The organism is Vibrio sp. 10N.261.51.F11 (assembly GCF_041471665.1).
Classification (GTDB): Bacteria; Pseudomonadota; Gammaproteobacteria; order Enterobacterales; family Vibrionaceae; genus Vibrio; species Vibrio crassostreae_C.
Map to the genome: position 1 here is coordinate 1 of NZ_JBFROW010000034.1, position 57,671 is coordinate 57,671.

A 57,671-nucleotide genomic window follows, 5' to 3' on the forward strand; every position below is an offset into this window, starting at 1 on the left:
TGGGGGTCAGTTCACAATGCGGCTTCTTTAAATTTGGCCCCCTTGTCGAGACTTGAACGCGGGCGGCTAGGTTTGTGACATTAACTTGGAACAAGTTAGTCGCAGTTATATACGAAAAAAGCCCAATCTTTCGATTGAGCTTTTTTCTGAATTTGGCTCCCCTTGCAAGACTTGAACTTGCGACATACGGATTAACAGTCCGCCGTTCTACCAACTGAACTAAAGGGGAATTGCTTGTTAGCGACGCGAATTCTAATAATTGTCCGGGTTTCTGTCAATAAAAAATATCAGAAAAAAGTAAGATAAAAAACTTTACTTTCTTGAACGCCTTATAGGATTTAGCTTTGCTTTAGTTATCCACCAAAATTGTGGATAAGTGTGTGTGTGAAACTTTAACAACAATAATCGGGATAAATCGAAAAATGTAAAAACCTTATCTAACGTAATGTATTTAAAAGATTTATAGCAAAATGTCGCAATTGTATAACTTTTGTAGATTATAAAACGAACAGTAAAACAAGCGGTATTTTTAGGTTTTTTGGGGAAAAGTAGTGGATTAAAATTCGAGTAATTTAGCTGGGGAAACTTTGCAGGGCACGGATAATACCAAGTTCTAAAAATAAAAGCTATAACTGATCTCTGATCTTAAGATGCATTTCTCTAGATAATTGTTGCAACGACACTCCTCCTAGAGTGACAATGACCTGATTAAAAAAACAGTATGGAAATGGCGACCTATGAGTAAACTCTTTGACTTGGTATCGGACTACAGCCCGTCCGGTGATCAGCCGACAGCGATAACCAAATTACTAGACGGATTAGATTCTGGTTTGGCACATCAAACTCTACTAGGGGTAACGGGCTCAGGTAAAACCTTTACCCTTGCCAACGTCATTTCCCAATCTCAAAGACCTGCGATTCTGTTAGCGCCTAACAAGACATTGGCGGCTCAACTTTACGGTGAGATGAAATCTTTCTTTCCAAACAATGCCGTTGAGTATTTCGTTTCTTACTACGATTACTACCAACCTGAAGCCTACGTTCCAACCACGGACACGTTCATCGAGAAAGATGCGTCTGTGAACGCTCATATCGAACAAATGAGGCTTTCGGCAACCAAAGCCTTATTAGAACGAAAAGACGCCATCATTGTGGCTTCTGTGTCGGCTATCTACGGTCTGGGTGATCCTAAGTCTTATTTGAAGATGATGCTTCATTTGAGTCGTGGCGAGGTGATGGATCAGCGAGACATCCTGCGTCGATTGGCTGAGCTGCAATATTCAAGAAACGATGTCGCCTTTGAACGTGGTCAGTTCCGTGTTCGTGGTGAGGTGATTGATATCTTTCCGGCTGAATCTGACCAAGATGCGGTTCGAATTGAGATGTTCGATGACGAAGTGGACTGCATTAGTATTTTTGATCCTCTGACTGGTGCGGTGAAACAAAGAGACTTGCCGCGCTTTACGGTTTATCCAAAAACTCACTATGTAACGCCAAGAGAAAAAATCCTTGAGGCGATTGAGAACATCAAGGACGAACTGCGCGATCGTGCTCAATACTTAAAAGACAACAATAAGCTTTTGGAAGAGCAGCGTATCTCTCAAAGAACTCAGTTTGATATTGAGATGATGACCGAGCTTGGCTTCTGTTCCGGTATCGAAAACTATTCACGATACTTGAGCGGCCGTGCGGAAGGGGAAGCGCCGCCAACGTTATTTGACTACCTGCCTGATGATGGTTTGCTGATCATCGATGAGTCACACGTGACTGTGCCGCAAATTGGTGCGATGTATAAAGGTGACCGTTCTCGTAAAGAAACCTTGGTCGAGTTTGGTTTTAGACTGCCTTCTGCATTGGATAACCGTCCAATGAAGTTTGAAGAATTTGAGTCTATAGCCCCACAAACGATTTTTGTGTCGGCAACACCAGGTAATTACGAGATTGAAAAATCAGATGGCGAGATTGCTGATCAAGTGGTACGTCCTACTGGTCTGTTAGACCCAATCATCGAAGTAAGACCTGTCGCGACGCAGGTGGATGACTTGCTGTCTGAAATCAGAATCCGTTCAGTGAAAGAAGAGCGTGTTTTGGTTACCACGTTGACCAAGAGAATGGCAGAAGACTTAACCGAATACCTAAATGAGCACGGCGTTAAAGTGCGTTACTTGCACTCGGATATCGATACCGTTGAGCGTGTAGAGATCATCCGAGACCTACGTTTGGGCAAGTTCGATGTGTTAGTGGGCATTAACTTACTTCGTGAAGGTTTGGATATGCCTGAAGTGTCGCTGGTGGCGATTCTTGATGCAGATAAAGAGGGCTTCTTGCGTTCTGAGCGTTCTCTGATTCAAACCATTGGTCGTGCTGCTCGTAACTTGGAAGGTCGAGCAATCCTTTATGGTGATTCGATTACTAAGTCGATGAGAAAAGCGATTGATGAAACCGATCGTCGTCGCGAGAAACAGCAAGCCTACAACGAAGAGCAAGGCATCACTCCGCAAGCGTTGAAACGCAATATCAAAGACATTATGGAACTGGGTGATCTAACCAAGTCGAAGCAGCAGCGCCAATCGAAACAAGTTCCACTATCTAAGGTGGCAGAGCCTTCTGAAAGTTATGCAGTACTTACGCCGCAACAGCTTGATAAAGAGATCAGCAAGCTAGAATCTGCGATGTATCAGCATGCTCAGAATCTGGAATTTGAATTGGCCGCACAGAAGCGTGATGAAATTGATCAGTTAAGAAAGCAGTTTATTACCAACAGCTAATCTCACTTTTCGCTCGAGAATTGATCCCCCTCAACACAAGAATTGAGAGTGTTTCAGACAAAAAAACAGCCAGTAGTAAATGTTCTACTGGCTTACGTTTGTGAACAATCGGTCCACTAACAACGTCAGTTGGCTAGGTGACCCGAAGGTCATTTATACCGTTGCATCGTTCGTGCCAGATAGATAAAACATTGATTGTTTGAAGCAAGTAAAAAAACACACTACAAATACTGTGGCTAATTTGCATAATGCAAAGCGGAATGCGACTATAATAAGAAATGCAAATTATAAATGGCTAGGATATGCAATCAAAAACGCTAGATAACAAATCGAAGTATTTGTTGATGGTAGAGGATACCGCTTCGGTAGCAGCTTTATATCGCTCGTATCTTACACCGCTCGAAATTGATATCAACATTGTCGGCACTGGCCGCGATGCAATCGAGAGTTTGAATCATCGAATCCCAGACCTTATTTTATTAGATCTACGTCTGCCTGATATGACGGGTATGGACGTACTATTTGCTGTAAAACAAAAATACCCTGAAGTTCCAGTTATCTTCATGACGGCTCACGGCTCTATCGATACCGCTGTAGAAGCGATGCGTCATGGCTCTCAAGATTTCCTTATCAAACCGTGTGAAGCCGACCGACTCCGTATTACGGTGAATAATGCGATCCGCAAAGCCACCAAACTTAAAAATAGCTCGGAACACCCGGGAAACCAGAACTACCAAGGTTTTATCGGCAGCAGCCAAACCATGCAGCAGGTTTACCGAACTATCGATTCTGCTGCATCGAGTAAGGCGAGCATTTTCATTACTGGTGAAAGTGGTACCGGTAAAGAGGTATGTGCAGAAGCCATTCATGCGGCGAGTAAGCGTGGCGATAAGCCGTTCATCGCGATTAACTGTGCCGCTATCCCTAAAGACCTGATTGAAAGTGAGCTGTTTGGCCACGTTAAAGGTGCCTTTACCGGTGCTGCGACCGATCGCCAAGGTGCTGCTGAGCTTGCTGATGGTGGAACACTGTTCCTTGATGAACTGTGCGAAATGGACTTAGAGCTGCAAACCAAGCTGCTGCGCTTTATCCAAACCGGTACTTTCCAAAAAGTCGGCTCTTCGAAGATGAAGAGTGTCGACGTTCGTTTTGTGTGTGCGACCAACCGTGACCCTTGGAAAGAAGTACAAGAAGGTCGCTTTAGAGAAGATTTATACTATCGTTTATACGTGATTCCATTGCACTTGCCGCCATTGCGTGAGCGTGGTGAAGATGTCATCGAGATCGCGTATTCTCTGCTAGGCTATATGTCGGTCGAGGAGGGGAAGGCGTTTGTACGTTTTGCTCAGGAAGTACTTGATCGCTTTAATCAATATGAGTGGCCGGGTAACGTTCGTCAGCTACAAAACGTGTTGCGGAACGTGGTGGTTTTGAATAACGGCAAAGAGATTACTCTCAACATGCTTCCACCACCGTTGAACCAACCGATTGAAAACAGTCTGCGATTGAAAGAGAAGCAGAATGAAGACATCACGGTAAAAGATATTTTCCCATTGTGGATCACTGAGAAAACGGCTATCGAGCAGGCCATTAAAGCGTGTGATGGCAACATCCCTCGTGCGGCAGGTTTCTTAGATGTCAGTCCATCGACGATATACCGTAAGTTGCAAACGTGGAATGCGAAGCAGTAATCAACAAACAATAAGAAAATAATAATGACGAAAGTATTAAATCAGCAAAAAGTTGATGAGCTTGGCGGCGAAATAGGCCAAGAGAATGTCCCGGTTTTACTGGAAATCTTTTTAGGTGAGTTGAAAGGCTACTACGAACACCTAGAGATAAATAAAGAGTCGGATACCTCTAAGTACTTGGCTGATATCAGTCATGCGCTTAAGAGCAGCGCAGCAAGCTTTGGTGCGGATTCTTTGTGTAGTTTTGCGATTAGCTTAGACGCAAAAGTGAAGCAAGCGTTGCCTGTAACCGAGATTGATTTTCAAGATATGCAAGACCTCCTGTTATCGACGTACACTGAATATCAGCAGTTGATGACGGACCTTTAAAACAGCGAGTTATTACTGAGATTAAAAAAGGAGCAGCATGCTCCTTTTTTGTTGTTTGTCGCTTGAACCTATGGCTACGCCAACTGGGCTTCAATGGCTTGTTGAAGCTTCACACGGTCGTGTCGCCAATCTCGGTTTGCCGATGCAAGATCTGTGGTCACACAATTCCATTGCACTTCTAGTTCCGGGTGAGGTTCATTGCCTAACACGATGTCTATTTTCCTTGCCTTACAGGTACGTTCACACCACTCCAATTGCTCTTGAAGCGTCATTTTCCCTGCGGGACCGTGCTCTGGTGAAAGGTTTTCAACGAAGATAACTTTTGCCTTGGTGTTCTCAGAGATTGCTTTGCCAATCTCTGGAAGGAGAAGAGGGGGCATCACACTGGTTAAAAAGCTTCCAGGGCCAAGGACAATGCAGTCTGCTTGCTCAACGGCAGCAACGGCTTCTTTGGTTGCTGGCACTTCTGGAGACAAGTCCATCATGCGCAGCTTTTCCGTCATGTCATCAACGTTGGTTTCGCCGGTAACCCAGCGGCCGTCCATTGATAGAGCCGTGAGGTCTGAAGGATGCTCAGTCATCGGCACGATATTGACATCGACCTTGAGCATATTTCGAATCAGGTTAATTGCTTCCAATGGGCGAACGGAAAGGTTGTCTAACGCCGTCAGCATTAGGTTACCCAAGTTATGACCGTCTAGCTCACCTTGACCACGAAAGCGGTATTCGAACATCATCGAACTGATTGAAGGCTCTGTGATTAATTGGTTGATACAGTTGCGTGTATCTCCCCATGCGATGCCACCTTGGCAATCTCTAATACGTCCGGTGGAACCGCCGTTATCTGTCGTTGCAACAATGCCAGTTGCGTTGTTACCAAAGTCTTTTAATGCAGCTAACATGCGACCTAAGCCATGGCCACCGCCGATTGCTACGACTTTCTTTGAAGAGTAAATATTCATTTATTGTTCTTGTTAGGTTATTACCAACTATAATTTAGGTTAAATGCTTCTCGCTATATACTCAACAAGAGTTATTTTGAGCGTTTGATACGTTTTTTTTTGCCGATGTGACCCGTTTTTTACCATCAGAGCTAGATTCACGTACAAATATTAAGTATTTTATTACTCAGCTACTGCGCGTGTGAATATAACGCTCAGTTGCCATAACTCCGAGCTCTCGCATGCTAAGTCGCACAGTGGTATTTGCTGTACCGATACGCATTAAGAGCCAGTGACATGTTGTCACAAGGGCTTAATTGGAAATGATTATGCCTCCCGTGTTTGGAAAGGTGTTCCGTGGCGCAACAATTTGAAGATAGATTCCATCGCAAGTTTTATTACTTGCGCTTGTCGGTTACAGACGTCTGTAACTTTAAATGTACTTACTGCTTGCCAGATGGTTACAAACCGTCAGGGCAAAAAAACTCGTCTTTTTTAAGTGTTCCCGAGATCAAACGCGTTGTTAAAGCGTTTGCAGATTGTGGTACCTCAAAGATCCGCATTACAGGCGGAGAGCCGAGTCTGCGTAAAGACTTTCCTGAAATCATACATACCGTTGCTTCTACTCCAGGCATCGAAAAAGTAGCCACCACAACGAATGGCTACCGCATGGAGAAACAAGTAGGGCAATGGCGTGATGCTGGTTTAACCCATATAAACGTGAGCGTGGATAGTTTAGATTCGCGCATGTTCCATCAGATCACTGGTGAGAATAAGTTTACTGAGGTTATGCGAGGCATTGATAAAGCGTTTGAGGTTGGCTTTGAACAAGTCAAAGTCAACGTCGTATTAATGAAAGACCTCAATAGTCAGGAATTACCAGCCTTCCTTAATTGGATCAAAGACAAACCTATTCAATTACGTTTTATCGAGCTGATGAAAACCGGCGAGATGGACGAGTTGTTCGATAAACATCATGTGTCTGGCGTTGCGATTCGCAACCAGCTTATTGCTAATGGTTGGCTGTTAAAAGTCAAAGCCGTTAACGATGGCCCGGCGCAAGTGTTTGTCCACCCAGACTACAAGGGTGAAATCGGTTTGATCATGCCTTACGAGAAAGACTTTTGTGAGAGTTGTAACCGACTGCGCGTTTCTGCGACCGGTAAACTTCACTTATGTCTGTTTGGCGACCATGGTGTTGAACTGAGAGATCTGATTCAAGAAGATCAACAAGAGCAAGAACTCATTGATCGAATTCAGGCTCAGCTTCAAACCAAGTCCGTTAGCCACTTCTTACACGATGGCAACAGCGGCATGACTCCAAACTTGGCGTCAATCGGCGGTTAACCCGCTACACACTCTAAAGCATTTTATCGCTCAGCTTCTTCAGGCTGGGCGAATCAGTCTAATGAAAAATTTATATAGGTGAACAAATGGGTCACGCAGAAAGCAAATTCCAAGCAGCAAACATCGCAGTACTAACGGTTTCAGATACTCGTACAGAAGAAAACGACACTTCAGGCGGTTACCTAGCAGAGCATGCTAAAGAAGCGGGTCACAACGTGGTTGATAAGCAAATCGTTATTGATGACATGTACAAGATCCGTGCGATCGTATCTAAATGGATCGCTGATGAAAGCGTACAAGCTATCATGATCACGGGTGGTACTGGTTTCACTTCTCGTGACAGCACGCCTGAAGCGCTTAAGCCACTGTTCGACAAAGAAGTAGAAGGCTTTGGTGAGCTATTCCGTCAAGTATCTTACGAAGAGATCGGTACTTCGACAATTCAATCTCGTGCGATTGCGGGTTTTGCTAACCACACGGTTATCTTTGCGATGCCAGGTTCTACAGGCGCTTGCCGCACCGGTTGGACTAAGATCATCAAGCAACAGCTGGATGCTAGCCACCGTCCTTGTAACTTCATGCCACACCTTTCTGTATAAGGCGGTTTGAGTATGAGCCAATTTACACACATTAACGCGTCTGGCGAAGCAAACATGGTCGATGTATCGGCTAAAGCGGAAACAGTACGTGAAGCGAGAGCGGAAGCCTTCGTTCAAATGTCGGCAGAAACGCTAGAGCTGATTGTCTCTGGTAGCCACCATAAAGGTGATGTTTTCGCAACGGCACGTATTGCGGGTATTCAAGCGGCGAAGAAGACGTGGGATCTGATTCCCCTGTGTCACCCTCTGCTATTAACTAAAGTAGAAGTGCAGCTTGAAGCTATCGAGTCTGAAAACAAGGTTCGCATCGAATCTGTTTGTAAGCTTGCGGGTAAGACGGGCGTAGAGATGGAAGCGCTAACGGCTGCTTCTGTGGCTGCGTTAACGATTTACGATATGTGTAAAGCTGTTCAGAAAGACATTGTTATCGAAAACGTGCGCCTGCTAGAGAAGACAGGTGGTAAATCTGGTCACTTTAAGGTGGAGTCATGATTACAGTACTTTTCTTTGCTCAAACTCGTGAACTTGTTGGTGTGGACAGCGTTGAAGTTGATGCACAATTTAAGACGATTGAAGCGATTCGTAGTCATCTTGTGACACAAGAAGGCAAATGGGATATCGCATTGGAAGAGGGGAAGCTTCTGGCTGCACTTAACCAATCAATCGTACCTCTGACAGCTGAAGTGAAAGACGGCGACGAAGTGGCTTTCTTCCCACCAGTGACTGGAGGCTAAGCATGGATCCAAGAGTATTAGTGACAGCTGAGGACTTCTCGGTAGGCGACGAATACGACTACTTGGCTCAAGGTACAGCTGCCGGAGCGATTGTGACGTTCGTTGGTAAAGTTCGCGACATGAACCTTGGCGACAATGTGATTGGTTTGTCTCTGGAGCACTATCCGGGTATGACAGAAAAATCACTGAGCGAGATCTGTGATCAAGCTGAGGCACGCTGGCCAATCCAAAAGATGCGAGTTATCCATCGTGTTGGTGACCTAGATATCGGTGACCAGATTGTTTACGTTGGTGTATCCAGTGCACACCGCGGTGCGGCCTTTGAAGCCTGTGAGTTTGTGATGGATTTCCTAAAAACCAAAGCGCCGTTTTGGAAGAAGGAACGCACCACTGAAGCAACTCGTTGGGTTGACTCTCGAGACTCAGACGCGAAAGCTGCAGAGCGTTGGGAAAAATAATCACCCAAGGTTACTCACCTTCAGAACGAATATTAAAAGCCGACTATTAAAGTCGGTTTTTTTGTACGTGCTACAAAGCTATTTATAAATAAGTGGTGTATTAATAAATGGTTAATCATTCAAGTTGCATATAAATTCGGTACGTGATTTTGCCTGTCTTGGTGCATTTCTAAATCTGTTTTGGTGCAGTGCATTATGCTGTTTTGTATAAAGTGATAATCCTCACAAATAGTGGAGTCTATTTAGGGGATATGTGATGTGCAATTAGATTTCATGTGGCATTAATGTTAATTTGCTGACCGTGTTCTAGCATAAGATGCTAAAAAAAAGTATCAATACAGATACATCAACACTAAAGGCTGTTTTTTAATTAATCCCTATGTGTAACTCACTATTCATTAGGTTTTTATTAGAGATTTACACTGTTACCTTGAGTAATTCGGAGAATTATCCGATTTTTTGAGACTTGTTTATGGCAAATTACTTCAATGGTTGATAGTGTGTGCCTCAATCTTTGTAAGGTTTTAGATTTTTATGCTTAAAATTTGAGCTAAATAAATCTAAATCACTGCCGTTCAGTGAACCAAGCAAAGAAGTCATGGATGCAATACGAAAAACTTGGAGTTTATTAAATGTACAAGAATAAAATCACTCAGGCCCTTCTTCTAGGTGCTGGTTTGGCAGTGGCTGCCACTTCTACTCTTTCTGTCGCTGCTGAAGTTCCAGCAGGCACAGAACTAGCAAAAGTTCAGGAACTTGTTCGCGGTAACGGTACTGAAGTTGCGACTATCGACCCACACAAATCTCAAGGTGTACCAGAATCTCACGTAATTCGTGATCTTCTAGAAGGTCTAGTGAACCAAGACGGCGAAGGTAATACTATCCCTGGTGTTGCTGAAAGCTGGGAAACGACAGACAACAAAACATTCACTTTCCACCTACGTAAAGATGCAAAATGGTCTAACGGCGATCCTGTAACAGCTGAAGATTTCGTTTACAGCTGGCAACGTGCAGTTGATCCTGCAACGGCTTCTCCATACGCTTGGTACATGGAATATACCAAGATGGCGAATGCGAAGGACATCGTAGCGGGTAAGAAAGACAAGAGTGAGCTAGGCGTTAAAGCTGTAGATGCAAACACGCTTGTTGTTGAATTAGAAACAGCGGTACCATACTTCGTAATGATGATGGGCCACACGACAATGAAGCCAGTACACCAGGCAACTGTTGAAAAATACGGTGACCAGTGGACTAAGCCAGAGCACTTTGTTGGCAACGGTGCATTCTCTGTTGATAAATGGGTTGTTAACGAGCGTCTAGTACTCAAGCGTAACGAACAGTACTGGGACAACGATAAAACAGTTCTTAACAAAGTAACGTTCCTACCAATCGAAAACCAAGTAGCGGAAATGAACCGTTTCCTATCTGGTGAAATCGATTTCACAAACGAACTTCCAACTGAGCACTTCAAGCGTCTTCAAAAAGAGTACGCAGAAGATGTATCTGTAGCGGGTAACCTATGTACTTACTACTACATCTTCAATACGAAGAAAGCACCATTTGATGATGTTCGTGTTCGTCAAGCAATCTCTTACGCGATCGACCGTGATATCGTAACAGGTGCTATCCTAGCGCAAGGTCAAAAACCTGCGTATTTCCTAACGCCTGAAATCACAGCTGGCTTCGATCCTGAGCTACCTGCTTACGGCAAGATGTCTCAGAAAGAGCGTAACGCAGAAGCGGAACGTCTTCTTGAAGAAGCGGGTTACGGTAAAGACAACCCACTTAAATTCAACCTGCTTTACAACACTTCAGAGAACCACAAGAAGATTGCTGTAGCGCTAGGTTCTATGTGGAAGAAAACACTGGGTCTTTCTGTAACACTTGAGAACCAAGAGTGGAAAACGTACCTATCTTCTAAAGATTCTGGTGACTTCGAAGTAGCACGTGCTGGTTGGTGTGGTGACTACAATGAAGCGTCTTCGTTCCTAACGCTAATGAAGAGTAACAACACTACCGGTGGTGTTCACTACGACAGCGCGGCTTACGACCAGATCATCGATAAAGCACTTAACTCAACTTCAGAAGAAGAGCGTAAAGCACTTTACCTAGAAGCTGAGGCGCTAATGGCAAACGACATGCCAATCGCTCCTATCTACCAATACGTTAAATCTCGTCTACTTAACCCGCATGTTGGTGGTTTCCCAATCAACAACGCGGAAGACAAGATCTTCTCGAAAGACCTATACATCAAAGCTCAATAATAAGCTTCGATTCTAAAAAGTTAATATAACTATAACGATACAGGCACTACATGCGCAGGGCGCGCATGTAGCGTCTTTCTAATTTTAATTGTCACAGACTGAAAGAGTGAGTTTATGCTTAAATTCATTATGAAACGGATATTTGAAGCGATTCCAACCATGTTGGTGTTGATCACTATATCTTTCTTTCTCATGCGTTTCGCACCGGGTAACCCGTTTTCAAGCGAACGTCCATTACCGCCAGAAGTTATGGCTAACATCGAAGCTAAATACGGCTTAGATAAACCAGTATTTGAACAATACACCACGTATTTGACAAATATCTTACAAGGTGACTTCGGCCCCTCGTTTAAGTACCAAGATTACACAGTAAATGAGCTGATCGCGGTTGCACTTCCAGTATCTGCGAAGGTAGGTTTCGTTGCCTTTATCTTCACACTATTGATGGGGGTCACTGTCGGGACGATTGCTGCCTTGAAGCACAACACCTGGGTCGACTACACCATAATGTCGACCGCCATGCTCGGGGTGGTAATGCCATCTTTCGTGTTGGCACCGGCGCTTATTTACCTTTTCTCCCTGCACTGGAACATATTCCCAGCAGGTGGTTGGCATGGCGGTACATTCATGTACATCGTGCTGCCTGTTATCGCGATGTCTCTTCTTTACGTAGCAACCTTTGCTCGTATTACTCGCGGTAGCATGATTGAAACGCTAAACAGTAACTTTATCCGAACTGCGCGTGCAAAAGGTCTAAGCTACCGTTATATCATTCTAAAACATGCACTTAAGCCAGCAATGCTACCTGTTGTTTCTTACATGGGACCTGCGTTCGTAGGTATCATCACAGGTTCAGTTGTTGTTGAAACCATCTTCGGCCTACCAGGTATCGGTAAGCTGTTTGTTAACGCCGCGTTTAACCGTGACTACTCGCTAGTAATGGGTGTAACCATCTTGATTGGTTTCCTATTCATCTTGTTCAACGCAATCGTTGATATTTTGCTAGCGCTTATTGACCCGAAAATTCGCTACTAACAGGGACGCATGGTTATGTTGAAGAAAAAAGAAAATTTAGAAGCGATCGAAAAGTTCTCTGAGAGCTTAGAGATTGAAGGTCGTAGTTTGTGGCAGGACGCGCGCATTCGTTTCATGCGAAACAAAGCTGCGATGGTGAGTCTGTTCATTCTTACGCTTATGGTACTGGCAGTTATCTTCTTACCAATGCTGGCTCAGTACACTTATGATGATACTGACTGGTACGCAATGCACGTTGGTCCGAATGCGGATCACTGGTTTGGTACAGATAGCTTAGGTCGTGATTTGTACGTTCGTACTCTTGTCGGTGGCCGCATCTCATTGATGGTTGGTGTGATGGGTGCCTTCGTAGCGGTACTGATTGGTACGCTTTACGGTGCAGCTTCAGGCTTCATCGGCGGTCGTACTGACCGAGTGATGATGCGTATCCTAGAGATCTTGTACGCAGTACCATTCATGTTCCTAGTAATCGTACTGGTAACGTTCTTTGGTCGTAACATCGTCCTAATCTTCGTTGCTATTGGTGCGATTGCTTGGCTAGATATGGCGCGTATTGTACGTGGTCAAACGTTGAGCCTACGTAGTAAAGAGTTCATTGAAGCTGCACACGTATGTGGTGTAAGCAAATGGAAGATCATTACACGTCACATCGTACCGAACGTACTGGGTATCGTAGCGGTTTATTCTACGCTGCTTATTCCAAGCATGATCCTTACAGAATCATTCTTATCTTTCCTTGGTCTTGGTGTTCAAGAGCCTATGACAAGCTGGGGCGCATTGCTTCAAGAAGGTTCGCAAACAATGGAAGTTGCAATCTGGCAATTGACATTCCCTGCGGCATTCATGGTAGTTACGCTGTTCTGCTTTAACTACGTAGGTGATGGTCTGCGCGACGCGCTTGATCCAAAAGACAGATAACGAAATAGCAATTAAAAGCTATAAAAGATTAAGGAAGCAATAATGAGCTTATTAGATGTCAAAGATCTGCGCGTTGAATTTACCACGCAAGATGGTATCGTAACCGCAGTAAACGACTTGAACTTCTCACTTAACCAAGGCGAAACGCTAGGTATTGTTGGTGAGTCGGGTTCAGGTAAATCACAAACGGTATTTGCACTGATGGGGCTGCTGGCTAAGAACGGCATCATCTCAGGCAGTGCAAAGTTTGAAGGCAATGAAATTCTCAACCTGCCTGAAAAAGCACTGAACAAGGTTCGTGCTGAACAAATCGCGATGATCTTCCAAGATCCAATGACCTCACTGAACCCTTACATGAAAGTAAGTGATCAGCTGATGGAAGTACTTATGCTGCATAAAGGCATGGGTAAAGCAGAAGCGTTTGAAGAATCAGTACGCATGCTGGAAGCGGTGAAAATTCCTGAAGCTCGTAAACGTATTACCATGTATCCGCACGAATTTTCGGGCGGTATGCGTCAGCGTGTGATGATCGCAATGGCACTGCTGTGTCGTCCTAAATTGCTTATCGCTGATGAACCAACAACGGCACTGGATGTAACCATTCAAGCGCAAATCATGGAATTGCTGAACGAACTTAAAGATGAGTTCAATACGGCAATCATCATGATCACCCATGACTTGGGTGTTGTTGCTGGCTCATGTGACAAAGTACTTGTGATGTACGCGGGTCGTACAATGGAATACGGCACGGTTGATGAAATCTTCTACGAGCCAAGCCACCCATATGCGGAAGGCCTGCTTAAAGCGATTCCTCGTTTGGATACCGAAGGTGAAATTCTACCGACGATTCCAGGTAACCCACCTAACTTACTTCGCCTACCAACAGGTTGTCCTTACCAAGACCGTTGTCACCGTGTAATGGACCGTTGTAAGCAAGAAGCACCGATTTTGCAGCCATTTGCTAAAGACCGTCAGCGTGCTTGTTTTTCAGATTGGGAGACTTGGACAAAATGAGTAAAGAATTACTATTAGATATTAAAGACCTGAAAGTTCACTTTAGCATTGCAGCTAAGTCTGCTTGGCCTTGGGCAAAACCATCAAACCTTAAAGCGGTTGATGGGGTTGATGTTCACCTTTACGAAGGCGAAACGCTTGGTGTAGTAGGTGAGTCTGGTTGTGGTAAGTCGACTTTTGCCCGTGCGATTATCGGCTTGGTTGAAGCGACTGAAGGGCAAGTGATGTGGTTAGGTCAAGACCTAACTAAGATGCAGGAAGTGAAGCGTCGTGAGACTCGTAAAGAGATTCAGATGATCTTCCAAGACCCGCTAGCGTCGCTTAACCCACGTATGTCAGTAGGCGATATCATTGCTGAGCCTCTAGAGACTTTCTTTCCTGAACTTTCTAAACAAGAAGTGAAGGACAGAGTTAAAGAGATGATGGCAAAGGTTGGTCTACTACCAAACGTAATCAACCGTTACCCACATGAATTCTCTGGTGGTCAGTGTCAGCGTATTGGTATTGCACGTGCGCTAATCTTGAAACCTAAGATGATCATCTGTGATGAACCTGTTTCTGCACTGGATGTATCTATCCAAGCTCAAGTAGTTAACCTTCTGAAAGAGCTACAGAAAGAACTTGGTTTGTCTTTGGTATTCATCGCGCACGACTTGTCAGTGGTTAAACACATCTCTGACCGTGTATTGGTGATGTACCTAGGTAACGCGGTAGAGCTTGGTGAATCAGATGCCTTATTCTCTGACCCTAAGCACCCGTACACCAAAGCGTTGATGTCTGCAGTTCCGATTCCTGACCCTCGTCTAGAGCGCAACAAAACGATTCAGATGTTGGAAGGCGATTTACCTTCACCAATCAATCCACCATCAGGTTGTGTGTTCCGTACGCGTTGCCCACAAGCAACAGAGGCGTGTGCGCAAACTAAGCCAACCATTCAAGGCGATGATGTACACGCAGTATCTTGCTTGCACGTACAAGTCTAGAGCCTATTTAAACCGGTTCAGCCTGTGACAGGCTTAAGCGCAACTTGTTTATGAGTTGCGCTTTTTTTGTGTCTGAACAAGCCTCCTTCAAATAATTCGAACAACTAGGCCAACTTCTTCTAGTTTTGAAAAAGTTGGCTTTTTTTATACTAGAGAAAAGTTAGCATCACAGAGGTTTGGATATGGGCAAATTAGTTGAAGGTGTTTGGCATGATGTGTGGTACGACACGAAAGAAAGCGGTGGTAAGTTTGTTCGTGAAGATGCGGGCTTTCGTCATTGGGTAGAGAACAAACCGGGCGCGCAGTTTGAGCCGGAAAGCGGCCGTTATCACTTATACGTATCGTTAGCTTGCCCTTGGGCGCACCGAACCCTTATCTTCCGCGAGCTGAAAGACCTAACCGATCACATTGACGTGACGGTTGTTTGCCCAGACATGATGAGTGAAGGTTGGCAAATGGGGTTACCTGAACCTCTATTTGGCCATACCCGCATGCACCAAATCTACACCCAAGGCAAACCGGACTATTCAGGTCGAGTCACGGTTCCTGTTTTATGGGATAAGAAAACCAACACCATTGTGAGTAACGAGTCGTCTGAAATCATTCGCATGTTTAACTCAGAGTTTAACGAGCTAACGGGTAACACCGATGATTACTACCCGTGGGAGTTGTCCAAGAAGATTGATGAGTGGAATGATTATATCTACCCAAACATCAACAACGGCGTATACCGAACCGGCTTTGCGACAACACAAGAAGCCTACGAAGAAGCGTATGACGCCTTGTTTGAAGCCTTAGACAAAGTAGATGCGCACCTTAGCGAACATCGCTATTTGGCGGGTAACGAGATTACAGAAGCGGATTGGCGCTTGTTTACCACTCTGGTTCGATTTGATGCGGTTTATGTGGGTCACTTCAAGTGTAACAAGCAACGAATTGCGGATTACAAATATATCCAAGGTTATCTAAAAGAGCTCTATCAAATAGAGGGTATTAAAGAGACTACGGATTTCTACCACATCAAGCGCCACTACTATTACAGCCACACTGGTATCAACCCGACTCAAGTGGTGCCTAAAGGGCCTGATCTGGATTTAGATTCGCCTCACGGACGTGGTTAGAATCATTAATTAATCCGCTTTTCTTCAGGCGTAAAAAAACCCTAGATAAACATCTAGGGTTTTTGCTTTCTGAAAAAGAAAATTAGTTAACTACTTTTTCTTCAGCTTGTGCAGCTTGGTCTGCTTGGATAGCCGTTAGAGCTACTGTGTAAACGATGTCGTCTACTAGAGCGCCACGAGACAAGTCATTTACTGGCTTGCGCATACCTTGAAGCATTGGACCGATAGATACTAGATCTGCTGAACGTTGTACCGCTTTGTAAGTCGTGTTACCAGTGTTTAGGTCTGGGAATACGAATACAGTCGCTTTACCAGCTACAGGAGAGTTCGGTGCTTTAGAAGCAGCAACGTTTTCCATGATAGCAGCATCGTATTGTAGAGGACCGTCGATCACTAGATCTGGACGTTTCTCTTGAGCAAGCTTCGTCGCTTCACGTACTTTATCTACGTCTGCACCCTTACCAGATTCACCAGTAGAGTAAGAGATCATAGCAACGCGTGGGTCGATACCGAATGCCGCAGCAGAATCTGCAGATTGGATAGCGATTTCAGCAAGCTGTTCAGCTGTTGGATCTGGGTTGATCGCACAGTCACCGTATACAAGAACTTGATCAGGCAGAAGCATGAAGAAGATCGAAGATACGATAGAAGCATCAGGAGCAGTCTTGATGATCTGGAACGGAGGAACGATAGTGTTCGCCGTTGTGTGAACAGCACCAGAAACTAGGCCGTCAACTTCGCCAGCTTCAAGCATCATAGTACCTAGGAATACTGAATCTTCTAGCTTCTCACGAGCAACAACTTCAGTCATACCTTTAGCGCCACGAAGTTCTACTAGACGAGCTACGTAGTTTTCGCGAACTGATGCAGAATCGATGATCTCAACGCCAGCGCCAAGCTCAACACCTTGCTGCGCTGCAACGCGACGGATTTCTTCAGGGTTACCTAGAAGTACACACGTTGCGATACCGCGCTCAGCACAGATAGCCGCAGCTTTAACTGTACGTGGCTCATCACCTTCAGGAAGAACGATGCGCTTAGCCGCTTTACGAGCAAATTCAGTTAGCTGGTAACGGAATGCTGGTGGGCTTAGACGACGGATGCCTTGAGTACCTTCAGATAGAGAATCAATCCAAGGGCCATCAATGTGGCTTGCAACGTGATCGTTAACGAACTCGATACGCTCTTTATCGTCTGCAGGAACTTCTAGGTTGAAGCTCTGTAGGTTTAGAGATGTCTGCCAAGTGTTACCTTGAGCCTTGAAGATCGGTAGACCTGAAGCGAATGCTGGTGCACAAAGGTTAGCAATGCTTTCTGGAATGTCGTAACCGCCAGTAAGCAGGATTGCGCCAATCTCAACACCGTTTTTCGCAGCAAGAGCCGCAGCAACGATAACGTCAGGACGGTCTGCAGAAGTTACTAGCAGTGAGCCTGGTTTGAAGTGCTCAATCATGTGCGGTAGAGAACGTGCACAGAAAGTGATGCTCTTAATACGACGAGTTGAGATTTCACCTTCGTTAACGATTTCAGCGTTAAGGTGCTTAGCCATATCAACCGCACGAGTTGCGATTAGATCGATGCTCCATGGCACGCAGCCAAGAACACGGATAGGGCTAGAGTTGAAGATTTGCATTACTTCAAGGTTCGCTTGCTGAGCGCTGTCTGCATCATCAAAGATTTCAGATAGGTCAGGGCGAGTACGGCCAGCCTCATCAACAGGAGCGTTAAGCTTGTTGATGATTACGCCTTTGATGTTTTTGTTCTTAGTACCGCCGAAGTTAGAACATGCTACTTCTATACGCTCTTTAAGCTGCGTAGGGTTGTCAGTACCAGGAGTCGCAACGAATACGATCTCCGCGCCAAGTGTTTTTGCGATTTCCGCGTTCACTTGGTTAGCAAATGGGTGCTTACGAGTAGGTACTAGACCTTCGATTAGCGTTACTTCTGCGTCTTTGTTGATCTTGTTGTATTGCTCAACAACTGACTCAAGAAGCTCGTCCATTTTTTCACTACCGATCAAAGCTTCAGCTTTAGTCATTGCGATTGGCTCACCAATCTTAATGTCGCTGTTTGCGCTGATGATAGTAGACGTTAGATCTGGTTGGTTACCACCGCTACGAGGCTGAGCGATTGGCTTGTAGAAAGAAACACTTACGCCTTTACGCTCCATAGCGCGAAGAACACCCATGCTAACACTAGTAAGACCAACACCAGCGCTTGTAGGGATAAGCATAATAGTACGGGACATTGACGAACACCTTTAACTATTGGAAATAAAAAAAGCTCAACTGCTATTCCCACCGATATTAAAATTGGGGTAGGAATAGAAGTTGAGCCCCATTTTCTTGATATGAAAAACTGACTAGCTTCGAGTGAAGCTAGTCAGGAAAATCAATTAAAGACCTGCTAGTTTCGCAGTGTCTTCAGCAATTACTAGCTCTTCGTTAGTAGAGATAACCATTGCAGGGATACGGCTGTTAGCTGTAGTGATAGTACCTTCGCCGCCGAAACGAGCTTTAAGGTTAGCTTCACCGTCAACTTCGATGCCGAAGATGCCTAGGCGGTTAAGAACCATTTCACGGATTGGGCCAGAGTTCTCGCCGATACCGCCAGTGAAAGTGATTGCGTCTAGACGACCTTCTAGAGTTGCAGTGTAACCAGCAACGTACTTAGCTAGACGGTGACAGAACACGTCCATTGCACGAGTTGCTTCTTCTTTCTCACCGTAGTTGTCTTCAACGAAACGACAGTCAGAAGTCACTTCAGTTAGACCAGCAAGACCAGACTCTTTAGTCAGCATGTTGTTGATTTCTTCAACAGAGTAACCAAGAGCATCGTGTAGGTGGAAGATAATCGCAGGATCTAGGTCACCACAACGAGTACCCATTACAAGACCTTCAAGAGGAGTAAGACCCATAGAAGTGTCTACAGATTGACCGTTCTTGATTGCACATACAGAAGCACCGTTACCTAGGTGACAGTTGATGATGTTAACTTCTTCAACTGGCTTGTTTAGTAGGCCTGCAACTTCACGAGTGATGAATAGGTGAGAAGTACCGTGCATGCCGTAACGACGGATGCCGTGCTCTTTGTACAGGTTGTACGGCAGAGCGTATAGGTAAGACTCAGAAGGCATTGTTTGGTGGAATGCAGTGTCAAAAACAGCAACGTTTTTAAGGCCTGGGAAGTTTTGTTGAGCCGCTTCAATACCGATAAGATGAGCTGGGTTGTGAAGAGGTGCGAAAGTCGCAGCGTCTTGAATACCCTTAAGCACTTCATCAGTGATAAGTGCAGAAGAAGTGAACTGCTCGCCACCGTGTACGATACGGTGACCGATAGCGCCAAGGTTAGCTTTAAGCTCAGGCTTAGAAGCAAGAATAGTTTCTACCATGAAAGATAGTGCTTCTACGTGAGCTGCGCCCGCGCCTAGTTGTGCTTCATGCTTGCCATCAAGTTTCCACTTCATACGAGCTTCTGGAAGACCTAGACACTCAGCAAGACCAGTTAGGTGCTCTGCACCTGTTTCTGCATCAACAACAGCGAATTTAAGAGAAGAACTACCACAGTTTAAAACTAAAACTAGCTTAGACATTAATGACTACCTGTTTATTTTTCTGATCGAAATCAGTTAAGGATGAAAATTAATCTCAAGAATAGTCGAAGCACATAGGCTTGCGTACTAACCTTGGTCAAAAAAACGTTAATTTCCGTATAAAGTGAAAGCGCTCTTTATCAAAAAGAGGCTTGTGCATTCCTTGCAGAAGTCTTCTCAAAGTTGCTTAAATTGTAAATAAGGGCAACAATGAGATTGAGGTCTGCAAATAATAGCGATATTGTGCAAATATAACAAAAAAATTTGAAAGAATATTATTTTTCGTCAAATTTTTGTGTTTTTAGTTGATGATTTCAACTTTTTTTTAATGGGAGACTCATATGAGCAATAGAGTTGGTTTAGCTAGTAGTTTAAAAGATGGCCAAAAGTACATGGATCTCTGGCCCGTCCGAAAAGAGTTAAACGCGATCTTCCCAGAACAACGCATTATTAAAGCGACCCGTTTTGGCGTGAAAGTGATGCCTGCGATTGCCGCTATCAGTGTTCTTACACAAATGGTCTTTAATAATTACCAAGCGATGCCACAGGCTGTGGTTATGGCTTTGTTTGCGATCAGCTTGCCGCTACAAGGTATGTGGTGGTTGGGCAATCGCTCAAATACACAACTTCCGCCGGCGCTAGTATCGTGGTACCGCGAACTGCATGAAAAGATCACTGAAACGGGTTTTGCGTTAGAGCCTATGAAGCCGCGCCCTCGCTATAAAGAATTGGCAATCATTTTAAATCGTGCCTTTCGTCAGTTAGATAAATCCTCAATGGAGCGTTGGTTCTAAAGAATCCCAGCTCTCCCTCTTGTCTGAGAACAACTATTCATCTTCTATAGCTTGTTCTCAGATTTGCTCCTCTTTTTGTTACCTCGCTTACTTTCCGTTTAGCTTACCTGTCCTTATTCACTTGGTTTCTTACCTTCCTCCGAAGTCAATATAACCTTTCTCACATAACTCGAGCCTTGTTGTATTTTTGTTAAATATCACTTCAAGTTATCAATGGTTACTGGTAATAATGTCAATAGTGATTTTGATGTTGTTCTCTTTGAGCGAGTAATGACGGGTAGAGCTTGATTCAGGGAGCGATAATGAGTTCTGTAAGAAAGGTATTGGCAGCGGTTTTAAGTTGCTTGATGTTGCTATGGACTGGCAATGCAATGGCAAACGTTGCCAAAGTGTCGGTTTCACAAGTTGTTGACCATCCAGATCTGAATGCGACACGTTTAGGGCTTCTTGAAGGATTGAGAGCCAATGGTTATGAACCCGGTAAGAACTTAGAATTCTCCTATGAAATGGCGAATGGTAACCCGGCTCAGGCAGCCAAGATTGCCAGAGAGCTCGTCAGTGAAAATCCACATGTACTTGTTGGTATCGCGACACCGACTTCACAAGCCTTAGTGTCGGCGACTCGCTCGATTCCTATCGTGTTTACCGCGGTTACGGATCCTATCGGCGCTAGGCTCGTTAAACAATTAGAAAAGCCGGGGCGTAATGTCACGGGGCTTTCTGACTTATCTCCGATCACTCAGCATGTGTCATTAATCAAAGAACTGCTCCCTGAAGCTAATTCAATCGGTGTAGTTTACAACCCAGCAGAAGCAAATGCCGTTGCGTTAGTTGGGTTATTGAGGAAGGCAACTCGAGATTTCGGTTATACACTTCACACCGAAAAAGCGCTGACTGTTGACGATGTCGAAGCAAAAGCAGAATCCATTGCTAAGAAGTCCGATGTTATCTATGCCTTGACCGATAATACGGTTGCAAGCGGCATGGAGGGTCTTATCAAAGCGGCTAACCATGCAGATACGCCAGTCGTCGCAGGCGCCACATCTTATGTCGGAAAGGGAGCGATTGCTGGTTTAGGTCTAGATTATTATGATGTTGGGGTTCAGACCGCGGATTATGTCGCAGCCATTTTGGAAGGACAGAAGCCCGGGAAGTTGAGTGTCAAAACTGCGCAGAGCTCTCAGCTGGTGGTCAACCTAGATGCTGCTCGTGAGCTTGGCGTGACAGTGCCTCAATCTGTGATTGAGCGTGCGGTCATTAGCCGGTGAATTGAGTTTGGTGTTAGGTGAGCTAATAGGCCATAAGTCATATTATTAACAGCATTGAAATGGGCTCAGATAACAAACTCACCTGCTCTATATGTTGGCGCTTCTCTATTTTATTCATTTGTAAGCGGTTATTTGACCGTTAGGTGTGTCGTTAATATCAATTTACATTATTTTACGTCGAGCGAATTGCCGATTAATGTAATAATATTAATGGGGAAAATGAAAATAGCTGAACGCTAAGAGCACATTATATGAAAGTAAATAGGCACTTTAGCCTAACCTTTGTTTTCGGGTTTCCCGCTGTGATCGCCGCGATGTTACTTGGCCTAATAGGAAAGAATCATTTTGACGCGGTAGAAAAAGATATCAGTAGTGAGTTTCATCGTATTGAAGATGTGTTCAAAAGAACCACAAAAGTGGCGACAGCCCTAGACTACAGCTTCTCCAACTATTATAAATCAGGAAACCCTCTCTTTCTTGATCACAACAAACATGTTGTGGATGGTCTTTGCCAAATCTGGCCTATTGATGTATTGCTACTTGCCGACGGTAAAACCTCAGACATTCCCTCTGTCGATATCGACTATATGCTAATTGGTCAAGAGTCTCTTTGTTCTGAAAGCAGTGATAGTTATAAGAGCGCGTCAGAAAAAATAGCGTTAGCTCCTATTCTTTCATTTTTATCCCAGCTTGATGAATACCATGCCGGCGTGCACTTTATTGATACGAGCGGCTATGTGATCTCTTCACCTGAAGGTTTTGCCAAAGGGCTGAGCAAAGAGTTACTCTCGACCATAAAGAGTCGTCCTTATTGGCAGAAAACAGCCAACAACCCTGACCAACTCACCCTTTCAGGCCCTGGTTATCGTTTTGATTCCCTTGACCGTATAATCAGTATGACGATCCCTGTATTCCATAAAGGCGTTCACCAAGGGATGCTGTCGGTCGATATTAATGCTGACAAGCTGCTCGCAAACTCGAATGAGCATCTTGCAGGTCGGATCGATATCATTGATACCACTTTAGCGACTCCGGTAGATTCTGCGGCGTTTTATCACGAGATCAAACTGGATGGTGTCTCGTCTCACCATGCGATGTATTACAAATTAGACATCGCGAAAGAGGTTGAGCACTTTTTCGTCTACGAGAAAGACAGCCTTATTGTTGCCATCATTGTGTATCTGTTCTCAGTAACCATCTTCTTCTACGTCAATTCCAATATTGAACGTGGTTACTTCAAAGATCTCGCAGCCAAAGACCCTATGACAGGGTTATTGAATCGTCGTGGCTTAGAAGCGTTCTGGCGCAGTGTAGAGCACGATCAACTGTTTGCATTAACCGTCTTCGATATTGATGATTTTAAGTCAATTAACGACACCTACGGCCACGATAAGGGGGATGATGTGATTCGTTATATGTCGCGTCAGATCAGCAACAGTATTCGAAGCAGTGACGTTGCAGCACGGTTTGGCGGTGAAGAGTTTGTCGTTTATATGAAAGGCGAAGATCGTGAAACTTTGATGAGAACATTAGAGCGAGTGAAGAATGCGATTTGTTCCACTTCAGCCGACATTATTCCAAATGGATTTACGGTGTCTGGCGGTGTCTGCATTGTTGAAACTGAGCAAAGTAAACTTAACTTCGATGAGATATTTAAGTACGCCGATGAAAAGCTGTACGTGGCTAAGACGACGGGTAAAGACCGTCTTGAATTTTAACCACGTTATTGAATCGATGCTTTGTATGAAAATGAAAATGAAAATGAAAATGAAAGAGGGAAGAGCGAACGTGTCTACCAAGCAAAGCTTATTTGCACCGGTAAACACGTTTGTAGCGTTGGGTATTTAACCCTAAACATAATCTTAAACAGGTTGGCGGCGTTCTTCTTGATAACGCTGAAGGCGTTCTACAATCGGTGGCGCCTTTTTGAAAGTACGAATTTCTTTAAACAGTTCGTTCGCTTCAGGGTAGCCTTTACTTAGATAAACAAACCACTGCTTCACTCTATTGGGGTAGTACATGCCTTTGTCCCCTTTAATTTGAAACTCTGAATAGCGCAGCAAAAGTTCAATGACTTTATCCCACGGCATTTTCTGGTGGTTGTGCTTAACGACGTTACCAAGGTTTGGAATATTGAAAGCACCACGGCAGACCATTAATGAATCGACGCCTGTTGCTTCTATGCAATCTTGACCATCTTGATAGTTCCAGATCTCCCCATTAGCAATCAACGGCAGAGATGTTTTTTCTCTTATTTGATTGATGAAGTCCCATTTGATTTCGCTGGCTTTATAGCCGCCAACTTTGGTTCTTGCATGCACGGTGAGTTCGTCAGCTTTGGCTTGTTCGATGGCATCGACGATTTCAAAGCACTCTTCCGGATGCTCCCAACCTAATCGAATCTTTGCGGACACAGGAATGTGTGCCGGTACCGCTTCTCGACAGGCGTTCACCACTTGATAGATGAGCTCTGGCTCTTTTAGCAATGAAGCGCCACCATTACTTTTGTTGACCGCTTTTGCTGGGCAACCAAAATTAAGATCGATCCCTTTCGCGCCTAAGCTAGCAGCTTGAAAAGCATTCTCGGCCATCCAATTTGGGTGTTGCCCTAGAAGTTGGAGATGGATTGGCACACCAGCCATGGTCTGAGAGCCTTGATGTAGCTCAGGGCAAATACGGTGGAACACATGCGGGGGAAGAAGTTGATCTACGACGCGCACAAACTCTGTCACACAGAGATCGTAATCATTAATCTCTGTGAGAATTTCACGCATTAGGTGGTCTAGAACGCCCTCCATAGGGCCAAGTATTACGCGCATGTTGCTTTACCAAAACTGAATGAACCGAAAAATTCGAGGCGTGATTGTACGGTGTGCTTACAGAATTGTCACTATGAGTGTGGTGCATGTCTTAATGATGGTTTCGTCTCTTAATAGCGACATCTTTGGGAGGATGGCGTTATAATATCGAAAATGCCCAATATCCAGAGCTTTCATGACATATCAATTATTAAGCCTACCAGAATCAATCACTGACATTACTCCGCAGTTTATGGAAGGTGCAATCCTTGCCTCTAACTTAGCGACCAAACCACTCGATCCAGAAGAGTGGCTGGTTATCGTTGCGCCTGAAGCGGGTAAAGAGCTGGTAACAACGGTAACAGAACAGATTAATCGCCAGCACAACCTGATTCAGCGTAATGAATACCTATTAACAGACGTACTGGCTGAAGGTGACTTTAACGAACAGTTCGCTGATTTTTCTGAAGGCTTCATGATGGTTTGGCCAACAGTGGAAGAGCAGTGGCAGAGCGTGACAGTCGCGGATGGTACTCTGCGCATGTTGCAAGCGCTCTTAACCACCTTGATGCTTGCGATTGATGAAGAGCAAACTCAACAACAAATGATCGCTGCAGGGCTTACTAACCCACCATCGCTTGCCGATTTAGTGGGTCAAGTCGATCTGATGATCTCAGAAGTGGCAATGGCAGCGGATGAAGCTATGTTGGGCAATAAGTCCCAGAGCGTGAACCCGTTTAAAGACATTGGTCGAAACGACCTTTGCCCTTGTGAAAGCGGCAAGAAGTTTAAACAATGCTGCGGTAAAAGCAGCTAATCACGGCTTGTTGAGCAACTTAGTTTGTGTGAATAACAGACTCTCTTAATATGTTCAAAAGCTTAAGTAATAAAAAAGTCGACCTCGTGGTCGACTTTTTTGTTGTCCAAGTGTCAACGGCTTACTGCAAGTCCTTTTTCGACTTCACAAATTGAGAAATAACCACAATACCGAAAGCAACCAAGTTACCTGCAAAGATAATTACTAGCCACTGAGGCATAGAAAGATCGAAGAACTGCCACACAACCTTGCTGCAATCGCCGTAAGCCTCAAACATCCACGGAGCCCATTGGTTTAAAGGCGCCCAGCTAGGGAAGGTTACGAATAAGTCGCAGGTTGCGAAAGGGGACGGATTGAACTGGTAATCGACGTGCTCTAAAGCAAGCATCAAACCTTTGTATGCGCCAAATCCCCAGCTAGCAAGGCCTAACCAGCGTGATATTGGGTTATTCGGGGCAATCGCACCAATCATGGCGGCAACACCGATAGCGAGCATAGCAACGCGCTCATAGATACACATCACGCAAGGACCAAGCATCATCACGTGTTGGAAGAAGAGAGCGCACGCTTCAAAAAAGACAATAAAAGCCAGCAGTAAAAGCCAAGATAAACGTCCCTTAGAGAAGTCTTTGATCATTGCTAAAAAGTTCACGAATTGAATCCTGTCTATAAAATAAAAAAGCCCTGATTACTCAGAGCTTTTTATCTTGGATAAGTTTCCTAATCAACTAATATTTTTGATTAGTTAGTTATAGTTATTGTGGTTTGCGACACAGTGTTTAGCTTAGTGACCACCAGAGATAACTGGAGCGACGACTTCACCAGTGCGTTGAATGATCCAACCAGCATCGTAGAACCATGCTGTCATTGGCTCTACGATGAACACAATGCCTGCTAGGCCAACCAGTGCCAATACGATGGTGTATGGCAGCGCCATGATAACCATGCGACCGTAAGACAATCGAATTAACGGAGCAAGTGCTGATGTTAATAGGAATAGGAATGCAGCTTGGCCATTTGGTGTAGCAACAGAAGGTAGGTTAGTACCAGTGTTGATAGCAACAGCAAGTAGGTCAAACTGATCACGAGTGATAATGCCTTCAACCAGTGCAGTTTTCACTTCGTTGATGTAAACCGTACCTACGAATACGTTATCTGAAACCATCGACAAGATACCGTTGGCAACATAGAAGAGTGCGAGCTGTGCGCCTTTATCTTCAACGTGAAGTACAGCATCGATTACTGGCTTAAATAGAGCTTGGTCGATGATCACAGCAACAACAGCGAAGAAAACGGCAAGAAGTGCAGTAAATGGCAGCGCTTCTTCAAAGGCTTTACCCATAGAGTGTTCTTCAATAACACCCGTAAATGCTGTAGCTAAGATGATCACAGACAGGCCAATCAAACCTACTTCAGCAACGTGAAGTGCAAGGCCGACGATAAGCCAAACTGCGATTGCACTTTGAACCCATAGTTTTGCTACGTCTTGCTTTGTGCGGTTTGCACGTTCTTTGTTGTCAAACTCAACTAAGATTTGGCGAACATTCATTGGTAGTTGAGCACCGTAACCAAACACTTTGAATTTCTCGACAAGTGCACAAGTTAAAATACCGCAGAAGAAAACAGGTAGTGTTACTGGCAGCATACGGATGATAAATTCACCGAACTCCCAACCTGCTTGCTTAGCAATTACCAAGTTTTGTGGTTCACCTACCATGGTCATTACACCACCCAGTGCTGTACCCACACCAGCGTGCATTAGCAGTGAACGTAGGAAAGCACGGTAGTTTTCTAGGTCATCACGAGTTAGCTCTGAGATCTCTTCATCATGAGTATGATCGTGCGAAGACGTTGTGCCCTTGCCTGATGCAACCTTGTGGTAGATAGAGTAGAAGCCGACCGCAACGCTAATAACTACGGCGATTACTGTTAGTGCATCTAGGAATGCTGATAAGAAAGCGGCAGCAACACAGAAGGCAACGGAGAGTAAAATTTTAGATTGGATGCCAAGCAAGATCTTCGTGAAAATGAACAAAAGCAGTTCTTTCATGAAGTAAATGCCAGCAACCATGAATACGAGCAAGAGTAATACAGGAAGGTTTGCTTGCAGCTCGTGATAAACCATTTCTGGTTTGGTCATGCCAATGGCGACTGCTTGAATAGCTAATAGACCACCCGGTTGAAGTGGGTAGCATTTGAGAGCCATAGCTAGAGTGAAAATAAACTCAACCACCAATAGCCAGCCCGCAACAAATGGGTCAACTAGGAAGAAAACAAACGGGTTGATGATTAAAAAGGAAATGATGGCAAGTTTATACCAATCAGGAGCTTTACCAAGGAAGTTCTTGATAAAAGCGTTTCCGAGAGACATCGGCATGTTAATACTCTTTTATGTTGATTATGAATAGACAAGCAATACAACATTTTGAGAATCGAGCTATAGAAATTGTTAAAAACTATAACTAACAGTGACTTAGAAAAACTACATTCCATGTAATGTTCTGTGGTCTTGCCAAGTCACTCCCTTAGAAACTCAAGCACTGCTTATTTTTGAGCGCAACTTTACTCTTAGATAACATTTAGTCAACAGGAAAAGCCCTGTAGCCCTAAAAATACCTCTTTTTTGTTGAGAAACGCGATCAAAGTAGCGCAAGCATACCACTTAAAATGTGATAAAAACCGACTAGAATCAATATTTCAGCGAAATGATTGAAAATTACAGAATAACGACGGCTTATATATGATTATTACAACTTAATATTGCAAATTAATAGCTTTAAAAATATGACCAATCCCATTGATTCTAAAGAAAAATTGTTGTGTTAACGGTTTGTTTAAATGGTGGTTTAGAGTCGCTTGCTTTACAAACCTGAGGTGCAAACGTGTGCTGAACTTTAGAGTTATAACTCTAACGGTGTTTAGGGTGAGTAAAATTTTTGAGGGTGTTTCCGCTAGGTGTGAACTAGTGGTATGATGAGTAAATTAGAACAGAATAATTAAATTGGATTGAAGTGTAGATGGTCATTAAGGCGAAGAGCCCGGCAGGATTTGCAGAGAAGTATATCATTGAAAGTATTTGGAATGGCCGTTTCCCTCCAGGTTCTATCTTGCCCGCAGAGCGTGAGCTTTCTGAGCTGATTGGTGTTACACGTACTACGCTTCGTGAAGTACTACAACGTCTTGCTCGTGATGGTTGGTTGACAATCCAACATGGCAAACCAACTAAAGTTAACCAGTTTATGGAAACCTCAGGTCTTCATATCCTTGATACGCTAATGACGTTGGACGTTGATAACGCAAGCAAAATGGTAGAAGACCTGCTTGCTGCTCGTACTAATATCAGCCCGATCTTTATGCGTTATGCATTCAAAGCAAACAAAGAAGCTTCAGAGCGTACTATCAGTAACGTGATTGAATCTTGTGAAGCGCTACTTGCGGCACCAACTTGGGATGAGTTCCTAGAATCGTCGCCATACGCTGACAAGATCAAACAAGCGGTAAAAGAAGATTCAGAAAAAGATGAAGCGAAACGTCAGACGATCTTAATCGCGAAGACTTTCAACTTCTATGATTACATGCTTTTCCAACGTTTGGCATTCCACTCAGGCAACCAGATTTACGGCCTGATCTTTAACGGTGTGCGTAAACTTTATGACCGTATCGGTAGCTACTACTTCTCTAACCCAGAAGCACGACGTTTAGCGATGGACTTTTATAAAGAGTTGTTCATTATCTGTGAAAGTGGCGAGCGCGAAACTTTGCCATTAGTGATTCGTAATTACGGTATCGCAAGTGCACAAGTTTGGAATGAAATGAAAACGACATTGCCGACGAACTTCACTGAAGACGACAGCTAAGGCATAGGTTTACTATTGTTGTTCCTGTTTAGTCAGTGACGTAAAGAAAACGAAAAAGCGGCGAGATAATTCAATTATCTCGCCGCTTTTTATTTATCTGTCGTTACTAGAAAATTATCAGTGGGTCAGTTACTTACCTATGACGAGTAATTTATCTATGTGTAGCAACTTAAAATTTATCTAGGAGTAGTAACTTAACCCGCAAACTCTTCTGAGTCTGGACGGTTGGTAAATTGCACACCGTTTAGAAAATCGCAAAGTAGTTGGTCTTCACACACTTTGTAGTTTTTGTTTTCTGGCTTGCGGAAGTAAGCGCCGATTTCGTACTTGCTCAAGCTAATGCCAACCACTTCTAGTACGTCCAAAACATCTTCTGCTTTCATGTTTAATGCGATACGAAGCTTCATGAAGATCATGTTGTTCGTCAGTGCAACTTCAGGTTTAGGTTGCTCGCCTTCTTTTTTGCCACGCTTAAGGTTGATGAAACCATTTAGGAATACCGCCAACTCTTTATCTTTCATCTTAGAGCATGACTTGTCGTTGTCATCTTTTAGCCAGTTAATCACTTGGTCATGAGCAACAGTCACATCAGCTTGTTCGATAGCTTTGATGATTTGTGCATTTTTAAGGTTTAGTGCGTGTTGAATACGGCGCAAGATTTCGTTGTTAGTCACTGGGGATTCCTAAAAAGGGTTTTAGAGTAAAGAGGTGTTGGTTTAGCCTATTTTTGTCGACGAACCAATTTCTACTCTACATAGCATAGTTGACGGCGACTCTAACAGAGAACGCTAATTTTCGGTAGATATAAAAAATCCCCAATGCTGATTAACTCTTTCAAGTCAAAAATGCATTAGGGATTTAGTGATGGGTGCTTGTTATCTGACTGGAGTCAGAATTACATTACACGCATACCAGGTTGAGCACCTTCGTGTGGCTCAAGGATCCATAGGTCGCTGCCGCCAGGGCCCGCTGCTAGGATCATGCCTTCAGACATACCAAACTTCATCTTACGAGGTTTTAGGTTTGCTACCATTACAGTTAGCTTGCCTTCTAGCTCTTCAGGTTTGTATGCTGATTTGATACCAGAGAATACTTGGCGAGTCTCACCACCGATGTCTAGTTGGAACTTCAGTAGTTTGTTCGCTTTTGGTACTTCTTCACAAGAGATGATACGAGCGATACGCATGTCTACTGCTGCAAAGGCATCGAACTCAATCTCGTCTGTGATTGGCTCTTTGTCTAGCTCAGTTTGGCTTGCTTGCTCTTTTTCAGCTTCTGCTTTTTCTTTCGCTGCTGCTTCAGCGGCTGCATCTTCTTTAGAAGACTCAACCATTGCTTCCACTTTCTTAGGGTCAATGCGGTTGAATAGCGCTTTGAACTTAGTGATCTCGTGATCAGTTAGCGGAGTAGCAATCGCTTCCCACGTTAGCTCTTCGTTTAGGAAAGCTTCAGTGCGAGCTGCAAGCTCTGGCATCACTGGTTTCAGGTAAGCCATCAGTACGCGGAATAGGTTAATACCTACAGAAGAAACTTGTTGAAGCTCAGCTTCTTTGCCTTCTTCTTTTGCAAGAACCCAAGGTGCTTTTTCGTCGATGTACTGGTTAGCTTTATCCGCTAATGCAGTGATTTCACGGATAGCACGGCTGAATTCACGAGTTTCGTATAGCTCACCGATACGCTCAGCAGCAGCAACGAATTCGTTGTATAGCTCAGGCTCTGCAAATTCAGCAGCTAGCTTGCCTTCAAAACGCTTAGTAATGAAGCCAGCGTTACGAGAAGCTAGGTTAACAATCTTGTTTACTACGTCAGCGTTTACACGTTGAGTGAAGTCTTCAAGGTTAAGATCTAAGTCATCGATGCGGCTGTTTAGTTTCGCAGCGTAGTAGTAACGTAGACACTCAGGGTCTAGGTGGTTTAGGTACGTGCTTGCTTTGATGAATGTGCCTTTCGACTTAGACATCTTCGCACCGTTCACTGTTACGTAGCCGTGTACGAATACGTTGTTTGGCTTACGGAAACCTGCGCCGTCTAGCATTGCTGGCCAGAATAGGCTGTGGAAGTAAACAATGTCTTTACCGATGAAGTGGTAAAGCTCAGTTGTGCTGTCTTTCTTCCAGTATTCATCGAAGTTTAGATCGTCACGTTTGTCACATAGGTTCTTGAAAGAAGCCATGTAGCCAACAGGTGCGTCTAGCCATACGTAGAAGAACTTGTCTTTTTCGCCTGGGATTTCAAAGCCGAAGTAAGGTGCATCACGTGAGATATCCCACTGTTGCAGACCAGACTCAAACCATTCCTGCATTTTGTTTGCAGTTTCATTCTGTAGAGAGCCAGAACGAGTCCACTCTTTAAGCATGCTTTCGAACTGAGGTAGGTCGAAGAAGAAGTGCTCAGAGTCTTTCATTACTGGAGTTGCGCCAGAAACCGCTGATTTAGGGTTAATTAGCTCAGTTGGGCTGTATGTCTCACCACAGTTATCACAGTTATCACCATACTGGTCTTCTGACTTACACTTAGGGCAAGTACCTTTTACGAAGCGGTCTGGTAGGAACATCTCTTTCTCAGGATCGAAAAGCTGAGAAATAGTGCGGCTAGAAATGAAGCCGTTCTTTTTAAGTTCTAAGTAGATGTGAGAAGCTAGTTCACGGTTCTCTTCGCTGTGTGTGCTGTGGTAGTTATCAAAGCTGATATCAAAGCCAGCGAAGTCTTTTTGGTGCTCTTCACTAACAGCAGCGATCATCTCTTCTGGCGTGATACCCATCTGTTGAGCTTTAAGCATAATTGGCGTGCCGTGAGCATCGTCAGCACAGATGAAATTTACAGTGTTGCCACGTAGACGCTGGTATCGAACCCAGATATCAGCTTGGATATGCTCAAGCATATGGCCAAGGTGAATAGAGCCGTTAGCGTACGGAAGCGCACAAGTTACCAAAAGTTGTCTTGGATCAGTTGCCATACTTAATAATTCGCTTTTTTGATAGGTATAAATTTGAGAGGTAATACTACTTTATAACGTGTGATACGCCAAGGTATCAGACTAAGGATTCCCCTAGTTTTTTAGGGGTTCAGTCTTCATCTCGTGGGTGATAGCATAAATAAAAAAAGGAGTCCCAATGCGTAACTTTACTTCTAAGCAAGATTTCTGTTCATGGTTGAATGAGTTCGAGTCACCAATCCTCATCCCAGAGTGGGCGCTACACCAAAATATTGTATCGGTTGATCCGCGTGGATCATTTGTTATCACCTTACCTTTTGCCGCTAATCAGCTTGCGGTTGAATTGGAACAGTGGATTCACTCTCAGATTGAACAACAGCTTGTTAGCGCTTTTCAGTTTGAAGTGAAGGTGAAGCCGTCTGCGTTAGAAACCACGGTTGCGACACCATTGAAGGGGGTGAAGAACATCATCGCCGTGACATCTGCAAAGGGTGGGGTGGGTAAATCGACCACTTCAGTCAACCTTGCTTTGGCTTTATCTAAGTCTGGTTCAAAAGTGGGTTTGTTGGATGCGGATATCTATGGTCCTTCTGTACCTATGATGCTTGGCCAATTAGATGCGAAACCAGAAGTCCAGAATAACAAGTGGATGATGCCAATCGAAGCGCACGGTATTTTCACTCACTCTATCGGTTATCTTGTGTCGAAAGATGACGCTGCGATTTGGCGCGGTCCAATGGCGGCCAAGGCTTTAGGTCAGCTTGTTAACGAAACCGTATGGCCAGAGTTGGATTATCTAGTTATTGATATGCCACCGGGCACGGGCGATATTCAGCTGACGTTATCGCAACAGATCCCAGTGACCGGGGCTGTAGTGGTGACCACTCCTCAAGATTTGGCGCTAGCGGATGCACGTAAAGGCGTAGCGATGTTTGATAAGGTGAGTGTGCCAGTCGCAGGCTTAGTTGAAAACATGAGCTATCATATTTGTAGTCACTGTGGTGAGAAAGAGCATATCTTTGGTGTTGGTGGTGCCGAAGCTATGTCAGAAGAGTTTTACCTCGATATTTTGGCACAGATCCCTCTTCATATTGATGTGCGAGAAGATATCGATGCAGGTTGCCCGACGGTGATTCGTCGTCCAGATAGTGAACATACACGTCACTACTTAGAGCTTGCAGAGAATGTGGCTGCGAAGATGTTCTGGACTGGCAAGGCGAGACCAGAAGCGATTAACTTTTCTTTGGTTGAATAGCGAAAGATAATCAAAAAGTTGTGTTAATCATGTTGGATTAGATAAATAGCGGTTGGATTTAGGCTGATAGCCATTGGGGTTGTGCAAATAGTTGTAGGCAAGTTATTTGAAAGCAAACGATTGCATTCATTAAATGCATTGATATCATCAATTTGACTGCAATTAGCTAAAATGGCGACTAGAATCTATGTGCTTTAGCCCCTATAATCAGGCGGTTTATCTCTTCCCACCACCAAACCATATCGGGTGCAAAATTAATGTCTGATAATAATCAATGTGTCATCGTAGGTATCGCTGGCGCTTCAGCTTCAGGAAAAAGTCTGATTGCTAGTACAATTTATAATGAATTGCGCGAAAAAGTAGGCGACCATCAAATTGGTGTTATCACGGAAGATTGCTATTACAGCGACCAAAGCCACTTGAGTATGGAAGAGCGTGTTAAAACTAACTACGATCACCCAAATGCACTAGATCATGATCTTTTATGTGAACATCTACAGCAGCTAATGAGTGGCAACGCCGTAGAAGTTCCTGAATACAGCTACACAGAGCACACACGTACTTCTGAAACGACTACACTTACTCCAAAGAAAGTGATCATTTTAGAGGGTATTCTGCTTCTAACAGACCCGCGTCTTCGTAAACTAATGCACGCAAGTGTGTTTATGGATACACCATTAGACATCTGTCTATTACGCCGTGTTAAGCGTGATGTAGAAGAGCGTGGTCGTACAATGGACACTGTACTTAAGCAATACCAAGAAACAGTACGTCCAATGTTCATGCAGTTTATCGAGCCTTCAAAACAACATGCAGACATCATCGTTCCTCGTGGTGGTAAAAACCGTATTGCGATTGATGTGCTAAAAGCGCACATTGCGAAGTTGTTGAAGTCTTAATCGAATAAAATTTTGCCTAAGTGACTCACTTAGCTTTATTTTTTACCGAATCAGTGGCACTTTTATAGTGCCACTTTCTTTTGGAATCTAAGCAAGGAATATGCGGATGAAGAAACTACTCATTTTCATAGCTGTACCAGTGTTTGTTGTCGTTGCAGCAATTCTGGCACTAGTGCTGTTAGTGAATCCCAACCAATTTAAGCCATTAATTGTCGAACAAGCCCAAAAACACACAGGCCTAGAGCTAGTGATCGAGGGTGATATCAGCTGGCAATTCTTCCCATCCATTGGCTTTGAACTTGGTCAAACTGAATTACGCAACCCTGAAGGTTTTACGCAACCTAACCTATTTAAGGTTGATACCGTTGGCGTTGACGTTTCGGTTACTCCGCTATTTAGCAACCAACTAGAGATCGGCAACATTACTCTAGATGGTGCAGAATTCTATTTAGAAACGCTTAAAGATGGTCGCAAGAACATTGATGCACTAACGCAAGCGTCAGCGCCTCAAGAATCTGAGCCTGCAGCAGGCACAAGTTCTGAATCAGCGCCTGCCCCTCAAGAGCAAACTACCACAGACGCATCGGGTTGGACGATCAACCTTGCAGGCGTAACTGTATCAAACGCATTGTTTGAAATGGACGACAAGCAAGCGGGTTCATTCACTAAGCTATACGATGTGTCTTTGAATCTTTCTGAGTTTGCCGTTGATACATGGACAACCGCGACATTTGCGGCTTCTGGTGAGAACAATCAACAGAAGTTCTCTGCACAAGGCAGTGCAGAATTCAAATTAGCTGAAGGCTTTGCAAGTTACGCACTTCGTAATATCGACTTAAACGCTAAGTTCAATGATCCAGCGACGTCGATTGAGTCAGCAAAAATTGGCTTGAATACGTTTGAGTTCGATAAGGTAAACCAACTGACTTACGCTGTAATCGGTAATGCAGCTGGCCTTGACCTTGATCTTAAAGGTGGCGGTGAACTTACTGTTGATAGCGCGATTTCAAAAGTAACGCTGAACAAGTTAACGTTAGACTCAACATTCAAAGGCGACACGCTTCCTCAGTCTCCAATGAAAGTCGACATGCTGTCTGACTTAAGCTTCGATCTTAACAAGAGCCACCTGAGCTTTGTGTTAGAGAAGCTACAAGCTAACGCTATTGCATTAGACGGTAAAGCAGACGTAATCCTATCTGAAATACCAAAGGTTCGTTTCTCTCTTCATAGCCCGAATATTGATTTAGATGAATTCTTAGGCTTAGGCAATACAACAGAAACAGCGAGCACAGCGCCTTCTGGTTCTGCTGGTGGTTCAACGTCAAGTTCTGGTAGTTCAGATCCAGCTAAAGAAGTGGAACCTGATCTGTCGGCTCTGAAAACGTTAGACGTGAAAGGTGACATCACGATTGATAAGTTCAAGGCGAACAACGCGAAGATGCAGAATGTTAAAACCGCATTTTCGGTTAACCGTGGTATCGCAGAGCTAACCTCATTCACCTCGAATCTTTACCAAGGTTCTATTTCTGCTACTGCAAAGTTAGACGCTCGTAAAACACCAGCGACTTACACGGCTAAGAAGAAAATCAAAGGCGTGAAAGTACAACCGTTACTGGTTGATGTTGCAGATAACGATATGCTGGAAGGTACCGGTAATATTGATGTCAACGTGAAAGGTAAGAGTCTAACTCCGACGGGTATCAAGAAAAACCTAGTCGGTACTATCGCGATTAACTTTGAAGATGGTGCAGTTAACGGCATCAACGTAGCTCAACTGATTCGAGAAAACTACGCTAAGATCAAGGGCGAGAAAGTTGAAAGCACAAATGAAGCTCAAAAAACGGACTTCAGTGCAATGAAAGCGACGCTGAAAGTGGATAAAGGTTGGGTTTCAACTAACGACTTATCAGCACAGTCGCCACTGTTACGTGTGACAGGTCAAGGTAAAGCAAACTTCATCAATGAAACGGTCGACTTCCTTGTGCGTACATCAATTGTGGGTTCACTTGAAGGTCAGGGCGGTAAGAGCATCGACGACCTGAAAGATGTGACTATCCCAATCAAGGTAACAGGTCAGTGGGCAGCCCCGAAATTTGCACTTGTTTTTGATGATGTATTGAAACAGAAAGCACAGAAAGAAATTGATCGTGGTTTAGAAAAGTTAGACGAAAAGTACGGTGACAAGATCAAAGATGAGAAAACAAGAGACGCAGTAAACGGTCTACTAAAAGGTTTGTTTAACTAGTCTTCATCTCATTTAAAAATGAACAAAGCGCCACTCCTGTTGTAGGAATGGCGCTTTTTATTTTTGGCTCGATAATACTCAAGAGAGATTCCCTATGACACTCGTCCCTCGCTCTAGGGAATGACGATAGGCCGTCGTCCTTTGTTCAAGAGCGTAACGGCCTAGTGGTCGTCATCCTCGAGAGGGAAGAATGACCGAGTCGGGGATCTCTGGTTGAAGGTGATTACCAGTCAACGCCTTGTAGCGCTTTAACACCAGATTCAAAAGCGTGTTTCACATTGCGAACTTCAGATACTGTATCTGCTATCTCAGTAAGAGTACGGTGCGCGCCACGACCTGTAATGATGACAGACTGCATCTTCGGGCGGTTATTCAACGCCTCAACCACTTCATCGAGTTCGATGTAACCGTAGCTAACCATGTAAGTCAGTTCATCAAACAGAATCACATCGATCGACTCATCAGCCAGCATGCGTTGGCACTCTTTCCATACACGCTGCGCAGCTTCAATATCTTGCGCTTTGTTCTGAGTTTCCCAAGTAAAGCCTGTGCCCATGACTTGGAACTCGACATCAAGCTTTTGCAGAACGTTTTTTTCGCCGTTATCCCAGGTACCTTTAACAAACTGAGCAACGGCGCATTTCTTACCATGACCAACTGCACGTGTAATCGTACCAAAACCGGATGTTGATTTACCTTTACCGTTACCCGTGATGACCAGCAATAGGCCTTTTACTTCTTGTGCTGCAGCGACACGTGCATCGACTTGTTCTTTTACTTTCTGTTGTCTTGCTTTGTGGCGTTGTTCTTTGTTGTCTTCAGTCGACATAACAAATCCTTTTAAGTTGTGATTGCGTCTATCATAGCCTAACTTAACGATAGCAAAAACCATCGGAAGAACAGGTGATTAGGGATGAAAAAGATACTCGTAGTTTGTATGGGGAATATTTGCCGCTCGCCAACAGGTGAAGCGGTGCTAAGGAAGAAAGCGCAACAGCTGGATATTGATGTTGTGGTCGACTCTGCGGGGACGATTGGTTTTCATCAAGGCAACCCGCCAGACTCGCGATCCAAATCTGCAGGAGAGAAGCGAGGCTACAGCTTTAAGGGGATTACTTCTCGTAAAGTGGTAGATAATGACTTCGAAGAATTTGACCTGATACTCGCGGCCGATAGGGCGAATTTAGACGACTTAATGAGCCAATGCCCAGTTCACCTCCAATACAAGCTCGCATTATTTTTGAGCTTTGGAGAGTCACAATATCAAGAGATCCCCGATCCGTATTATGGTGAGGGAAATGGTTTTGAATTGGTGTTGGATTTAATCGAAGAGTCTAGCGAAGCGATACTGCGTTCGATGTAGTGTAGGAACAATGTACGTCGTTTTGTTATCAGCGTAAGGGCTGACCGATAGGTATAAAAAAGGCCGACATTGAATGTCGGCCTCTCTAAATCTAACTTAAAGCTACAGCTAAGATTACTTAGACATTACTTTGTAGATTGGGTCTTCTGCAACGTTCGCTTCAACTAAGCTACCTGCTTTGTGCAGCATAGCAACACAGTCTTGGCTTAGGTGGCGAAGGTGAAGTGTTTTACCTAGCGCCGCGTAACGGTCAGCAATCGTGTCGATCGCTTCAATTGCAGAGTGGTCAGTCACGCGTGAGTTTGCGAAATCAACGATTACATCTTGTGGATCGTTGTATGCGTCAAACAACTCTAGGAAGTTAGCCGTTGAACCAAAGAAGATTGGGCCGTTAACTTTGTACTCTTTTGAGCCTTCAGCGTTTACTGATGTATCTGCGTAGATGTGTTTAGCATGTTGCCAAGCAAACATTAGCGCAGAAGCGACAACACCAACACCTACTGCCACAGCAAGATCAGTCAGTACTGTTACTACGGTAACAAGAACGATAACGAAGAAGTCTTGTTTAGGAACGCGACGCGCAAGCTTGAAGGTTGCCCATTCAAATGTGCCGATAACAACCATGAACATTACGCCCACAAGTGCTGCTAGAGGAATCATTTCAATCAGTGCAGAACCGAACAGGATGAACATCAGTAGTGCAACTGCGGCGACGATACCTGAAAGACGACCACGACCACCTGAGTTTACGTTGATCATCGATTGACCGATCATCGCACAACCACCCATCGCACCGAATACAGAACACGTTACGTTAGCCATACCTTGACCAACACATTCACGGTTAGATTGACCACGAGTGTTTGTCATTTCGTCTAGTACTGTCAGTGTCAGCAGAGATTCAATCAGGCCGATAGCCGCAAGGATAATTGCGTAAGGCAGGATGATCTGTAGTGTATCTAAAGAAAACGGAACAGCAGGAATTGAGAATGTTGGAAGAGAGCCCGCTAGCGTAGCAGCTTCGTCACCAGACATTGTACGTAGGAAGTCGACAACAGTGCGAGTTTCAAGGTCAAGACCCACAACCAAAGCCGTTACTGTAACAATAGCAACTAATGAAGATGGTACTGCTGTTGTTAGCTTAGGTAGGAAGTGGATGATAGCCATTGTAAGGGCTACTAGACCTAGCATTAGTGTCATTTGACCGCTTGGTAACCAAGTCAACGCACCTGTTACGTCTGGCGCTTTAAATTGACCAAGTTGAGCTAGGAAGATAACAATGGCCAAACCGTTCACGAAACCAATCATTACTGGGTGTGGAACGATACGGATAAATTTACCTAGTTTAAATACACCTGCTGCAATTTGCAGAAGGCCAGCCAGCATAACGGCTGCGAATAGGTATTGAACACCATGGGTTGCCACTAGGCTCACCATTACAACGGCCATTGCGCCGGTTGCGCCAGAAATCATACCTGGACGGCCGCCAAAGACAGAAGTGATTAAACCTACGATGAATGCTGCATAAAGACCAACCATTGGGTCAACGCCAGCAACAAAGGCGAATGCTACAGCTTCAGGTACCAGAGCCAGGGCTACTGTAAGACCTGAAAGCACGTCATTCTTTACAGAGTGCTTTGAAAATTGTGGGAATTCGAACATGTTTGCTCAGCTATGCTTAAGATGGATTTACCGACACGGGTGTATTGCGTAGCCAAACAGTGATGGAAAAGAGCGGCAATAGCGAAGTGTCGAAAAGATAAGTGCGCGAATGCTACCCAAAAATGTGATTAAGTTCAAGGTTGAACCTAACTTTGAGTAATATATCTGTTAATTTTTATTCGATTAGTAGATATGAAAAAGGCTGCTTTAATAAGCAGCCTTTGATTCTATTTACTCGCGATTACCTATCAGTAATCACTAGTAGTTTGGCTTAGTCATCGCCGCGCCAGCTTTGTTCGACGCTGCCTGACTGCCTGCACCTTTCGATACAAAACGTTCAGTGCGGAACGGAGCTGCAATCACTTCAATCTCTTTGATCTCTTGAGGACCAGGAGCTTTAGTCATTGGTGAACCGGCTTGCTTCTTAGCAACAGCTGCCTTTGGTGCCGCTTTAGGAGCTTCTGCTTTAACAACAGGTGCTTCTTCAACTTTTGCACTTTCAGCTTTAGGCGCTTCAGCTTCAACAACTGGTGTTGCTTCTGCTTGCACAGCTTCTGCTACAACAGGCGCTTCAACTTTCGTCGCTTCTGCAATCACTGGAGCTTCAACTTTCGCGGTTTCAACAACCACTGGTGCTTCTTCAACGACTGCAGGAGCTTCAACTACAGCAGGAGTCTCAGCTACTTGAGCTTCAACAGCAGCATCTTCACGACGGATGATAACTTTACCCATTGCAAGCTCTGGACATGCGAAGCCGCCAGTCATTGCTACGTTGCTTTGTGGTGCCGTCTCTAGAGCAACATTCTGCTCTTGAACAGATGTTTGAGCTTCAGCTGCTACTTGAACTTCAGTCACTTCAGGCTTTGCCTGCTTGTGGTGAGGTTTTGGAATGAAGCGAGGCATCACTTTACCCATAGCCATCTCTGGAGAAGCTACACCACCTTTACGTAGGCGGAATGGGTTAGGGCGACGATCACGACCGCGACGACGACGTTGACCACTTGCACGTAGGTGACGTGGAGAACGACGGTTACGACGTTGTTTCGGCTCTTCCTGTTCAGTTTGCTCTGCATTCGCTTGAGTTGCTTCTACTTGTTCCGCAACTTTTTGCTCTTGAGCTACTGACTGTTCTTTTGAAACAGATAGTTCTTTAGCAGCAACCTGCTCTTTTGAAGCGTTATCTTCAGCTTGAGCTTGTTGGTCTTTAACACGAACTTGCTTGTTCAGTTTACGACGCTGACGACGCTCTTTAATCTTAGCTGCTTTCGCTTCAGGTTTAGCCTTAGGCGCTTCCGGTTTACCAACTTGTGCTTCTGCTGCTAGCTGTAGACCTTCTTCTGCTAATTTAGATGGTGCTTGCTCTTCGCGTTGCTTCTGCTCATCACGTGGCTTGTTGCGACGGTCTTGCTTAGGCTTGCGAGGCTGACGAGTTTGCTGTGGAGCTGCTTCTTTTTGCTCTTCAGGCTTCTCATCACGAGCTGGCTTACGGCGGCGTTTGTTGTCACGGTTTTCGTTACGATTGTCACCACGTTCACCACGGTCGTTACGCTGTTCGCCACGCTCACCACGTTGGTTACGACGACGGTTATCGTTACGATCACGGCGTTGACGGTTGCCGTTGTTACGATTGTTTTTAGGTTTTTCTTCTTCTTTCTTCTCTTCTTCTTTTTTCTCTTCTTGAGTTGAAGAGCCAAATAAGAAGCTACCGATAGCTTTGAAGAAACGACCAATTAGGCCTGGTTCTTGAGTCGCTGCTGGTTCAGCTTTCTTCTCTTCTACAGCTTTAGGTGCTGGAGCAGGAGTTGGTGCTGATTGAGCAGGAGCTGCGAAGCCTTTCAGAGCAGGTTCTTCGATCTTCTTAGGACGAATAGTCTGTTCAGCAGGCTCTTTGCTTTCCGCTTCTTTTAGAGCTTCTAGCTTGTTAGGCAGCAAGTAAGACAGTAGATCGAACTCTTCACCTTCACGAACACGGATAACCTCAAAGTGCGGCGTTTCCATGTCTGAGTTAGGAACAACAGTGATCTTAACTTCTTGGTTTTTCTCAATGTGGTTTACTGAGCGACGTTTTTCGTTCAGAAGGTAAGAAGCGATTGGAACAGGCACAACAGCAAGTACCTGTGCTGTGTTGTCTTTTAGAGCTTCTTCTTCAATCAAACGTAGAACAGAAAGTGCTAGAGATTCGTTATCACGAACAACACCAGTACCTGTACAACGAGGACAAATGTGGTGGCTTGCTTCTGCTAGTGATGGGCTCAAACGTTGACGAGACATCTCTAGAAGACCAAAGCGAGAAATACGACCAATCTGAACACGTGCGCGATCTAAACGAACGGCATCACGTAGACGGCTTTCTACTTCGCGTTGGTGGCGAACCGGAGTCATATCGATAAAGTCGATCACAACAAGACCACCTAGGTCACGTAGACGTAATTGACGTGCAATTTCATCGGCAGCTTCTAGGTTAGTGTTAAGTGCTGTTTCTTCAATATCGCCGCCCTTTGTTGCACGAGCAGAGTTGATATCGATAGAAGTCAGTGCTTCTGTTGGGTCGATTACGATAGAACCACCAGATGGAAGACGAACTTCACGTTGGAAAGCAGATTCGATCTGGCTTTCAATCTGGTAATGGCTGAATAGTGGCACTTCACCATCGTATTTCTTAACGCGATTCATGAAATCTGGGCGTATTAATTGAATGTGCGCTTGAGCACGTTCAAAAATAGTATTGCTGTCGATTAGAATCTCGCCAATATCACGACGTAGGTAGTCACGAATTGCGCGAACAATAACGTTACTCTCTTGGTGAATTAGGAAAGGAGCTGCATTTGAATCAGAAGCTTGCTTGATAGCGCCCCAATGGTTCAATAGAACATTCAGGTCCCACTCTAGCTCTTCTGCACTTTTGCCAACACCCGCTGTACGCACGATTAAGCCCATACCTTGAGGAAGCTCAAGAGTGCTTAATGCTGCTTTCAGTTGAGTGCGTTCATCACCTTCGATACGACGAGAAATACCGCCAGCACGAGGGTTATTAGGCATAAGAACTAAGTAACTACCAGCTAAAGAGATGAAAGTTGTCAGTGCAGCACCTTTGCTACCACGTTCTTCTTTCTCTACTTGTACGATTACTTCTTGACCTTCTTTTAGCACTTCTTTAATGCTAGGACGGCCTTGGTATGTATAACCTTCAGGGAAGTATTCGCGGGCAATTTCTTTAAGAGGGAGGAAACCGTGACGTTCTGCGCCGTAATCAACGAATGCCGCTTCTAGGCTTGGTTCAATACGGGTAATACGTCCTTTGTAGATATTCGCTTTCTTTGACTCGTGACCTGGACTTTCGATATCTAGATCGAACAGTCGTTGGCCATCAACCAAAGCGACACGCAACTCTTCTTTTTGAGTTGCGTTAATTAACATTCTTTTCATTTAGAAGTTCTCATTGTCTTTTCTTATTTTCATCATTGTTCTTATCGCTTTATTTCGTTTCTCATGGTGCCAGATCCCATGGCTTTATCGGTGCAGCCTCCCGGCTGGAGAGGGATGCTCTGGGGCACGTCAGTCATCATAGGGATTTAGCCTATGATCCGCGATGTGGCGGTGAATACTCAACATGAGTGTACGTGAGTAGAGCGATAAGGAACTCAGTTGACCGTGTCTTACGCCGATTGCAGCACTGTCTAATCTGAGTTATCTACTCATTTACTTGCTTATGAATGGTTAGCTGTTTAAATAATAGTCAAACCATTGATAGCAGCTGTGAACTATAGCAGCGGTCGGTAAACACAGCAATCTGCTTTGTCGGAATGCTGTAAAAAAAACAGTTTTTGTTTGGGTTTTGATAGCTCTAACTCACTGTCTATAAATAATTTATCAATTGATATTTTAATTTGCAGGAATCTTGATGCTTTTTTGTTCGAAGAATCAAAGAAATATAGAACTTCAATGACCATTTTGGGATAGATCGGTAAGGATTAGGGATAAATAAGTTCGGAATAGGGCTAAGAAAATCTCAATTATCAAAAGTGACAGTGATACAATAGCGCAATGAGCGAAATTAGAACCCAAGTCCAATTCGTCGACATTGACGAAGATATGGCTGGTCAGCGTATTGATAACTTCTTACGCAACCAATTAAAAAACATCCCGAAAAGCATGATTTACCGAATCGTGCGTAAAGGCGAAGTCCGCGTAAATAAAAAACGCATCAAGGCTGAATACAAACTAAAAGCTGGCGATTTAGTTCGTATCCCTCCGGTTACTATTGAAGAGAAAACAGAAGAGAACGTGCCGAGCACGAAACTCAACAAGGTTTCAGAATTAGAACAGTGCATCATTTATGAAGATGATCACATGCTAATTCTTAACAAACCGTCTGGCACTGCTGTTCATGGTGGTAGCGGATTAAAATTTGGCGCGATTGAAGCATTACGTGCTCTTCGCCCTGATGCTCGTTTTCTTGAATTAGTGCACCGTATCGATAGAGATACGTCTGGCATTTTGCTTGTTGCTAAGAAGCGCTCGGCGCTAAGACACCTTCAAGCACAGTTCCGTGAAAAAACGGTTCAAAAATACTACTTCGCTTTAGTTATGGGCGAATGGAAGAACAGCTGCAAAGTCGTCAACGCACCTTTGTTGAAAAATGAAGTGAACAGCATTGTTCGAGTTAACCCGAATGGTAAAGCTTCTGAAACCCGTTTTAAGGTTTTAGAAAAATTCCAAGAGGCGACGTTGATTCAAGCAAGCCCAATTACAGGCCGAACACACCAAATTCGTGTGCACGCTCAGTATACTGGTCACCCAATTGCTTGGGATGATCGCTACGGTGATCGTCGTTTTGACGCTTACACGGGTAAGGTTGATCTTGATCGTCTGTTCCTACATGCAGCAAACATCAAGTTCACACACCCAGGTAGTGAAGAGAAGATGGATATCTCGGCGCCAATGGAAAGAAGGCTAGAGAAAGCCCTAACTGGTTTACGTAAGCTTTAAGAAGATACGAGATACGAAGGTATAGAGTGCCTCTAAATTTGTTCTTCAGTATCCATAAATGAGAAAGGTTGACGAATATCGTCAACCTTTTTTGTTTTCATCTGTTGTAGAAGATCCCCAAGTCGCTCGTTCCTCGCTCTTGAGGATGACGACTTTTTAAAATCACGCTCTATATCATTAGTTGGTTAGATAAAATTGCGTGTTCCGCCATTCCCTAGACTGACGAAGGAAGGAGTAGGGAATCTCTAACAAAGAGAGCGTATCCGTTATAGTACACCCATTCCTTGCGCTTCTAACATATCGACTAGATCGATCAGCGGTAAGCCGATCAAAGTATTTGGGTCTTTCCCTTCCATCTGTTTAAACAACGCGATGCCTAACCCTTCACACATAAAGCTACCTGCGCAGTAATAAGGCTGCTCTTTTTCAACATAACTAATGATCTGTTGCTTAGTTAAATCGCGGAAATGCACTACAAAGGTGTCGAGACGTGTGTCAGCTTCATTGGTTTCGTTGTTCCAAACCGAAAGCCCAGTATAAAAAGTAATGCTCTTGCCGCTTTGACGAGATAACTGCTCGATCGCTTTTTCTCGAGTGTGAGGCTTACCAATGATCTCTCCATCAATTACGCAAACCTGATCAGAACCAATGACTAAGCTAGGTTGCTCCACAACACAAGACTTAGCTTTGGTCTCAGCAAGGCGCATCACCAACTGTTGTGGTGTCTCTTCTGGAAGCGGCGTTTCATCGCAGTCTGGCTTGGCTGTAATGAAGCTTAACTGTAGTTTTTTGAGGATCTCTTGCCTAAATGGTGATGTAGAGGCTAAAACTAGTTGGTAATTTCTCATTTTAATTTACAATTCAAGGAAGCATTTATCTCAGGATAACGTAACTTGTCCTGCTATTCATAATGCTCTGAATAGGAAAGGCAGGAAAGTACATTTTTTTTGCCATTTCCTTTGACTAAACACGATTTGGAAGATAAGATTCGCGCCCTATGCAAAAGGAAAAAATACCGCGTACAGTTGATCCGGCAAGAACGGCTCAAAAACGACTCGATATGGATGGTATCATCCAGGTCAGTCTTTTGAAGCGTTTAACTGAAGCAACTGAAGGCGTAAAACGTGACGCGCAAGTCTCAATGTCATTTGGGCTTGATGAACAACGATTAGTCGTTATCTCTGGTAAAGCTAACGTCGAAGTCGATTTAGAGTGTCAACGTTGTAATGAGGTTTTCGCACATGAGTGCGATGTCCAATTTACTTATACTCCTGTTTACAGTGAGAAAAGTGAAGAGGAAGCACCGGAAGAGTACGATTTGGTAGATCTGAACGAGTACGGTGAGTTAGACCTGATTCAATTAGTTGAAGACGAGTTCATCCTTGGATTGCCACAAATAGCAATGCACGACGATGCGAAATGTAGCGTTAACTCAAATAACTTGGTGTTTGGTGAACTTCCTGAAGAAATTGAGGAAGACAAAAAGCCGAATCCATTTGATGTTTTAAAAAGCTTAAAGAAGTAATTGCTTCTTTAAGAATTTACATAGGAGTAGGGTCAATGGCCGTACAAAAGAGCAAGAAATCACGTTCAATGCGTGGCATGCGTCGTTCACACGATGCGCTAACTACAGCTGCACTTTCTGTAGACGCAACTTCAGGTGAAACTCACCTACGTCACAACGTGACTGCCGAAGGTTTCTACCGCGGCAAAAAGGTTATCAACAAGTAAGGTTGACCTTTGCAAAATCTAACCGTTGCGCTTGATGCAATGGGCGGGGACTTCGGTCCTCGTGTAACAGTGCCTGCCGCCGTGCAGGCACTGTCGTATTTCCCAGAGCTAAAAGTCATTCTAATAGGTGATCGAAACGCGATCACATCTCAATTATCTTCATTAGGTCGAATGCCTGATTCTCGTTTGAGTATCCAGCATTGTGATCGAATCATTTCCAATTCTGAAAAACCTTCACTAGCCTTACGTAATAGTCAGGGTAGCTCTATGCGTGCCGCTATCGATCTGGTTGCCGAATCACAGGCTGATGCTTGTGTGAGTGGTGGTAACACTGGCGCATTGATGGCTTTATCCCGTTTCAGACTCAAGCTTCTTCCCGGTATTTATAGGCCTGCATTGGTTTCAGCTTTGCCTACTGCATCCGGAAATCGCACATGGATGCTTGATTTAGGGGCGAACGTTTCTAGTGACGCAGATTCACTGTTTCAGTTTGCTGTCATGGGCAGTGCATTAGCAGAACAACATTTAGGTCGCGCACCACGTGTCGCTATCTTGAATATCGGTGCAGAAGAAATTAAAGGCAATGACCTTGTAAAACGATGCGCTGAAATGTTGTCTAATACTCAGTCTGTGAACTTCATAGGCTATATTGAAGGTAATCAATTACTTCAAGATGCTGCTGATGTCGTCGTATGTGATGGTTTTGTGGGCAATGTCTGCTTAAAAACGTGCGAAGGTACGGCTCAGCTCTTTATTGATAAGCTAAAAACGCGCATGATGGCTTCAACAATAAAGGGTTGGATAGCCAGAATGCTGTTTTCTGAGCTATTTACTGAATTAAAAACCTTGAACCCCGACCAGTATAACGGCGCAAGTTTGTTAGGATTGCGCGGCATTGTCATTAAAAGTCATGGAAGTGCTGATGTGTCTGCAGTCGTCAACGCGATTGGTGAAGCAGTACACGAGGTCAAACGACAAGTCCCCAGCCGCATTAGCGATCGTTTGGAAGCGGTTTTACTCGAGAGGCATTATTAGTCTTCATGTATAGCAAAATTTTAGGTACTGGCAGCTACTTGCCATCTCAGGTGCGTACTAACGCAGACTTAGAGAAAATGGTAGAGACTAGCGATGAGTGGATCGTTGCTAGAACGGGTATTAAAGAGCGTCGTATTTCAGCGGAAAACGAAACCGTTGCTGATATGGCGTTTTACGCTGCTGAAAATGCCATTGAAATGGCAGGTATCGACAAAGAAGAGATTGATTTAATCATCGTTGCGACAACCAGCAGTAGCCACACATTCCCGTCTTCGGCATGTCAGGTACAAGGCAAGCTTGGTATCAAAGGCTGCCCTGCGTTTGATTTGGCTGCAGCGTGTTCTGGTTTTGTCTACGCACTGTCTGTTGCTGATCAACACATCAAGACTGGCATGTGTAAGAACGTTTTGGTAATTGGTGCGGATGCACTGTCAAAAACCTGTGATCCGACTGACCGCTCTACTATCATCCTATTTGGTGATGCAGCAGGCGCGGTGGTTGTAGGCGCAAGCGAAGAGCCAGGTATTTTGTCTACTCATATTTACTCTGATGGTAAATACGGTGAGCTTCTAAGCCTAGAAGTACCAGAGCGCGGCGGTGATGCAGACAAATGGCTGCACATGGCGGGCAACGAAGTATTTAAAGTGGCGGTAACTCAGCTTTCTAAGCTAGTTAAAGACACCTTAGCGGCGAACAATATGGATAAGTCAGAGCTTGATTGGTTAGTTCCACACCAAGCGAACTACCGTATTATCTCGGCAACCGCTAAAAAGCTGACGATGTCGCTTGATCAAGTAGTGATTACTCTTGATAAGCACGGCAACACGTCAGCAGCTACCGTACCAACGGCCCTAGATGAGGCTGTTCGCGACGGGCGAATTAAACGTGGTCAAACGCTTCTACTTGAAGCATTTGGCGGCGGCTTCACTTGGGGTTCTGCGTTAGTTAAATTCTAACCCTAAGCGATAATCAACAAACAAGGCACATAACTTATGTGCCTTATTCAATTTTTTGCTTTGCTTAAAGGAAAATTACAATGAGCAAATTTGCTATCGTATTCCCAGGCCAAGGCTCTCAAGCTATCGGTATGCTTGCTGACCTAGGCGAACAGTATGATGTTGTTAAAAAGACATTTGCTGAAGCTTCAGAAGCACTTGGTTACGATCTATGGGCATTGGTTCAAGATGGTCCTGTAGAAAATCTAAATGAAACTTTTCGCACTCAACCGGCTCTATTAACAGCGTCTGTTGCAATTTGGCGTGTATGGCAAGAGCTTGGCCTAGAGCAACCTGTAAATCTAGCAGGTCACAGCCTAGGTGAATATTCTGCTCTTGTATGTGCCGGCGTTATCGACTTTAAAGAAGCGATCAAGCTGGTTGAACTACGTGGTCAACTGATGCAAGAAGCGGTTCCTGCAGGTGTTGGTGCAATGTACGCAATCATCGGTCTAGACGATGAAGCGATTGCTAAAGCGTGTGAAGAAGCTGCGCAAGACGAAGTTGTGTCTCCAGTTAACTTTAACTCTCCTGGCCAAGTTGTTATCGCGGGTAACAAAGCTGCAGTAGAGCGTGCTGGTGCACTTTGTAAAGAAGCGGGCGCTAAGCGTGCACTTCCGTTACCTGTTTCTGTGCCGTCTCACTGTGCACTGATGAAGCCAGCAGCAGATAAGCTAGCAGTGGCTCTAGAAGCTCTAGAGTTCAACACGCCAGTATTGCCTGTTATCAATAACGTTGATGTTATTGCTGAAACAGACCCTGCAAAAATTAAAGACGCACTTGTTCGTCAGCTATACAGCCCAGTTCGTTGGACTGAAGGTGTACAAGCGATGAATGAGCAAGGCGTTGAGAAGCTACTTGAATTAGGCCCTGGTAAAGTTCTTACTGGTCTAACAAAACGAATCGTAAAAACTATGACAGCTGCTGCAGTTAATGATACTGCATCACTAGAAGCTGCTAAGTAAATAACCACTTAATAGAGAAGTTATGATGAATTTAGAAGGCAAAGTTGCACTAGTTACAGGCGCAAGCCGTGGCATCGGTCGTGCAATCGCTGAACTTTTAGTTGAGCGTGGTGCTAAAGTTATCGGTACTGCGACATCTGAAGGCGGCGCAGCTGCAATCAGCGAGTACCTTGGTGAGAACGGTAAAGGTCTTGCTCTTAATGTAACGGATACTGACTCAATTGCTGCTACACTGAAAACCATCAACGATGAATTCGGTGCGATTGACATTCTAGTTAACAACGCAGGTATCACTCGTGATAACCTACTGATGCGTATGAAAGACGACGAATGGAATGACATCATCGATACTAACCTAACTCCTATCTTCCGCATGTCTAAAGCTGTATTGCGTGGCATGATGAAGAAACGTCAAGGCCGTATCGTAAACGTTGGTTCTGTAGTAGGTACTATGGGTAACGCTGGTCAAGCTAACTACGCAGCTGCAAAAGCAGGCGTAATTGGTTTTACTAAATCAATGGCTCGTGAAGTTGCGTCTCGTGGCGTTACAGTGAACACTGTAGCTCCTGGTTTCATCGAAACTGACATGACTAAAGCGCTAAATGATGACCAACGTGCAGCAACTTTGGCGAATGTACCAGCAGGTCGACTAGGTGACCCTCGCGAAATCGCTGAAGCTGTGGTATTTTTGGCGTCACCTGCGGCAGCTTATATCACAGGTGAAACACTTCACGTCAATGGCGGTATGTACATGGTGTAAATTATGTGCAACATTTGTGCATGATTTAAGTCAAGATCATACGTAATTTCGGTTAAAATCGTGAAAATTGTGGTTTGACCAGAAAAGTTGACCTTGCAACTTTCAATAGATTGAATAAACTACGGAAAACATCGCATAAAGCGAACTCTGTAAAGGAAAAGAAAAAATGAGCAACCTCGAAGAACGCGTAAAGAAAATCATTGTTGAACAGCTAGGTGTAGACGAAGCTGAAGTTAAAAACGAAGCTTCTTTCGTTGATGACCTAGGTGCAGATTCTCTAGACACAGTAGAGCTAGTAATGGCTCTAGAAGAAGAATTCGACACTGAAATCCCAGATGAAGAAGCTGAGAAAATTACTACTGTTCAAGCAGCTATCGATTACGTAACTAGCGCTCAGTAATAATCTCTCCCAGGCGGTCACCTCGACCGCCTGTGTTTTATCTAACTCATCTATCCTCATCTTAAATCACCTCAATCCCCGGAGTGTAAAATCGTGTCCAAGCGTCGTGTAGTTGTCACTGGCATGGGTATGTTGTCACCGGTAGGCAACACTGTAGAATCTTCTTGGAAAGCCCTGCTAGCTGGTCAAAGTGGTATCGTTAATATCGATCATTTTGATGCAACCAATTTCTCAACTCGTTTTGCAGGTCTAGTTAAAGACTTTAACTGCGAAGAGTATATGACTAAAAAAGATGCTCGTAAGATGGACTTGTTCATCCAGTACGGCGTCGCAGCAGGTATTCAAGCTTTAGATGATTCAGCCCTAACTATTACTGAAGAAAACGCTCCACGTGTGGGTGTTGCTATCGGTTCTGGTATTGGTGGTCTTGGTTTGATCGAAGCCGGTCACCAAGCTCTAACTGAAAAAGGCCCTCGTAAGATCAGCCCGTTCTTCGTACCGTCGACGATCGTGAATATGATTGCTGGTCACATGTCTATCATGCGTGGCCTACGCGGTCCAAACATCGCGATTTCTACTGCATGTACGACTGGCCTACATAACATTGGTCACGCGGCTCGTATGATTGCATACGGCGATGCAGACGCAATGCTAGCGGGTGGTGCTGAAAAAGCATCAACTCCACTAGGTATGGGCGGTTTTGGTGCGGCTAAAGCACTTTCTACTCGTAACGATGAGCCTCAAAAAGCTTCTCGTCCATGGGACAAAGGCCGTGATGGCTTCGTTCTTGGTGACGGTGCAGGCATGATGGTTCTTGAAGAGTACGAACATGCGAAAGCTCGTGGCGCTAAGATTTACTGTGAGCTAGTTGGCTTCGGTATGTCGGGTGACGCTTACCACATGACATCTCCAAGTGAAGATGGCTCAGGTGGCGCACTAGCAATGGAAGCGGCTATGCGTGATGCTGGCATTACTGGTGAACAAATCGGTTATGTAAACGCACACGGTACTTCGACTCCTGCAGGTGACGTAGCGGAAGTTAAGGGCATCAAGCGTGCTCTTGGCGAAGCAGGCAGCAAGCAAGTATTGGTTTCTTCTACGAAATCAATGACAGGCCACCTTCTAGGTGCTGCTGGTTCTGCTGAAGCTATCATCACGGCTATGTCTCTGGTTGACCAAATTGTTCCACCAACAATCAACCTAGATGATCCTGAAGAAGGCTTAGATATTGACTTAGTACCTCACACTGCGCGTGAAGTTAGCAACATGGAATATGCTGCATGTAACTCATTCGGTTTCGGTGGTACAAACGGCTGTTTGATCTTCAAAAAGATTTAATCATCTTATTAAAGACGTAAACACTCGTAGATAGTCACAATTAGACTTGTTTTTAAACGGCTTGATGCTTTAGCATTGAGCCGTTTCTTTTTATGGGGAAAAACATGTTTTGGGTTGATGGAGAAAGCCAGCAAACTATCGATATTTTGGATCGCTCGTTTCAGTACGGAGACGGCTGTTTTACGACAATGCTCGTGAGTGATGGTGAGATACAACATCTTCACGATCATCAGCACCGTGTCGACGAGTGCCTTAAAGCACTACGCATTTCTGCTCTTGATTGGGATGTTGTTAGTCTTTGGCTCGATACTGCGCTTCAACACATCCAACATAACGCTCTTCATGGCACAAAGAGCCTTGATGGTTCAAAGAAGCTCCATAACGCCAACAAGCCTCATAATCAAAAAGCAGGGATCAAGCTGCACGTTAGTCGTGGAGCGGGTGGGCGTGGCTACAGTACCAAGAATATCGCCAAGCCGACAATCACCATCAGTACCTTTGATTACCCAAGCCATTATTCAGCGTGGCAAGACTCCGGTGTTGAACTCGGTATCTGCCATCAAGCGCTAGGTTTGAGCCCACTACTGGCTGGCCATAAGCACAATAATCGCCTTGAGCAGATTTTGATGAAAGATGAAATGGATCAAGCTAATGAAGTGGATGGTGTGGTTCTTGATATATCGGGCAATGTGATTGAAACCACCATGGCCAATCTGTTCTGGCGCAAAGGTCAGTCGATATACACACCTCAACTCACTCAAAGTGGTGTCGCGGGGGTTATGCGTAAGCAAGTGTTAACCGCGCTGAATCAGGCTGAACTTTCCGTTACAATTAGTGACTACTGCTTATCTCAACTCATGCAAGCTGATGAGGTTTTCATGACAAACTCCATTTTAGGGGTTGCCCCAGTTACCCGTATTAGTGATACCCAATTTAACATTGGAACCGTTACTCGTAGCCTTCAAGGACAACTAAACTCGTGATCAAAAAGTTATTTATTTTTATTATCTTGTGCTTAATTGCAGCCGGTGCTGCTGGTTTTTATGTTTACAACCAAGCGCAAGATAACCTGAAACAAGTTATTCAATTAGAAAAACCACAAGTCGTGACTGTTGCTTCAGGTAGCAGCTTTAACCGCGTTCTAGCCCAGTTGATTAACGAGGGGCTGTTTGAGGCTTCTCCTTACGAGAAATTAATCCGTAAGTTACATCCTGAGCTTGTAGACGTAAAAGCGGGTACTTTCCTGCTTGAACCGGGTTTAACCTTAGAGCAAGCGCTACAGGTGCTTGTAGAAGGGAAAGAACACCAGTTTACTATTACCTTTGTTGAAGGCAGTCGTTTTGACGAATGGCTTGTTCAGCTAAAAGACAACGAATTCATTCAACAGACGTTGAATGATGTCTCTGAAAAAGAGATCGCTGAAAAGTTGGGTATTGAAAACGAAAAGCTAGAAGGTCTCTTCTTAGCAGAAACGTATCACTACACCTACGGCACCACTGATTTAGATTTGTTGAAGCGCGCGCATCGAGACCTAATGAGCGTGGTGAATGAAGAGTGGGAAAATCGAGCGGATAAGCTGCCTCTTAAATCGCCATACGAAGCGTTAATTCTTGCATCTATCATTGAGAAAGAGACCGCTGTTGCGTCAGAACGTGAGCGTGTTTCTTCTGTGTTTGTTAACCGTCTAAACAAGCGTATGCGTTTGCAAACTGACCCAACGGTTATCTATGGCATGGGTGACAGCTACGATGGCAACATCCGTAAGAAAGACTTACGCACGCCAACGCCTTACAACACCTATACAATGAGTGGCTTGCCACCGACACCTATCGCTATGGCAGGCAAAGCGTCTATCAACGCGGCGTTGAATCCAGAGAAGAGCAACTACTTGTATTTCGTTGCGAGTGGAACAGGTGGGCACGTATTTTCAAAGAGTTTGACTGAGCATAACCGTGCAGTGCGAGCTTACTTAAAGCAATTAAGAAAAAACAGATAAAGAAATAATTATGAATCAGTCGAAATTTATCGTGGTTGAAGGCCTTGAAGGCGCTGGCAAAAGCACAGCAATCAATGCCATCGTTGAGACATTAAAAGCATCGGGTGTTGAAGATATTGTTAATACTCGCGAGCCGGGTGGTACTGTCTTAGCTGAAAAGATGCGTTCATTGGTTAAAGAAGAGCACGAAGGCGAGAAGCTTCAAGACATGACTGAATTGCTGTTGATGTATGCAGCACGTGTTCAATTAGTCGAGAACGTCATCAAGCCGGCACTCGCCAATGGTCAATGGGTATTGGGTGATCGTCATGATATGTCTTCACAGGCATACCAAGGTGGTGGTCGCCAGATCGCGCGCACGACTATGGAATCACTGAAAGCAACCACGCTAGGCGGCTTTAAACCCGATCTAACGCTATATTTGGACCTAGACCCTAGAGTAGGGCTAGAGCGTGCTAGAGGCCGTGGTGAGCTTGATAGAATTGAAAAGATGGACATCTCATTTTTCGACCGCACGCGTGAGCGCTATCTAGAAATTGCAGAACAAGATGATTCTGTACTTGTGATTAACGCGCAGCAAGAAATTGAGCAAGTAGCCGCTGATATTAAAGTCGCGCTAACTGCTTGGCTCGACAAACAGTAGGTAGTCATGGCTGAAGTGTATTCTTGGCTCACACCGGTATGGAGTGAGTGGAAAAAAAGTCTCGATGCGGAGCGTTTTCCTAACTCTGTGATTGTTAATGCACCGGAAGGGCTCGGCGTTGATGCTTTGATTAGCCAACTTACCGACGCATTGATGTGCACGAACTATGAAAGCGAGTCGTGCGGGTTTTGCCACAGCTGTGAGTTAATGAAGTCGGGCAGTCATCCTGATTTTCATGTGATCTCACCCGAGAAAGAAGGTAAGTCGATCACGGTTGATCAAGTGCGTGCCAGTAACCGCTGGGCTCAAGAGTCTTCTCAGTTAGGTGGTTTGCGCGTTATTTTGCTTAACCCTGCTGAAGCAATGAACGAATCGGCTTCCAACGCACTATTGAAAACTCTGGAAGAGCCATCAAGCAAGTGCATCTTCATTCTGTCTACTCGTAACAGTAATCGCTTAATGCCGACTATTATTAGCCGTTGTCAGCAATTCAATGTGGTTAGTCCGCAGTTAGAGACAGCATCAGCGTGGTTAGATGGTGAAGTGGGCAAAGCGGTACCGCAGTATATTTTAGCACTCAATGACAACGCGCCTTTAAAAGCAAAAGCGATGTTTGAGCAAGGTGGCGTTGAAGCTTCAACAAAAGCGCTCGATGGCTTTGTGAATGTGATAAAAGGCACTCAACCTGACATGCTAAAGTTCTCTACAGAGCTTAGCAAAGACCCTTTGATTCAACTTGGCTGGCTTTGGCATCTATTGTCAGATGTACAGAAGCTGCATTTTGGTTTGGCGAATCAGGCTTTCACTCCGAGTGCGAAAGCACTGTGTGAGGCGATGTCTTATCAAAGTGCTTATGCAGCATCGAATAAACTGCTGACATTGATTGAGCAGTTAAAGCAACACCCTGGGCTCAATACGGAGCTACTCATAATGAATTGGCTGATAGCCACTTGCGAGGAAACATGTTCGTAGATTCCCACTGTCATTTAGACAAACTGGATTACCAAGATTTACACACCAGCGTAGAAGATGTGGTTAACAAGGCGAAGGCTGCTAATGTAGACCAATTGCTTTCTGTCGGCGTGACACTCGATTCGTTTGAAAATATGCTCGAGATGATCTCGCCGTTTGATAACGTTAAAGCCTCTTGTGGCGTTCACCCTCTCGATGTTGAAAGTGATTTCAGCCTAGAGACAATGCGTGAATACGCGAGCAACCCTAAGGTTGTGGCGATTGGAGAGACAGGTTTAGATTATCACTACCAACCAGAGACGGCGGAGCTGCAACAGCTACGATTTAAGCAGCATGTTGAGTTAGCCGTTGAGCTGAATAAACCTTTGATCATTCACACTCGTAACGCACGTGAAGACACATTAGCTATTTTACGTGATGGCGGAGCTGAGAAGTGTGGCGGTGTGATTCACTGCTTTACCGAAGATCAAGCGTTCGCTGAAGCAGCAATGGAACTAGGTTTCTATATCTCAATTTCAGGCATTGTGACCTTTAAGCAGGCTACAGAACTTAAAGAAGTTGTTAAGAACCTACCGCTAGACAGGTTGCTGATCGAGACTGATTCTCCATATTTGGCGCCCATTCCATATCGTGGGAAGCAGAATCAGCCTGCATATGTCGTCGAAGTGGCGGCCTACATTGGGCAATTAAAAGGTGTGTCGATGAAAGAGGTTGCCGAACAAACGACCAAAAATTACCAAAAACTTTTTTTGCGATAAAAATCTAAGTAAACAAATAAAAGGGAGCGAAAGCTCCCTTTTTGTGTTTTTGATCACTAAAAATACGTTTTTTTTTAATGTTTACGAATTATGTTGAACTTGAGAGCGCTAATTATAACATTTGTAATTTTGTTACTAAAAATAACATTCGCTCCTATTTTATTTACTCAGTAAAATAATAGGACCATTGAAAAATACTTATATATTTCAATTGATTAAATGCTTGTAAAGGATTGCATTTCTAGATTTGACATGTGATCCAAGACGTGTTTTGAAACTAAATTTCGTAAGTGACTAGAAAGTTAGTTCCCCATCAATATATATTTAGCGGCAGAAAATATAATGCAATACATGGTTACATTTTCGCAGGGTGCTAACATATAGGCTACGGGGGTGTGCCGTTAGAACCCAATATAATTATTTTATCTTTATCAGGAGCATAAACATGTTTAAGAACCTTTTTGCTAGCCTGCAGAAAGTTGGTAAGTCTCTGATGCTTCCAGTATCAGTTTTACCAGTTGCGGGTATTTTGCTAGGTGTCGGTGCAGCAGATCTTCCTTTCATTCCAGAAATTGTTTCAAACTTAATGGAACAAGCTGGTGGTTCAGTATTCGGTCAAATGGCACTACTGTTCGCAGTAGGTGTTGCACTTGGCTTTACTAACAACGATGGTGTAGCGGGTCTAGCAGCTATCGTTGGTTATGGCATCATGACTGCTACACTTGGCGTAATGGCTGGTGTAATGGGCGTTGATAAAATCGATACTGGTGTACTAGGTGGTATCCTAGTCGGTGGTGTTGCTGCTTGGGCATTCAACCGTTTCTTCCGTATTCAACTACCAGAGTACCTTGGCTTCTTCGCTGGTAAGCGTGCTGTGCCAATCATCACAGGTTTCTCTGCGATTGGTCTAGCAATCCTACTATCTGTAGTATGGCCACCAGTTGGCGGCGCTATCTCTGCGTTCTCTGATTGGGCTGCTCACCAAAACCCACAAGTGGCGTTTGGTATCTACGGTATCGTTGAGCGTTCTCTAATTCCATTTGGTCTTCACCACGTTTGGAACGTACCTTTCTTCTTTGAAGCTGGTACTTGTGTAAACGCTGCTGGCGAAACTCAAAACGGTGTTCTTACTTGTTACCTAGTTGCTGATGACGCATCTCGTGCAGCGGGCAATGGCTTCGGTCAGCTAGCTGGTGGTTACATGTTCAAGATGTTCGGTCTACCTGCTGCTGCAATCGCGATTGCACACTCAGCTAAGCCTGAAAACCGCGCTAAAGTAATGGGCATCATGGCTTCTGCTGCGTTGACTTCATTCCTAACGGGTATCACTGAACCAATTGAATTCTCTTTCCTATTCGTTGC

Annotated in this window: 50 protein-coding genes, 1 tRNA gene and 1 riboswitch (1 of these 52 running past the window's edge); of the genes, 38 read left to right on the forward strand and 13 right to left on the reverse strand. The window is 44.4% G+C overall.

Features of this window, described 5'->3' with window-relative positions:
* Positions 1-153: 153 nt before the first annotated feature.
* Positions 154-229: transfer RNA gene (locus AB4351_RS11565), tRNA-Asn, on the reverse strand.
* Positions 230-737: 508 nt separating this feature from the next.
* Between AB4351_RS11565 and uvrB the strand changes: the two genes are divergently transcribed.
* The 3 genes from uvrB to luxU all read left to right on the forward strand — a co-directional run bounded on the left by uvrB (position 738) and on the right by luxU (position 4,828).
* Complete coding sequence (gene uvrB, locus AB4351_RS11570; RefSeq protein WP_372126065.1) at positions 738-2,768, forward strand: excinuclease ABC subunit UvrB; 2,031 nt, start codon at positions 738-740, stop codon at positions 2,766-2,768.
* 302 nt (positions 2,769-3,070) lie between these two features.
* The gene (gene luxO, locus AB4351_RS11575) at positions 3,071-4,459 is read left to right on the forward strand and encodes a quorum-sensing sigma-54 dependent transcriptional regulator LuxO (RefSeq protein WP_004734031.1); all 1,389 of its coding nucleotides are present in this window, start codon (positions 3,071-3,073) and stop codon (positions 4,457-4,459) included.
* Positions 4,460-4,483: 24 nt separating this feature from the next.
* Positions 4,484-4,828, forward strand: a complete 345-nt coding sequence (gene luxU, locus AB4351_RS11580) for a quorum-sensing phosphorelay protein LuxU (protein ID WP_372126067.1) — start codon at positions 4,484-4,486, stop codon at positions 4,826-4,828.
* A 74-nt stretch (positions 4,829-4,902) separates the two neighbouring features.
* On the opposite strand, the gene AB4351_RS11585 is transcribed toward luxU, so the two are convergent.
* The gene (locus tag AB4351_RS11585) at positions 4,903-5,790 is read right to left on the reverse strand and encodes a YvcK family protein (protein ID WP_017062178.1); all 888 of its coding nucleotides are present in this window, start codon (positions 5,788-5,790) and stop codon (positions 4,903-4,905) included.
* 195 nt (positions 5,791-5,985) lie between these two features.
* Positions 5,986-6,138: riboswitch (molybdenum cofactor riboswitch) on the forward strand.
* Here AB4351_RS11585 and moaA point away from each other — a divergent pair.
* The 11 genes from moaA (at position 6,127) to AB4351_RS11640 (ending at position 16,242) form a co-directional block, all read left to right on the forward strand.
* Positions 6,127-7,116, forward strand: a complete 990-nt coding sequence (moaA, locus tag AB4351_RS11590; RefSeq protein WP_009848642.1) for a GTP 3',8-cyclase MoaA — start codon at positions 6,127-6,129, stop codon at positions 7,114-7,116. Its footprint overlaps the riboswitch before it by 12 nt.
* Before the next feature lie 86 nt (positions 7,117-7,202).
* A complete protein-coding gene (gene moaB / locus AB4351_RS11595) occupies positions 7,203-7,715 on the forward strand; it encodes a molybdenum cofactor biosynthesis protein B (protein ID WP_372051686.1) in 513 nt (170 codons plus the stop codon).
* A 12-nt stretch (positions 7,716-7,727) separates the two neighbouring features.
* Positions 7,728-8,207, forward strand: coding sequence for a cyclic pyranopterin monophosphate synthase MoaC (gene moaC, locus AB4351_RS11600; protein WP_004734026.1), 480 nt, complete (start codon positions 7,728-7,730; stop codon positions 8,205-8,207).
* Positions 8,204-8,449, forward strand: coding sequence for a molybdopterin synthase sulfur carrier subunit (gene moaD, locus AB4351_RS11605; RefSeq protein WP_017063465.1), 246 nt, complete (start codon positions 8,204-8,206; stop codon positions 8,447-8,449). The genes moaC and moaD overlap by 4 nt, the downstream gene beginning before the upstream one ends.
* A gap of 2 nt (positions 8,450-8,451) precedes the next feature.
* Positions 8,452-8,907, forward strand: coding sequence for a molybdopterin synthase catalytic subunit MoaE (gene moaE, locus AB4351_RS11610; RefSeq protein ID WP_102332513.1), 456 nt, complete (start codon positions 8,452-8,454; stop codon positions 8,905-8,907).
* A gap of 632 nt (positions 8,908-9,539) precedes the next feature.
* The gene (locus AB4351_RS11615; RefSeq protein ID WP_372126070.1) at positions 9,540-11,171 is read left to right on the forward strand and encodes an ABC transporter substrate-binding protein; all 1,632 of its coding nucleotides are present in this window, start codon (positions 9,540-9,542) and stop codon (positions 11,169-11,171) included.
* A 114-nt stretch (positions 11,172-11,285) separates the two neighbouring features.
* Entirely contained in the window at positions 11,286-12,206 is a 921-nt protein-coding gene (oppB, locus tag AB4351_RS11620; RefSeq protein ID WP_017062174.1) for an oligopeptide ABC transporter permease OppB, read from the forward strand.
* Positions 12,207-12,221: 15 nt separating this feature from the next.
* Positions 12,222-13,124, forward strand: a complete 903-nt coding sequence (gene oppC / locus AB4351_RS11625) for an oligopeptide ABC transporter permease OppC (RefSeq protein ID WP_017062173.1) — start codon at positions 12,222-12,224, stop codon at positions 13,122-13,124.
* A gap of 42 nt (positions 13,125-13,166) precedes the next feature.
* The gene (locus AB4351_RS11630) at positions 13,167-14,138 is read left to right on the forward strand and encodes an ABC transporter ATP-binding protein (RefSeq protein WP_012603544.1); all 972 of its coding nucleotides are present in this window, start codon (positions 13,167-13,169) and stop codon (positions 14,136-14,138) included.
* Entirely contained in the window at positions 14,135-15,121 is a 987-nt protein-coding gene (gene oppF, locus AB4351_RS11635) for a murein tripeptide/oligopeptide ABC transporter ATP binding protein OppF (protein ID WP_009848634.1), read from the forward strand. Before AB4351_RS11630 ends, oppF begins: the two co-directional genes overlap by 4 nt.
* 182 nt (positions 15,122-15,303) lie before the next feature.
* Positions 15,304-16,242, forward strand: a complete 939-nt coding sequence (locus AB4351_RS11640; protein ID WP_372126073.1) for a glutathione S-transferase family protein — start codon at positions 15,304-15,306, stop codon at positions 16,240-16,242.
* Between the two features lie 82 nt (positions 16,243-16,324).
* Here the strand turns inward: AB4351_RS11640 and pta are convergent, their stop codons facing one another.
* Both pta and AB4351_RS11650 read right to left on the reverse strand, forming a co-directional pair.
* Entirely contained in the window at positions 16,325-18,490 is a 2,166-nt protein-coding gene (pta, locus tag AB4351_RS11645; RefSeq protein WP_017062170.1) for a phosphate acetyltransferase, read from the reverse strand.
* Between the two features lie 147 nt (positions 18,491-18,637).
* Complete coding sequence (locus AB4351_RS11650) at positions 18,638-19,834, reverse strand: acetate kinase (protein ID WP_010437209.1); 1,197 nt, start codon at positions 19,832-19,834, stop codon at positions 18,638-18,640.
* 341 nt (positions 19,835-20,175) lie between these two features.
* Between AB4351_RS11650 and yfbV the strand changes: the two genes are divergently transcribed.
* The 3 genes from yfbV to AB4351_RS11665 all read left to right on the forward strand — a co-directional run bounded on the left by yfbV (position 20,176) and on the right by AB4351_RS11665 (position 23,614).
* Positions 20,176-20,628, forward strand: a complete 453-nt coding sequence (gene yfbV, locus AB4351_RS11655; protein ID WP_017062168.1) for a terminus macrodomain insulation protein YfbV — start codon at positions 20,176-20,178, stop codon at positions 20,626-20,628.
* A 302-nt stretch (positions 20,629-20,930) separates the two neighbouring features.
* Positions 20,931-21,896, forward strand: a complete 966-nt coding sequence (locus AB4351_RS11660; protein WP_017062167.1) for an ABC transporter substrate-binding protein — start codon at positions 20,931-20,933, stop codon at positions 21,894-21,896.
* Between the two features lie 251 nt (positions 21,897-22,147).
* A complete protein-coding gene (locus AB4351_RS11665) occupies positions 22,148-23,614 on the forward strand; it encodes a sensor domain-containing diguanylate cyclase (RefSeq protein ID WP_229647109.1) in 1,467 nt (488 codons plus the stop codon).
* Between the two features lie 144 nt (positions 23,615-23,758).
* Here the strand turns inward: AB4351_RS11665 and dusC are convergent, their stop codons facing one another.
* Positions 23,759-24,715, reverse strand: a complete 957-nt coding sequence (gene dusC, locus AB4351_RS11670; RefSeq protein ID WP_017069187.1) for a tRNA dihydrouridine(16) synthase DusC — start codon at positions 24,713-24,715, stop codon at positions 23,759-23,761.
* A 175-nt stretch (positions 24,716-24,890) separates the two neighbouring features.
* On the opposite strand from dusC, the gene AB4351_RS11675 reads away from it, so the two are divergent.
* A complete protein-coding gene (locus tag AB4351_RS11675) occupies positions 24,891-25,511 on the forward strand; it encodes a YecA family protein (protein WP_017062164.1) in 621 nt (206 codons plus the stop codon).
* Between the two features lie 121 nt (positions 25,512-25,632).
* Here the strand turns inward: AB4351_RS11675 and dsbB are convergent, their stop codons facing one another.
* Together dsbB and nhaB are read right to left on the reverse strand one after the other, a co-directional pair.
* Positions 25,633-26,148 carry a disulfide bond formation protein DsbB gene (gene dsbB / locus AB4351_RS11680; protein ID WP_029235613.1) on the reverse strand — a complete coding sequence of 172 codons (516 nt, stop codon included), beginning with the start codon at positions 26,146-26,148 and terminating at the stop codon, positions 25,633-25,635.
* Between the two features lie 147 nt (positions 26,149-26,295).
* On the reverse strand, positions 26,296-27,888 hold the full coding sequence (gene nhaB / locus AB4351_RS11685) for a Na(+)/H(+) antiporter NhaB (protein ID WP_102332510.1): 1,593 nt from the start codon (positions 27,886-27,888) through the stop codon (positions 26,296-26,298).
* A gap of 640 nt (positions 27,889-28,528) precedes the next feature.
* Between nhaB and fadR the strand changes: the two genes are divergently transcribed.
* Entirely contained in the window at positions 28,529-29,368 is an 840-nt protein-coding gene (gene fadR / locus AB4351_RS11690) for a fatty acid metabolism transcriptional regulator FadR (RefSeq protein ID WP_017062161.1), read from the forward strand.
* A 194-nt stretch (positions 29,369-29,562) separates the two neighbouring features.
* On the opposite strand, the gene AB4351_RS11695 is transcribed toward fadR, so the two are convergent.
* Both AB4351_RS11695 and metG read right to left on the reverse strand, forming a co-directional pair.
* Positions 29,563-30,042, reverse strand: a complete 480-nt coding sequence (locus tag AB4351_RS11695; protein ID WP_010437231.1) for a DUF1456 family protein — start codon at positions 30,040-30,042, stop codon at positions 29,563-29,565.
* Positions 30,043-30,263: 221 nt separating this feature from the next.
* Positions 30,264-32,324, reverse strand: coding sequence for a methionine--tRNA ligase (gene metG / locus AB4351_RS11700; protein WP_372126076.1), 2,061 nt, complete (start codon positions 32,322-32,324; stop codon positions 30,264-30,266).
* Positions 32,325-32,481: 157 nt separating this feature from the next.
* Here metG and apbC point away from each other — a divergent pair, with 157 nt between their 5' ends.
* From apbC to AB4351_RS11715, 3 genes are all read left to right on the forward strand, one after another.
* A complete protein-coding gene (apbC, locus tag AB4351_RS11705) occupies positions 32,482-33,558 on the forward strand; it encodes an iron-sulfur cluster carrier protein ApbC (RefSeq protein WP_136978358.1) in 1,077 nt (358 codons plus the stop codon).
* Between the two features lie 257 nt (positions 33,559-33,815).
* On the forward strand, positions 33,816-34,457 hold the full coding sequence (gene udk, locus AB4351_RS11710; protein ID WP_004734002.1) for a uridine kinase: 642 nt from the start codon (positions 33,816-33,818) through the stop codon (positions 34,455-34,457).
* A 106-nt stretch (positions 34,458-34,563) separates the two neighbouring features.
* Positions 34,564-36,702, forward strand: coding sequence for an AsmA family protein (locus tag AB4351_RS11715; protein WP_102427874.1), 2,139 nt, complete (start codon positions 34,564-34,566; stop codon positions 36,700-36,702).
* A gap of 223 nt (positions 36,703-36,925) precedes the next feature.
* On the opposite strand, the gene cobO is transcribed toward AB4351_RS11715, so the two are convergent.
* Entirely contained in the window at positions 36,926-37,531 is a 606-nt protein-coding gene (gene cobO, locus AB4351_RS11720; RefSeq protein WP_017062158.1) for a cob(I)yrinic acid a,c-diamide adenosyltransferase, read from the reverse strand.
* An 84-nt stretch (positions 37,532-37,615) separates the two neighbouring features.
* Between cobO and AB4351_RS11725 the strand changes: the two genes are divergently transcribed.
* On the forward strand, positions 37,616-38,065 hold the full coding sequence (locus tag AB4351_RS11725; RefSeq protein ID WP_017067202.1) for a low molecular weight protein-tyrosine-phosphatase: 450 nt from the start codon (positions 37,616-37,618) through the stop codon (positions 38,063-38,065).
* Positions 38,066-38,179: 114 nt separating this feature from the next.
* Here AB4351_RS11725 and AB4351_RS11730 read toward each other — a convergent pair whose 3' ends face one another.
* On the reverse strand, positions 38,180-39,727 hold the full coding sequence (locus AB4351_RS11730) for a SulP family inorganic anion transporter (RefSeq protein WP_017062156.1): 1,548 nt from the start codon (positions 39,725-39,727) through the stop codon (positions 38,180-38,182).
* A gap of 258 nt (positions 39,728-39,985) precedes the next feature.
* Positions 39,986-43,153: a ribonuclease E gene (gene rne, locus AB4351_RS11735; RefSeq protein ID WP_372126079.1), complete on the reverse strand. Its 3,168-nt coding sequence runs from the start codon at positions 43,151-43,153 to the stop codon at positions 39,986-39,988.
* Positions 43,154-43,771: 618 nt separating this feature from the next.
* On the opposite strand from rne, the gene rluC reads away from it, so the two are divergent.
* Positions 43,772-44,716: a 23S rRNA pseudouridine(955/2504/2580) synthase RluC gene (gene rluC, locus AB4351_RS11740; RefSeq protein ID WP_372126082.1), complete on the forward strand. Its 945-nt coding sequence runs from the start codon at positions 43,772-43,774 to the stop codon at positions 44,714-44,716.
* A gap of 266 nt (positions 44,717-44,982) precedes the next feature.
* Here rluC and AB4351_RS11745 read toward each other — a convergent pair whose 3' ends face one another.
* Positions 44,983-45,564 (reverse strand): nucleoside triphosphate pyrophosphatase, encoded by a 582-nt coding sequence (locus AB4351_RS11745; RefSeq protein ID WP_017067204.1) that lies wholly within the window; start codon positions 45,562-45,564, stop codon positions 44,983-44,985.
* Positions 45,565-45,713: 149 nt separating this feature from the next.
* On the opposite strand from AB4351_RS11745, the gene yceD reads away from it, so the two are divergent.
* The 14 genes from yceD to ptsG all read left to right on the forward strand — a co-directional run.
* Complete coding sequence (gene yceD / locus AB4351_RS11750) at positions 45,714-46,241, forward strand: 23S rRNA accumulation protein YceD (RefSeq protein WP_017062153.1); 528 nt, start codon at positions 45,714-45,716, stop codon at positions 46,239-46,241.
* Positions 46,242-46,276: 35 nt separating this feature from the next.
* The gene (gene rpmF / locus AB4351_RS11755) at positions 46,277-46,447 is read left to right on the forward strand and encodes a 50S ribosomal protein L32 (RefSeq protein ID WP_004737376.1); all 171 of its coding nucleotides are present in this window, start codon (positions 46,277-46,279) and stop codon (positions 46,445-46,447) included.
* Positions 46,448-46,456: 9 nt separating this feature from the next.
* Positions 46,457-47,482: a phosphate acyltransferase PlsX gene (plsX, locus tag AB4351_RS11760; RefSeq protein ID WP_372126085.1), complete on the forward strand. Its 1,026-nt coding sequence runs from the start codon at positions 46,457-46,459 to the stop codon at positions 47,480-47,482.
* A 5-nt stretch (positions 47,483-47,487) separates the two neighbouring features.
* Positions 47,488-48,438, forward strand: a complete 951-nt coding sequence (locus AB4351_RS11765; protein WP_017054985.1) for a beta-ketoacyl-ACP synthase III — start codon at positions 47,488-47,490, stop codon at positions 48,436-48,438.
* An 80-nt stretch (positions 48,439-48,518) separates the two neighbouring features.
* On the forward strand, positions 48,519-49,442 hold the full coding sequence (gene fabD, locus AB4351_RS11770; protein ID WP_372126088.1) for an ACP S-malonyltransferase: 924 nt from the start codon (positions 48,519-48,521) through the stop codon (positions 49,440-49,442).
* A 25-nt stretch (positions 49,443-49,467) separates the two neighbouring features.
* Positions 49,468-50,202 (forward strand): 3-oxoacyl-ACP reductase FabG, encoded by a 735-nt coding sequence (gene fabG, locus AB4351_RS11775; protein WP_029235138.1) that lies wholly within the window; start codon positions 49,468-49,470, stop codon positions 50,200-50,202.
* A gap of 166 nt (positions 50,203-50,368) precedes the next feature.
* Positions 50,369-50,602: an acyl carrier protein gene (acpP, locus tag AB4351_RS11780; RefSeq protein WP_004737381.1), complete on the forward strand. Its 234-nt coding sequence runs from the start codon at positions 50,369-50,371 to the stop codon at positions 50,600-50,602.
* Between the two features lie 93 nt (positions 50,603-50,695).
* Positions 50,696-51,940, forward strand: a complete 1,245-nt coding sequence (fabF, locus tag AB4351_RS11785) for a beta-ketoacyl-ACP synthase II (protein ID WP_010437291.1) — start codon at positions 50,696-50,698, stop codon at positions 51,938-51,940.
* A gap of 104 nt (positions 51,941-52,044) precedes the next feature.
* Positions 52,045-52,923, forward strand: a complete 879-nt coding sequence (gene pabC / locus AB4351_RS11790; RefSeq protein WP_065583975.1) for an aminodeoxychorismate lyase — start codon at positions 52,045-52,047, stop codon at positions 52,921-52,923.
* Positions 52,920-53,936: an endolytic transglycosylase MltG gene (gene mltG, locus AB4351_RS11795; protein ID WP_372126090.1), complete on the forward strand. Its 1,017-nt coding sequence runs from the start codon at positions 52,920-52,922 to the stop codon at positions 53,934-53,936. Before pabC ends, mltG begins: the two co-directional genes overlap by 4 nt.
* A 10-nt stretch (positions 53,937-53,946) precedes the next feature.
* On the forward strand, positions 53,947-54,579 hold the full coding sequence (gene tmk / locus AB4351_RS11800; RefSeq protein ID WP_017062148.1) for a dTMP kinase: 633 nt from the start codon (positions 53,947-53,949) through the stop codon (positions 54,577-54,579).
* Between the two features lie 6 nt (positions 54,580-54,585).
* The gene (locus AB4351_RS11805; protein WP_017062147.1) at positions 54,586-55,551 is read left to right on the forward strand and encodes a DNA polymerase III subunit delta'; all 966 of its coding nucleotides are present in this window, start codon (positions 54,586-54,588) and stop codon (positions 55,549-55,551) included.
* On the forward strand, positions 55,542-56,309 hold the full coding sequence (locus AB4351_RS11810; RefSeq protein ID WP_017067206.1) for a TatD family hydrolase: 768 nt from the start codon (positions 55,542-55,544) through the stop codon (positions 56,307-56,309). Before AB4351_RS11805 ends, AB4351_RS11810 begins: the two co-directional genes overlap by 10 nt.
* A gap of 445 nt (positions 56,310-56,754) precedes the next feature.
* Positions 56,755-57,671, forward strand: partial view of a PTS glucose transporter subunit IIBC gene (gene ptsG / locus AB4351_RS11815; protein WP_017062145.1) — the 5' portion only. It continues 514 nt past the right edge of the window; 917 of the gene's 1,431 nt are visible here — the first part of the coding sequence; its start codon is at positions 56,755-56,757; its stop codon lies off the right edge, out of view.

What these genes read in the sequence shown, in the direction of transcription:
- uvrB (WP_372126065.1), top strand. Translation starts at nt 738, where the DNA reads ATGAGTAAACTCTTTGACTTGGTATCGGACTACAGCCCGTCCGGTGAT.
- luxO (WP_004734031.1), top strand. Translation starts at nt 3,071, where the DNA reads ATGCAATCAAAAACGCTAGATAACAAATCGAAGTATTTGTTGATGGTA.
- luxU (WP_372126067.1), top strand. Translation starts at nt 4,484, where the DNA reads ATGACGAAAGTATTAAATCAGCAAAAAGTTGATGAGCTTGGCGGCGAA.
- AB4351_RS11585 (WP_017062178.1), bottom strand. Translation starts at nt 5,790, where the DNA reads ATGAATATTTACTCTTCAAAGAAAGTCGTAGCAATCGGCGGTGGCCAT.
- moaB (WP_372051686.1), top strand. Translation starts at nt 7,203, where the DNA reads ATGGGTCACGCAGAAAGCAAATTCCAAGCAGCAAACATCGCAGTACTA.
- moaC (WP_004734026.1), top strand. Translation starts at nt 7,728, where the DNA reads ATGAGCCAATTTACACACATTAACGCGTCTGGCGAAGCAAACATGGTC.
- moaD (WP_017063465.1), top strand. Translation starts at nt 8,204, where the DNA reads ATGATTACAGTACTTTTCTTTGCTCAAACTCGTGAACTTGTTGGTGTG.
- moaE (WP_102332513.1), top strand. Translation starts at nt 8,452, where the DNA reads ATGGATCCAAGAGTATTAGTGACAGCTGAGGACTTCTCGGTAGGCGAC.
- AB4351_RS11615 (WP_372126070.1), top strand. Translation starts at nt 9,540, where the DNA reads ATGTACAAGAATAAAATCACTCAGGCCCTTCTTCTAGGTGCTGGTTTG.
- oppB (WP_017062174.1), top strand. Translation starts at nt 11,286, where the DNA reads ATGCTTAAATTCATTATGAAACGGATATTTGAAGCGATTCCAACCATG.
- oppC (WP_017062173.1), top strand. Translation starts at nt 12,222, where the DNA reads ATGTTGAAGAAAAAAGAAAATTTAGAAGCGATCGAAAAGTTCTCTGAG.
- AB4351_RS11630 (WP_012603544.1), top strand. Translation starts at nt 13,167, where the DNA reads ATGAGCTTATTAGATGTCAAAGATCTGCGCGTTGAATTTACCACGCAA.
- oppF (WP_009848634.1), top strand. Translation starts at nt 14,135, where the DNA reads ATGAGTAAAGAATTACTATTAGATATTAAAGACCTGAAAGTTCACTTT.
- AB4351_RS11640 (WP_372126073.1), top strand. Translation starts at nt 15,304, where the DNA reads ATGGGCAAATTAGTTGAAGGTGTTTGGCATGATGTGTGGTACGACACG.
- pta (WP_017062170.1), bottom strand. Translation starts at nt 18,490, where the DNA reads ATGTCCCGTACTATTATGCTTATCCCTACAAGCGCTGGTGTTGGTCTT.
- AB4351_RS11650 (WP_010437209.1), bottom strand. Translation starts at nt 19,834, where the DNA reads ATGTCTAAGCTAGTTTTAGTTTTAAACTGTGGTAGTTCTTCTCTTAAA.
- yfbV (WP_017062168.1), top strand. Translation starts at nt 20,176, where the DNA reads ATGAGCAATAGAGTTGGTTTAGCTAGTAGTTTAAAAGATGGCCAAAAG.
- AB4351_RS11660 (WP_017062167.1), top strand. Translation starts at nt 20,931, where the DNA reads ATGAGTTCTGTAAGAAAGGTATTGGCAGCGGTTTTAAGTTGCTTGATG.
- AB4351_RS11665 (WP_229647109.1), top strand. Translation starts at nt 22,148, where the DNA reads ATGAAAGTAAATAGGCACTTTAGCCTAACCTTTGTTTTCGGGTTTCCC.
- dusC (WP_017069187.1), bottom strand. Translation starts at nt 24,715, where the DNA reads ATGCGCGTAATACTTGGCCCTATGGAGGGCGTTCTAGACCACCTAATG.
- AB4351_RS11675 (WP_017062164.1), top strand. Translation starts at nt 24,891, where the DNA reads ATGACATATCAATTATTAAGCCTACCAGAATCAATCACTGACATTACT.
- dsbB (WP_029235613.1), bottom strand. Translation starts at nt 26,148, where the DNA reads ATGATCAAAGACTTCTCTAAGGGACGTTTATCTTGGCTTTTACTGCTG.
- nhaB (WP_102332510.1), bottom strand. Translation starts at nt 27,888, where the DNA reads ATGCCGATGTCTCTCGGAAACGCTTTTATCAAGAACTTCCTTGGTAAA.
- fadR (WP_017062161.1), top strand. Translation starts at nt 28,529, where the DNA reads ATGGTCATTAAGGCGAAGAGCCCGGCAGGATTTGCAGAGAAGTATATC.
- metG (WP_372126076.1), bottom strand. Translation starts at nt 32,324, where the DNA reads ATGGCAACTGATCCAAGACAACTTTTGGTAACTTGTGCGCTTCCGTAC.
- apbC (WP_136978358.1), top strand. Translation starts at nt 32,482, where the DNA reads ATGCGTAACTTTACTTCTAAGCAAGATTTCTGTTCATGGTTGAATGAG.
- udk (WP_004734002.1), top strand. Translation starts at nt 33,816, where the DNA reads ATGTCTGATAATAATCAATGTGTCATCGTAGGTATCGCTGGCGCTTCA.
- AB4351_RS11715 (WP_102427874.1), top strand. Translation starts at nt 34,564, where the DNA reads ATGAAGAAACTACTCATTTTCATAGCTGTACCAGTGTTTGTTGTCGTT.
- cobO (WP_017062158.1), bottom strand. Translation starts at nt 37,531, where the DNA reads ATGTCGACTGAAGACAACAAAGAACAACGCCACAAAGCAAGACAACAG.
- AB4351_RS11725 (WP_017067202.1), top strand. Translation starts at nt 37,616, where the DNA reads ATGAAAAAGATACTCGTAGTTTGTATGGGGAATATTTGCCGCTCGCCA.
- AB4351_RS11730 (WP_017062156.1), bottom strand. Translation starts at nt 39,727, where the DNA reads ATGTTCGAATTCCCACAATTTTCAAAGCACTCTGTAAAGAATGACGTG.
- rne (WP_372126079.1), bottom strand. Translation starts at nt 43,153, where the DNA reads ATGAAAAGAATGTTAATTAACGCAACTCAAAAAGAAGAGTTGCGTGTC.
- rluC (WP_372126082.1), top strand. Translation starts at nt 43,772, where the DNA reads ATGAGCGAAATTAGAACCCAAGTCCAATTCGTCGACATTGACGAAGAT.
- AB4351_RS11745 (WP_017067204.1), bottom strand. Translation starts at nt 45,564, where the DNA reads ATGAGAAATTACCAACTAGTTTTAGCCTCTACATCACCATTTAGGCAA.
- yceD (WP_017062153.1), top strand. Translation starts at nt 45,714, where the DNA reads ATGCAAAAGGAAAAAATACCGCGTACAGTTGATCCGGCAAGAACGGCT.
- rpmF (WP_004737376.1), top strand. Translation starts at nt 46,277, where the DNA reads ATGGCCGTACAAAAGAGCAAGAAATCACGTTCAATGCGTGGCATGCGT.
- AB4351_RS11765 (WP_017054985.1), top strand. Translation starts at nt 47,488, where the DNA reads ATGTATAGCAAAATTTTAGGTACTGGCAGCTACTTGCCATCTCAGGTG.
- fabD (WP_372126088.1), top strand. Translation starts at nt 48,519, where the DNA reads ATGAGCAAATTTGCTATCGTATTCCCAGGCCAAGGCTCTCAAGCTATC.
- fabG (WP_029235138.1), top strand. Translation starts at nt 49,468, where the DNA reads ATGAATTTAGAAGGCAAAGTTGCACTAGTTACAGGCGCAAGCCGTGGC.
- acpP (WP_004737381.1), top strand. Translation starts at nt 50,369, where the DNA reads ATGAGCAACCTCGAAGAACGCGTAAAGAAAATCATTGTTGAACAGCTA.
- pabC (WP_065583975.1), top strand. Translation starts at nt 52,045, where the DNA reads ATGTTTTGGGTTGATGGAGAAAGCCAGCAAACTATCGATATTTTGGAT.
- tmk (WP_017062148.1), top strand. Translation starts at nt 53,947, where the DNA reads ATGAATCAGTCGAAATTTATCGTGGTTGAAGGCCTTGAAGGCGCTGGC.
- AB4351_RS11805 (WP_017062147.1), top strand. Translation starts at nt 54,586, where the DNA reads ATGGCTGAAGTGTATTCTTGGCTCACACCGGTATGGAGTGAGTGGAAA.
- AB4351_RS11810 (WP_017067206.1), top strand. Translation starts at nt 55,542, where the DNA reads ATGTTCGTAGATTCCCACTGTCATTTAGACAAACTGGATTACCAAGAT.